General features: G+C 56.1%; 38 protein-coding genes and 1 tRNA gene (1 of these 39 running past the window's edge). 27 read left to right on the forward strand and 12 right to left on the reverse strand.

Annotation, left to right across the window (positions count from 1 at the left end; genetic code table 11):
* From ACTRWH_RS16690 to ACTRWH_RS16755, 14 genes are all read left to right on the forward strand, one after another.
* Positions 1 to 1,385 carry the 3' portion of a DUF1329 domain-containing protein gene (locus tag ACTRWH_RS16690; RefSeq protein WP_036204601.1) on the forward strand. 4 nt of this gene lie to the left of the window's left edge, so the window shows 1,385 of its 1,389 coding nt (coding positions 5-1,389); the start codon falls outside the window, past its left edge; the stop codon is at positions 1,383 to 1,385.
* A gap of 154 nt (positions 1,386 to 1,539) precedes the next feature.
* Positions 1,540 to 2,688 carry a YCF48-related protein gene (locus tag ACTRWH_RS16695; protein WP_228210820.1) on the forward strand — a complete coding sequence of 383 codons (1,149 nt, stop codon included), beginning with the start codon at positions 1,540 to 1,542 and terminating at the stop codon, positions 2,686 to 2,688.
* 46 nt (positions 2,689 to 2,734) lie between these two features.
* Complete coding sequence (locus tag ACTRWH_RS16700; protein WP_036204606.1) at positions 2,735 to 5,119, forward strand: efflux RND transporter permease subunit; 2,385 nt, start codon at positions 2,735 to 2,737, stop codon at positions 5,117 to 5,119.
* Between the two features lie 188 nt (positions 5,120 to 5,307).
* Positions 5,308 to 6,291, forward strand: coding sequence for a TAXI family TRAP transporter solute-binding subunit (locus ACTRWH_RS16705; protein ID WP_036204607.1), 984 nt, complete (start codon positions 5,308 to 5,310; stop codon positions 6,289 to 6,291).
* Between the two features lie 86 nt (positions 6,292 to 6,377).
* Positions 6,378 to 8,975 carry a TRAP transporter permease gene (locus ACTRWH_RS16710; protein WP_036204608.1) on the forward strand — a complete coding sequence of 866 codons (2,598 nt, stop codon included), beginning with the start codon at positions 6,378 to 6,380 and terminating at the stop codon, positions 8,973 to 8,975.
* A gap of 146 nt (positions 8,976 to 9,121) precedes the next feature.
* On the forward strand, positions 9,122 to 11,047 hold the full coding sequence (gene thrS, locus ACTRWH_RS16715) for a threonine--tRNA ligase (RefSeq protein ID WP_075195580.1): 1,926 nt from the start codon (positions 9,122 to 9,124) through the stop codon (positions 11,045 to 11,047).
* Positions 11,044 to 11,586 carry a translation initiation factor IF-3 gene (infC, locus tag ACTRWH_RS16720; protein WP_075195579.1) on the forward strand — a complete coding sequence of 181 codons (543 nt, stop codon included), beginning with the start codon at positions 11,044 to 11,046 and terminating at the stop codon, positions 11,584 to 11,586. Before thrS ends, infC begins: the two co-directional genes overlap by 4 nt.
* Before the next feature lie 93 nt (positions 11,587 to 11,679).
* Positions 11,680 to 11,871 (forward strand): 50S ribosomal protein L35, encoded by a 192-nt coding sequence (gene rpmI, locus ACTRWH_RS16725; protein ID WP_007151842.1) that lies wholly within the window; start codon positions 11,680 to 11,682, stop codon positions 11,869 to 11,871.
* Positions 11,872 to 11,921: 50 nt separating this feature from the next.
* The gene (rplT, locus tag ACTRWH_RS16730) at positions 11,922 to 12,275 is read left to right on the forward strand and encodes a 50S ribosomal protein L20 (RefSeq protein ID WP_007151841.1); all 354 of its coding nucleotides are present in this window, start codon (positions 11,922 to 11,924) and stop codon (positions 12,273 to 12,275) included.
* A gap of 139 nt (positions 12,276 to 12,414) precedes the next feature.
* On the forward strand, positions 12,415 to 13,413 hold the full coding sequence (pheS, locus tag ACTRWH_RS16735) for a phenylalanine--tRNA ligase subunit alpha (protein WP_036204614.1): 999 nt from the start codon (positions 12,415 to 12,417) through the stop codon (positions 13,411 to 13,413).
* 59 nt (positions 13,414 to 13,472) lie between these two features.
* On the forward strand, positions 13,473 to 15,845 hold the full coding sequence (pheT, locus tag ACTRWH_RS16740) for a phenylalanine--tRNA ligase subunit beta (RefSeq protein ID WP_036204618.1): 2,373 nt from the start codon (positions 13,473 to 13,475) through the stop codon (positions 15,843 to 15,845).
* A 3-nt stretch (positions 15,846 to 15,848) separates the two neighbouring features.
* Positions 15,849 to 16,151 (forward strand): integration host factor subunit alpha, encoded by a 303-nt coding sequence (gene ihfA, locus ACTRWH_RS16745; RefSeq protein ID WP_007151838.1) that lies wholly within the window; start codon positions 15,849 to 15,851, stop codon positions 16,149 to 16,151.
* Positions 16,132 to 16,497: a MerR family transcriptional regulator gene (locus ACTRWH_RS16750; RefSeq protein ID WP_036204624.1), complete on the forward strand. Its 366-nt coding sequence runs from the start codon at positions 16,132 to 16,134 to the stop codon at positions 16,495 to 16,497. Before ihfA ends, ACTRWH_RS16750 begins: the two co-directional genes overlap by 20 nt.
* 116 nt (positions 16,498 to 16,613) lie before the next feature.
* Positions 16,614 to 16,985, forward strand: coding sequence for a VOC family protein (locus ACTRWH_RS16755; RefSeq protein ID WP_075195578.1), 372 nt, complete (start codon positions 16,614 to 16,616; stop codon positions 16,983 to 16,985).
* A 60-nt stretch (positions 16,986 to 17,045) separates the two neighbouring features.
* Here ACTRWH_RS16755 and ACTRWH_RS16760 read toward each other — a convergent pair.
* Positions 17,046 to 17,122: transfer RNA gene (locus tag ACTRWH_RS16760), tRNA-Pro, on the reverse strand.
* Between the two features lie 116 nt (positions 17,123 to 17,238).
* Positions 17,239 to 18,885, reverse strand: coding sequence for an FMN-binding glutamate synthase family protein (locus ACTRWH_RS16765; protein WP_127400829.1), 1,647 nt, complete (start codon positions 18,883 to 18,885; stop codon positions 17,239 to 17,241).
* 248 nt (positions 18,886 to 19,133) lie between these two features.
* Here ACTRWH_RS16765 and ACTRWH_RS16770 point away from each other — a divergent pair, with 248 nt between their 5' ends.
* Positions 19,134 to 20,723, forward strand: a complete 1,590-nt coding sequence (locus ACTRWH_RS16770; RefSeq protein ID WP_075195576.1) for a BCCT family transporter — start codon at positions 19,134 to 19,136, stop codon at positions 20,721 to 20,723.
* A gap of 63 nt (positions 20,724 to 20,786) precedes the next feature.
* Here the strand turns inward: ACTRWH_RS16770 and ACTRWH_RS16775 are convergent, their stop codons facing one another.
* The 4 genes from ACTRWH_RS16775 to ACTRWH_RS16790 all read right to left on the reverse strand — a co-directional run bounded on the left by ACTRWH_RS16775 (position 20,787) and on the right by ACTRWH_RS16790 (position 24,589).
* Complete coding sequence (locus ACTRWH_RS16775) at positions 20,787 to 21,737, reverse strand: alpha-L-glutamate ligase-like protein (RefSeq protein WP_036206034.1); 951 nt, start codon at positions 21,735 to 21,737, stop codon at positions 20,787 to 20,789.
* Positions 21,737 to 23,254: an inactive transglutaminase family protein gene (locus ACTRWH_RS16780; protein WP_091644480.1), complete on the reverse strand. Its 1,518-nt coding sequence runs from the start codon at positions 23,252 to 23,254 to the stop codon at positions 21,737 to 21,739. The genes ACTRWH_RS16775 and ACTRWH_RS16780 overlap by 1 nt, the downstream gene beginning before the upstream one ends.
* Positions 23,251 to 24,048 carry an ATP-dependent zinc protease family protein gene (locus ACTRWH_RS16785; protein WP_126810392.1) on the reverse strand — a complete coding sequence of 266 codons (798 nt, stop codon included), beginning with the start codon at positions 24,046 to 24,048 and terminating at the stop codon, positions 23,251 to 23,253. The genes ACTRWH_RS16780 and ACTRWH_RS16785 overlap by 4 nt, the downstream gene beginning before the upstream one ends.
* A 154-nt stretch (positions 24,049 to 24,202) precedes the next feature.
* Positions 24,203 to 24,589, reverse strand: coding sequence for a hypothetical protein (locus ACTRWH_RS16790; protein WP_228210821.1), 387 nt, complete (start codon positions 24,587 to 24,589; stop codon positions 24,203 to 24,205).
* Between the two features lie 367 nt (positions 24,590 to 24,956).
* On the opposite strand from ACTRWH_RS16790, the gene ACTRWH_RS16795 reads away from it, so the two are divergent.
* Together ACTRWH_RS16795 and ACTRWH_RS16800 are read left to right on the forward strand one after the other, a co-directional pair.
* Positions 24,957 to 26,432 carry a DNA recombination protein RmuC gene (locus ACTRWH_RS16795; RefSeq protein WP_228210907.1) on the forward strand — a complete coding sequence of 492 codons (1,476 nt, stop codon included), beginning with the start codon at positions 24,957 to 24,959 and terminating at the stop codon, positions 26,430 to 26,432.
* Positions 26,433 to 26,437: 5 nt separating this feature from the next.
* Complete coding sequence (locus tag ACTRWH_RS16800) at positions 26,438 to 27,298, forward strand: hypothetical protein (protein ID WP_075195574.1); 861 nt, start codon at positions 26,438 to 26,440, stop codon at positions 27,296 to 27,298.
* On the opposite strand, the gene ACTRWH_RS16805 is transcribed toward ACTRWH_RS16800, so the two are convergent.
* On the reverse strand, positions 27,289 to 28,308 hold the full coding sequence (locus ACTRWH_RS16805; protein ID WP_075195573.1) for an AraC family transcriptional regulator: 1,020 nt from the start codon (positions 28,306 to 28,308) through the stop codon (positions 27,289 to 27,291). The genes ACTRWH_RS16800 and ACTRWH_RS16805 overlap by 10 nt on opposite strands.
* Before the next feature lie 177 nt (positions 28,309 to 28,485).
* On the opposite strand from ACTRWH_RS16805, the gene ACTRWH_RS16810 reads away from it, so the two are divergent.
* Complete coding sequence (locus ACTRWH_RS16810) at positions 28,486 to 29,604, forward strand: CaiB/BaiF CoA transferase family protein (RefSeq protein ID WP_126810391.1); 1,119 nt, start codon at positions 28,486 to 28,488, stop codon at positions 29,602 to 29,604.
* Here ACTRWH_RS16810 and ACTRWH_RS16815 read toward each other — a convergent pair.
* Positions 29,562 to 30,647 (reverse strand): GGDEF domain-containing protein, encoded by a 1,086-nt coding sequence (locus ACTRWH_RS16815; protein ID WP_228210822.1) that lies wholly within the window; start codon positions 30,645 to 30,647, stop codon positions 29,562 to 29,564. The two genes, ACTRWH_RS16810 and ACTRWH_RS16815, sit on opposite strands and share 43 nt — an antisense overlap.
* Before the next feature lie 300 nt (positions 30,648 to 30,947).
* Between ACTRWH_RS16815 and ACTRWH_RS16820 the strand changes: the two genes are divergently transcribed.
* Entirely contained in the window at positions 30,948 to 33,596 is a 2,649-nt protein-coding gene (locus ACTRWH_RS16820) for a penicillin acylase family protein (RefSeq protein ID WP_228210823.1), read from the forward strand.
* A gap of 359 nt (positions 33,597 to 33,955) precedes the next feature.
* Here the strand turns inward: ACTRWH_RS16820 and ACTRWH_RS16825 are convergent, their stop codons facing one another.
* Both ACTRWH_RS16825 and ACTRWH_RS16830 read right to left on the reverse strand, forming a co-directional pair.
* Positions 33,956 to 36,700 carry a hypothetical protein gene (locus ACTRWH_RS16825; RefSeq protein WP_228210824.1) on the reverse strand — a complete coding sequence of 915 codons (2,745 nt, stop codon included), beginning with the start codon at positions 36,698 to 36,700 and terminating at the stop codon, positions 33,956 to 33,958.
* A 295-nt stretch (positions 36,701 to 36,995) separates the two neighbouring features.
* Positions 36,996 to 37,769: an enoyl-CoA hydratase gene (locus tag ACTRWH_RS16830; RefSeq protein WP_151981813.1), complete on the reverse strand. Its 774-nt coding sequence runs from the start codon at positions 37,767 to 37,769 to the stop codon at positions 36,996 to 36,998.
* A gap of 195 nt (positions 37,770 to 37,964) precedes the next feature.
* Between ACTRWH_RS16830 and ACTRWH_RS16835 the strand changes: the two genes are divergently transcribed.
* The gene (locus ACTRWH_RS16835) at positions 37,965 to 39,479 is read left to right on the forward strand and encodes a fumarate hydratase (RefSeq protein ID WP_036206052.1); all 1,515 of its coding nucleotides are present in this window, start codon (positions 37,965 to 37,967) and stop codon (positions 39,477 to 39,479) included.
* A 13-nt stretch (positions 39,480 to 39,492) separates the two neighbouring features.
* Here ACTRWH_RS16835 and ACTRWH_RS16840 read toward each other — a convergent pair whose 3' ends face one another.
* On the reverse strand, positions 39,493 to 40,947 hold the full coding sequence (locus ACTRWH_RS16840) for a protein adenylyltransferase SelO (RefSeq protein ID WP_228210825.1): 1,455 nt from the start codon (positions 40,945 to 40,947) through the stop codon (positions 39,493 to 39,495).
* 115 nt (positions 40,948 to 41,062) lie between these two features.
* Between ACTRWH_RS16840 and ACTRWH_RS16845 the strand changes: the two genes are divergently transcribed.
* From ACTRWH_RS16845 to ACTRWH_RS16870, 6 genes are read left to right on the forward strand one after another with little or no spacing between them, the layout of a single operon-like run.
* Positions 41,063 to 42,010, forward strand: coding sequence for a hypothetical protein (locus tag ACTRWH_RS16845; protein ID WP_228210826.1), 948 nt, complete (start codon positions 41,063 to 41,065; stop codon positions 42,008 to 42,010).
* An 11-nt stretch (positions 42,011 to 42,021) separates the two neighbouring features.
* Entirely contained in the window at positions 42,022 to 42,825 is an 804-nt protein-coding gene (locus tag ACTRWH_RS16850; protein WP_091644491.1) for an HAD-IIB family hydrolase, read from the forward strand.
* A 29-nt stretch (positions 42,826 to 42,854) separates the two neighbouring features.
* Positions 42,855 to 44,075, forward strand: coding sequence for a glycosyltransferase family protein (locus ACTRWH_RS16855; protein WP_036206058.1), 1,221 nt, complete (start codon positions 42,855 to 42,857; stop codon positions 44,073 to 44,075).
* A gap of 1 nt (position 44,076) precedes the next feature.
* Entirely contained in the window at positions 44,077 to 45,807 is a 1,731-nt protein-coding gene (locus ACTRWH_RS16860) for a sugar phosphorylase (RefSeq protein ID WP_228210827.1), read from the forward strand.
* Between the two features lie 15 nt (positions 45,808 to 45,822).
* On the forward strand, positions 45,823 to 46,935 hold the full coding sequence (locus ACTRWH_RS16865; protein ID WP_228210828.1) for a tRNA-queuosine alpha-mannosyltransferase domain-containing protein: 1,113 nt from the start codon (positions 45,823 to 45,825) through the stop codon (positions 46,933 to 46,935).
* Positions 46,936 to 46,967: 32 nt separating this feature from the next.
* Entirely contained in the window at positions 46,968 to 47,933 is a 966-nt protein-coding gene (locus ACTRWH_RS16870) for an NAD(P)H-quinone oxidoreductase (RefSeq protein WP_036206891.1), read from the forward strand.
* Between the two features lie 26 nt (positions 47,934 to 47,959).
* On the opposite strand, the gene ACTRWH_RS16875 is transcribed toward ACTRWH_RS16870, so the two are convergent.
* A complete protein-coding gene (locus ACTRWH_RS16875) occupies positions 47,960 to 48,985 on the reverse strand; it encodes an NADP-dependent oxidoreductase (protein WP_228210829.1) in 1,026 nt (341 codons plus the stop codon).
* Positions 48,986 to 49,166: 181 nt separating this feature from the next.
* On the opposite strand from ACTRWH_RS16875, the gene tssI reads away from it, so the two are divergent.
* The coding region (gene tssI, locus ACTRWH_RS16880; RefSeq protein ID WP_462826660.1) for a type VI secretion system tip protein TssI/VgrG at positions 49,167 to 50,608 on the forward strand (1,442 nt) is incomplete at its 3' end.

The raw sequence follows: 50,608 nt of genomic DNA on the forward strand, positions 1-50,608 counted from the left end.
CATACAAGAACAATGTGATTTTGGGCAGTCTGTTTGCTCTTTCGGTTTTTGCCATGCCAGCCAGTTCCGCCGTTTCCAGTAGTGAAGCCGCTCGACTGGGTCAGGATCTTACCCCGTTTGGCTCCGTGAAAGCCGGCAACGAGGCAGGCACCATTCCCGCGTGGACGGGTGGCCTCACCGAAGCCCCTACCGGATATGAGGGTAGTGGTCAGCACCATATCAACCCTTTCCCGGACGATGAGGTGTTATTCACCATCAGCGCGTCCAACATGGATCAGTATGACGAGTACCTGACCGACGGCCTCCGTGCCATGCTCGACACCTATCCGACGACCTTCCGTATTCCGGTCTACAAAAGCCGTCGCACACACGCGGTGCCGGATTGGGTTGCTGAAAATACCAGGGAAAATGCCGTAGATGCTGAGGTAGTGGGTAAAGGCGAGGGTATCGATGGCGCCTTTGCCGGTTATCCTTTCCCCATCCTGCACGGTAATAATGAGCAAAAAGCCTGGCAGGTAATCTGGAATCACCTGACTCGCTGGCGTGGCGTTTCCGTAACCCGCCGTTCAAGCGAAGTGGCAGTGCAGCCGGATGGCGATTACTCCCTTGTGACCTCTCAGCAGGAAGCCTTCTTCAATTACTACAACCCTGAGGGTAGTGAAGAAGAACTCGATAACGTTATTTTCTATTATCTGTCGTTCACCCAGTCGCCACCCCGTCTCGCCGGTGGTGCCATCCTGATTCATGAAACTCTGAACCAGATTATCAACCCGCGTAATGGTTGGGGTTACAACGCCGGCCAGCGCCGTGTTCGCCGTGCACCCAACCTGGGCTATGACTCTCCGATTGCAGCCGCAGATAATCTGCGAACAGCCGATGACACCGATATCTTTAACGGTGCCCTGGACCGCTACAATTGGGAATATGAGGGTATGCGGGAGATCTACGTTCCCTACAACAATTACCGCATCGGTGAGCAGGGCACGCCTTACTCCGAAATCCTGGGTATTTCCCACCTGAATCCGGACCTCACCCGTTGGGAGCTCCATCGGGTGCATGTTGTGGAAGCGACCCTGAAGGAAGGGGAGCGCCATATTTACGGCAAGCGTCGCTTCTATGTGGATGCCGATAGCTGGAACACCTTGCTGCTGGACCAGTACGATGGCCGCGGTGAGCTCTGGCGCGTGACCATGGGCCTGGCGAAAAACTATTATGAATTGCCTGGCGTATGGACAGTGCTGGATGTGTACCATGACCTTCAGGCCCGTCGTTATCACGTGCTGGGCCTGGATACCGAAGAGGGTTCCACCCGTAAGTTTACCAACGACGTGCCCAACCGACGGTATTTCTCGCCGGCTTCCCTGCGTCGCAGGAGTGTGCGTTAACGTCTTGACTCGCTGTTGGAACACGATTTTCGCCAGAGACGGATGGCGACGGATATACCGGTGGTCGGCAGGTCACCGGTATATTCATAGTATTGGCCGGTGCGACCGGCAAAATCAGAGTGACACAGTTCAACACAACATATAGGCAATCTGAATGGCTACAAGGTTGATGTGCAAGACTCTGGGAGCGGCCTGTCTTGGACTATCCATGGCATTGTCCGCGCCCACGGTGTTTGCGCTTGCAGATATCATCGAAACCCCATCCCGGCCAACTGCGCTTGCGCCAGAGCATCTGCTCAATGATGTCGACACGGCGGGCGAACGAATCGTGGCAGCCGGTGTGCGTGGTCATATCATTTTTTCCGATGATGATGGTGAAAGTTGGGTGCAGGGTGAAGTTCCGGTATCCGTCACATTGACCGGCGTGGATTTTGGCACTGAACAGCATGGCTGGGCCGTTGGGCACAGTGGTGTTGTTCTCCATTCAGACGATGCGGGCGAAAACTGGGAGCTCCAGCTCACCGGTGTCCGGGCTGCTGAATTGGCGATTGAAAGTCGCCAGGAGCAGATCGACGAAATGGAGCAGAAACTGGAAGAAGCCCCGGAGGACGAGAAAGACGACCTCGATTGGGCGTTGGGCGATCTGTATTTCTCGCTGGAAAACCTGCAGGCGGATCTTGAAATCGGCCCGGTGAACCCGTTTCTGGATGTCTGGTTCGAAAATGAGGACCACGGTTTCGTTGTTGGTGCCTATGGCATGTTTTTGCGCACGACGGACGGCGGAAAGACCTGGAAAGACTGGGCGCCGAAGCTTGAAAACCCCAGCAGTTTTCACCTGAACAGTATTGGCCAGATCACTGGCGGTGGCCTGGTGATCGTCGGTGAGGCTGGGCAGATTTTCGTGTCCGTCGATGGCGGTGACAGCTGGGAGAGACGTGAGAGCCCCTATGAGGGCTCCCTGTTCGGAGCAATCGGAACCGGTAATGTGAATGAGATACTCGCATTCGGTTTGCGTGGGAACATCTTCTTTTCATCCGACCTGGGCAGAAGCTGGAAAGTGGTGCCCAGTGAGTCGGACGCAACCCTCAATGATGGCACGGTGTCCGAAGACGGCCGTATCACGTTGGTTGGCAATGGTGGCGCAGTGCTAATGAGCACCAACGGTGGAGATACCTTCCGTCCCTACTTCCGGGATGATCGGGAAGGGGTGATGGATGTTGTCCCCGTATCGGGAACCAATCTGCTGATTGTGGGCGAGGGTGGCGTGAAGCACACCGACGCCCGCGGCAAGAATCTTCAATAACGCCCTGATGCGGCACCAACAGATAGAAAATTAGAGGGGCTTTTGAATGTCGAACCCGAAGCACGACAAGGGCGAGCATTACCTGACTACACCGAAGGCAGAACCGTTCCTGGAACGGCTGATCTTCAACAATCGGGCCATCATCCTGATTGCCTTTTTCTTCCTGACGCTGTTCCTTGGCTACAACGCGGTCAAGATTGAGCCGGATGCCAGTTTCGAGCGGATGATTCCGTTGGAGCATCCCTACATCGTCAATATGCTTGAGCACCGGGACGATCTGGAGAACCTGGGTAACTTTGTGCGTATCGCCGTGGAAGTGGAAGAGGGCGATATCTTCACAGCCGAGTATATGGAAACCCTGAAGCAGATCACCGATGAGGTGTTCTATCTCAACGGGGTGGACCGTTCCGGATTGAAATCACTCTGGACCTCCAACGTTCGCTGGGTTGAGGTGACTGAGCAAGGGTTCCAGGGCGGCACCGTGATCCCGGACGGTTACGATGGCTCCCGGGCCACCCTTGAACAGCTGCGTCAGAACGTACTCCGTTCGAACGAAGTAGGGCGCCTGATTTCCGACAACTTCCGTTCTACCATCGTGTACGCGCCGCTTTATGAGAACAACCCTGAAACTGGCGAGCCGCTGGACTACGGTGAGTTCTCGCGCCAGTTGGAAGAAAAGATCCGGGACAAGTACGAGGCGCAGAATCCGAACATTGAAATTCACATCGTCGGTTTCGCCAAGAAAGTGGGCGACCTCATTGAGGGTATTGGTTCCATTGCCTGGTTTGCGGGCATCACCATTATCCTGACGACCCTGTTGCTGTTCGGGTACTCACGTTGCATTACCGGAACACTGGTTCCGGTGTTCACCTCCATCATCGCGGTGTTCCTGCAACTGGGCACATTGAGGCTGTTGGGGTATGGCCTGGACCCTTACTCGGTTCTGGTTCCGTTCCTCGTATTTGCCATCGGCATCAGTCATGGCGTTCAGATTGTGAATGCCATGGCGGTGGAAGCGGCGAAAGGGTTTGATTCCGTTACCGCGGCCCGCCTTGCGTTCCGGGCGCTCTACATCCCGGGCATGCTGGCTCTGATTTCAGATGCCTTCGGCTTCCTGACTCTGTTCTTCATCGAGATCGATGTTATCCGGGATCTGGCCGTTGCCGCCGGCATCGGTGTGGCGTTCGTCATTCTGACCAACCTGGTATTGCACGTATTGATCATGTCGTACCTTGGTATCTCCAAGGGCGGTGTTCGTCATGTGCAGAATCATGGTGAAAAGCAGGACCGCAAGTGGCGCGTCATGTCTTACTTCGCACATCCCGGTGTGGCACCGATTTCTCTGTTGATAGCGGTTATTGGCCTGGGTCTTGGCCTTTATTACAAGCAAGGCCTGAAAGTCGGTGACCTTGATCAGGGTGCGCCGGAGCTGCGGGCCGATTCCCGCTACAACAAGGACAATGCCTACATCATCGACAACTACTCAACGAGTGCCGATGTGTTGGTCGTGATGGTGAAAACCGAGGAAGAGCAGTGTACCCAGTACAACGTTCTCCGCGCGATGGACAACCTTCAGTGGGAGCTTCAGAACACGCCTGGCGTGCAGTCCTCGGCGTCTTTGGCCGATGTGTCCAAGATTGTTACCAAAGCACTGAACGAGGGTAACTGGAAGTGGTATGAGATTTCCCGCAACCAGACTATTATCAATGCCTCGATCCGTGAGGCACCGGCAGGCCTGATCAATACCAATTGTGATCTGACACCGGTGCTTGTTTTCCTTGAGGATCACAAGGCAGAAACGCTGGAAACAGTCACCGAACGCGTTGAGGAGTTCGCCAGCAACAATAACAACGACGAATACACGTTCATGCTGGCCGCCGGTAATGCGGGCGTCGAAGCTGCCACGAACGATGTCATCTCAAGTGCGAAGAACATGATGTTGATCTTCGTCTACGGTGTGGTCGCGTCATTGTGCCTGCTGACGTTCCGTTCTATCCGTGCGGTTCTGTGTATTCTGATCCCACTGGGCCTGACGTCGATCCTGGCCGAGGCGATCATGGCGGTATCAGGCATTGGTATCAAGGTAGCGACGTTGCCGGTTATTGCGCTGGGCGTGGGTATTGGTGTCGACTACGGTATCTATATCTACAGCAAGCTCGAGAAGTTCCTGTTGGAGGGCAAGACACTCCAGGAAGCATACTTCGAGACCCTGAGGTCTACTGGTAAGGCGGTTATCTTTACCGGTGTCACGCTGGGTATCGGTGTGGTTACCTGGATCTTCTCGCCGATCAAGTTCCAGGCGGATATGGGGCTGTTGCTGTTCTTCATGTTCATCTGGAACATGGTGGGCTCTATCTGGCTGCTGCCGGCCCTGGCGCGTTTCCTCCTGCGCCCGGATCGAATGGTTGCCAAGGCCCGCGCGAACAAATAAGATTCGCGACCGCTTGATCAAAAAAGCCCGCTCTGCGGGCTTTTTTGTTTTTTTGCTCAAGTGGTTAGCGAGCTAACCCTTGCTTTATTTATATCGCAAAGTGGTCTATGTTTTAAGGCGAAAGTGAGGAGTGTCCGTTTCGTTACGCGGGCCCAAAAAAGCAATAATGAACAGATAAGGGAAAAGTCATGGCACTGAAACAGAAATTTTCCGCACTTGCAGTTGCAGCAGCGGTCAGCCTTGGAACCGCTTCGACAGCGGTTACCGCGCAGGAGCAGAAATTTGTCACCATCGGTACCGGGGGCGTAACCGGTGTGTACTATCCGGCTGGTGGTGCGATTTGTCGCCTGGTTAACATGGATCGTAAGGAACATGGTATTCGCTGCTCTGTAGAGAGCACCGGTGGTTCGGTCTATAACCTGAACGCGATTCGCCAGGGTGAGCTGGACCTGGCGGTAGCCCAGTCTGACTGGCAGTACCACGCCTACAACGGCACCAGCCAGTTCGAGGAAGACGGAAAGAACGAGAAGCTGCGTGCTGTATTCTCGCTGCACCCCGAGCCATTCACGGTGGTTGCCAGCAAGGGGTCTGGTATCAAGACGTTTGAAGATCTTGCAGGCAAGCGCGTGTCCGTCGGTAACCCCGGTTCCGGCCAGCGCGCCACAGCAGAAGTGCTGATGGACGAAATGGGCTGGACCATGGACAAGTTCTCGCTTCCGGCGGAACTGAAGGCTGCGGAGCAATCCCAGGCTCTGTGTGATGGCAATATTGATGCATTCTTCTACACCGTTGGGCACCCCTCCGGTGCGATCAAGGAAGCGACCACGTCCTGTGACAGTGTGATCGTCAGCGTCAATAACGAAGCGACCAAGAAGCTGGTTGCAGACAACCCATACTACCGTGAAGCGGTGATCCCGGGTGGTATGTATCGTGGTTCTGACGATGACGTGACCACGTTTGGTGTGGCGGCAACGTTTGTCTCGTCTACCGAGGTATCTGAGGACGTAGTGTACGAAGTGGTCAAGGCTGTATTCGAGAACTTTGACAGCTTCAAGCGCCTGCACCCTGCGTTTGCCAACCTGAAGAAAGAAGAAATGGTATCCGACGCGTTGAGTGCACCTCTGCACCCGGGCGCGGCGAAGTACTACAAAGAAGCCGGCCTGATCGACTGATCCTGTAACCGGTAAAACGACACCGCGGGCAGGCCTGCCCGCGGTGTTCTGATCTCCGACCCGCTATATTCTTACAGGACCCAGCTATGACCAATAGCGAACCGAGAGCCGGGGATACCATCGACAGCAAGAAGGTTGCAGAGGTTCTCCAAACCGAGACCGGTGGAAGGGCTGCGACCGGTACGGCTGCAAAGATTCTCTTTGTTGTCCCTCTGCTCTGGTCCCTCTTTCAGCTATGGATAGCGTCACCGCTCCCCTACATTGTTGAGTTCGGTGTTTTTAACTCGACGGAAGCAAGATCCATTCATCTCGCCTTTGCAGCGTTCCTCGCGTTTGCGGCTTATCCCATGATTCGTGGCAGGAATGTTGACCACGTACCGGTTTACGACTGGATTCTTGCCCTGGCTGCCGCTTTTGCAGCCTCTTATCTGTACCTGTTTTATGACCAGCTTGCGACGCGTCCGGGCTCGCCGATTACCCAGGACCTGATCATTGCACTTGGTGGTCTGGTACTGCTTCTGGAAGCAACTCGCCGCGCACTGGGGCTGCCGCTGACCATCGTTGCTGGTGTGTTCCTTATTTACGCGCTGGCCGGCCCCTATATGCCGGATGTGATTTCCCACAAGGGGGCCAGTCTGAGCAAGCTGTCTTCCCATATGTGGCTGGGTACGGAAGGCGTGTTTGGTGTCGCCCTTGGCGTGTCCACCAGTTTTGTCTTCCTGTTTGTGTTATTCGGTGCGCTGCTGGAACGGGCAGGGGCGGGCAACTACTTTATCCAGGTTGCCTACGCCATGCTCGGGCACATGCGCGGCGGTCCCGCCAAGGCCGCGGTGGTATCCAGTGGTCTGAGCGGTGTGATTTCAGGTTCGTCCATCGCCAACGTGGTGACAACCGGCACCTTTACCATCCCCCTGATGAAGCGGGTTGGTTTCCCCGCTACCAAGGCGGGTGCTGTTGAGGTAGCTGCATCCACTAACGGTCAGTTGACGCCTCCCATTATGGGCGCGGCAGCCTTCCTGATGGTTGAGTACGTGGGCATTTCCTACCTGGAAGTGATCAAACACGCCATCCTGCCAGCGCTGATCTCCTACGTGGCGTTGATTTACATCGTTCACCTTGAGGCCTGTAAGCTCAAGATGAAGGGTATTGAACGTCCGAATCGCCCGACTCTCGCGCAGCGTATGCTGAACTGGGTTGTGATCCTGATTGGCCTGAGTGCTCTCACGTTCATCGTGTATTACGGCATTGGATGGTTGAAGGTGGTTCTGGGCGAAGCCGCTGTGTGGGTTCTCGGGCCGCTTCTGCTGTTCATTTACATCGGGCTGGTCTGGTACTCCACCCGCTTTCCGGAACTGGCTCAGGACGATCCTGAATCCTCAATGGATACACTGCCTGACGTGGGGCCAACGGTTAAGACCGGCCTGTACTTCCTGTTGCCAGTGGTGGTCCTGGTCTGGTGCCTGACTGTTGAGCGGTTTTCGCCCCAGCTATCAGCATTCTGGGCCACGGTGTTTATGATTTTCATCGTGATCACTCAGCAGCCACTGAAAGCGTTTTTCCGCAAAAAAGGTCACTTCCTTGCGGAAACAAAAACCGGCCTCGTTGACCTCACCCTCTCGCTGGTAACTGGCGCGAGGAATATGGTTGGTATCGGTGTGGCGACTGCCACCGCCGGCATTGTGGTGGGCACGGTGACGCTGACAGGCATTGGCCTGGTGATGACCCAGTTTGTGGAGTTCATCTCCGGCGGCAACCTGTTGCTGATGCTGGTTTTCACAGCGATTATCAGTCTGATTCTGGGTATGGGGCTTCCTACGACCGCCAACTACATCGTGGTTTCCACCCTGATGGCCCCGGTTATCGTGACACTGGGTGCCCAGAACGGCTTGTTGGTGCCTTTGATTGCTGTCCACCTGTTCGTGTTCTATTTCGGCATACTGGCGGATGATACGCCGCCCGTGGGGCTGGCCGCCTACGCGGCGGCGGCTATATCAGGGGCGGACCCGATACGAACGGGTGTGCAGGGCTTCACGTACGATATTCGGACAGCGATTCTGCCCTTCATGTTCATCTTCAACACCCAGTTGTTGTTGATTGGCCTGACGGGTTGGGTGGATTTGCTGGTGACGGTTGCCAGTGCGGTGACGGCCATGCTGGTCTTCTCGGCGGCCACTCAGGGTTACTGGTTTACCAAGAGCTACAAGTGGGAGTCGGCTCTGCTGCTGCTGATCACGTTTACCCTGTTCCGTCCAGGTTATTGGTGGGACATGGTCTACCCGGCAACGCAGGACAGGCCGGGTACCGAAGTGATTGAGCATATTGAAAATGTGCCCGCAGGCGAGTCCCTGGTAGTGCAGGCATCGGGCATGTCCCTGAGTGGTGACGAGGTTTCCACTTATCTCAGTCTGGAGCTACCCGCAGCGGAATCCCCGGAGGCGAGACTGGCGAGCGCTGGCCTTGAGCTGTCGCGTCAGGACGACACGATGGTGGTGGATTTCGTTGGCTATGGTAGCCAGGCAGAGAACGCCGGCGTCAGCTTCGGCTGGACCATTGATGCCGTGCAGGTTGAGAATGAGCGCCCGCCGAAGGAACTTATGTTCATTCCCGCGCTTATACTGCTTGGTCTTGTCGCGTTCGGCCAATTGCGGCGACGCACACCCGAAGAGGCCAGCGCCTACGGCTGACTCTTTTCCCCTTAAAAGCCCGGCATTAACCTGCCGGGCTTTTTTCTGTTAAACTCCTGCGCGCAACGGTCCGCGGTTTGTATCGCGGCCAACCGTCAACATGTGGTCTTTGGTACGGATCACCTCTGAGTCCCTAGGAGCCTACTATGCCTGTTGTTACCCTGCCGGATGGCAGTCACCGCAGTTTTGCCGAATCTGTTACCGTTCACGATGTTGCCGCAGACATCGGTGCCGGGCTTGCCAAGGCCGCCATTGCCGGCCGTGTAAATGGCCAACTGGTCGATACCAGCTTCCCGATTGAAGAAGACGCTGAGCTTGCCATTGTCACCGAGCGTGATGAAGACGGCGTCGACATTATCCGCCACTCCACCGCACATCTCCTGGCCATGGCGGTCAAGGAACTGTTTCCTTCCGCTCAGGTGACTATTGGTCCGGTTGTGGACAACGGGTTCTATTACGATTTCAAATTCGATCGGCCGTTCACCAATGAAGATCTGAGCCGGATCGAAAAGCGCATGGAAGAGCTGGCCAAGCAGGATATTCCGGTGTCCCGATCGGTCATGTCCCGTGACGAAGCTGTCCGTCTGTTTGATGAGATGGGCGAGGAATACAAGGTTCGAATCATTGAGGATATTCCCGGTGAGGAAGATCTGTCCTTCTACCGCCAGGGTGACTTTATCGATCTGTGTCGTGGCCCTCACGTGCCCAACACCGGCAAGCTCAAGGCCTTCAAGCTGACCAAGGTTGCCGGCGCCTACTGGCGCGGTGATACCAGCAACGAGCAGTTGCAGAGGGTGTATGGCACTGCCTGGGGCAACAAGAAAGACCTGAAGGCCTATCTGCATCGCCTGGAAGAGGCCGAGAAGCGCGACCACCGCAAGATCGGCAAGAAATTGAGCCTGTTCCACATGCAGGAAGAGGCCCCGGGCATGGTGTTCTGGCATCCGGATGGCTGGTCCCTGTATCAGGAGATCGAGCAGTACATGCGCCGCAAGCAGCATGAGCATGGTTACCAGGAGATCAAGACGCCGCAGGTGGTTTCCAGGGCGCTTTGGGAAAAGTCAGGGCACTGGGACAAGTTCAAGGACGACATGTTTACCACGGAGTCCGAGAAGCACGATTACGCCATCAAGCCGATGAACTGTCCTTGCCATGTGCAGGTTTTCAACCAGGGCCTGAAAAGCTACAAGGACCTGCCTCTGCGTCTGGCCGAGTTCGGTTCCTGTCACCGTAACGAGGCGTCTGGTGCCTTGCATGGTTTGATGCGGGTTCGCGGATTTACCCAGGACGATGCCCACATATTCTGCGAAGAGGATGCCATTCAGCAGGAAGTGTCTGACTTTATCGGCATGCTCCACGAGATTTATGCGGATTTCGGGTTTACGGAGATTCTTTACAAGCTCTCAACCCGTCCTGAAAAGCGGGTTGGCTCGGACGAAGTCTGGGACAAAGCGGAAGCCGCGCTGGAAGAAGCATTGAACCGGGAAGGCGTTGATTGGGAGCTTTTGCCGGGTGAGGGCGCCTTTTATGGCCCGAAAATCGAGTTTTCGCTGAAAGACTGCATCGGACGGGTGTGGCAATGTGGTACCATTCAGGTCGATTTTTCCATGCCGGGACGGCTGGGTGCCCAATATGTGGCAGATAACTCCGAGCGCAAGACGCCGGTGATGTTGCACAGGGCGGTTCTTGGTTCGTTCGAGCGCTTTATTGGTATCCTCATCGAGGAATACGAGGGCGCTTTCCCGACATGGCTTGCGCCAACGCAGATCGCGGTGCTGAATATTACCGACAATCAGCGGGATTATTGCCAGAATCTTGCGAAAAAGTGGGATTCCCTTGGCTATAGGGTTAATGCTGACTTGAGAAACGAGAAGATCGGCTTTAAAATCCGCGAGCATACTATTAACAAAGTTCCCTTCCTTGTTGTTATCGGCGACAAAGAAGTTGAAAACAACGCCGTTGCGGTGAGAACCCGCAAGGGTGAGGATCTGGGAACTTTATCGCTGGAAGCGTTTGAGCAGCTGATGGCTGACGAAATCAATCGCAAAGGCAGAACCAAAACGGAGATCTGATTATTAAACAGCGAGCGAATCGGGGGCGCACTCCAAAAGCGCCGATCAACGAGAACATTGACGCAACTGAAGTCCGTCTGATCGATGCCGAAGGCAATCAGGTCGGTGTCGTACCGATTGAAGATGCACTCAAGCAGGCTGAAGAAGCGTCTCTTGACCTGGTTCAGGTTACGGATTCCGATCCGATCGTCTGTAAGATAATGGACTACGGCAAGAAAATCTTCGATGAGAAGAAGGCCAAAGCGGCTGCCAAGAAAAAGCAGAAGCAGACGCAGGTCAAAGAGCTTAAGTTCCGGCCAGGAACTGAAGAAGGGGATTATCAGGTCAAACTACGCAACCTGGTACGTTTCCTTGAAAACGGGGACCGCGGCAAAATCACTATCCGCTTCCGTGGGCGTGAGATGGCACACCAGGAAATTGGTATGAAGCTCATGAACAGGATCGAAGTGGATATTGAAGAGCTTGCCCAGGTAGAACAGCGGCCGAAAATGGAAGGCCGCCAGATGACCATGGTAGTGGCCCCCCGTAAAAAGAAGTGAACCTGATCCGGTGCTGATCCCCCGCGGTCGCGGGGGATTTGTCGTTCAGGGGCACATTGATATCACTTAAAAACAGAATGCGGAGTTTTAAAAATGCCCAAGATGAAAACCAAAAGCGGGGCCACCAAGCGGTTCAAGAAGACCGCTACTGGCTTTAAGCATAAGCAGTCCTTCACCAGTCATATCTTGACCAAGAAGAGCCCGAAGCGTAAGCGTCAGCTCCGTGGTACCAAGTTGATTGCCAAGTCCGATGTGGCTTCAATCAAACGTATGACGGCGTGCTGATTCAGCCGCTAGCCATTTCTTTTTAGGTTTAAAGGTAGAAGGATTAACGTATGCCTCGCGTAAAACGTGGTGTGGTTGCACGCCGTCGTCATAAAAAGATTCTCAGTCAGGCCAAGGGTTATTACGGAGCGCGTAGCCGCGTCTTCCGCGTAGCCAAACAGGCGGTTATCAAGGCCGGTCAGTACGCTTACCGTGACCGTCGTAACCGTAAGCGCTCGTTCCGCGCACTGTGGATTGCCCGTATCAATGCTGGCGCCCGTGCCAACGGCCTGTCTTACAGCCGTCTGATTGCTGGCCTGAAGAAGGCCAATGTTGAGATCGACCGTAAAGTTCTGGCCGACCTGGCCATGAACGAGCAGCAGGCGTTTACCGCTGTTGTTGAGAAGGCCAAAGCGTCTCTGTGATCGCTTAGCTCTTTCATCGGTTAACCGATCGATTCAGGCGTCTCCATGGGTTCATGAAGACGCCTTCTGATAGGGGAAGGGCGCGCTCTTCCCCTATTTTTGTTTAGAGTGATTCCATTTCTGGATTGGAGCAGGGTCAATGGAAAACCTGGATCAACTCGTTCAGGACGGCCTGGCGGCGGTTGAAAGTGCCGACAGTTTGCAGGCACTGGATCAGATTCGTGTTGAATACCTTGGCAAGAAGGGTGTGATCACCCAGCAGGCGAAGACACTGGGTAAGCTGTCTGCGGAAGAACGTCCCGCCGCCGGCCAGAAGATCAACGACGCCAAGGGGCAGGTGGAGCAGGCTATCAACGCCCGCCGTACAGACCTTGAGCGCGCCGCCATCGAGCAAAAACTCGCCAGTGAATCCATTGATGTGACGCTTCCCGGGCGAGGCCAGGATCTGGGTGGTTTGCATCCGGTTACCCGCACCCTTCAGCGTATTGAGCAATTTTTCTCCCGCGCGGGCTATACCGTGGAGCAGGGGCCGGAAATCGAAGACGACTATCACAACTTCGAAGCTCTCAACATTCCCGGCCACCATCCGGCCCGTGCCATGCATGACACGTTTTACTTCAATCCCGGCACATTGCTGCGAACCCACACCTCACCGGTTCAGATTCGCACCATGGAAGATGGCAAGCCACCTTTTCGGATGATTTGCCCCGGCCGCGTCTACCGCTGCGACTCGGATATGACCCACACTCCCATGTTTCACCAGGTGGAAGGGTTGTTGGTCGAGAAAGACGTGAGCTTTGCGGACTTGAAGAGCACCGTTGAGGAATTCCTGCGGGTATTCTTCGAGCGCGACCTGGAAGTGCGATTCCGCCCGTCCTATTTCCCGTTCACGGAGCCGTCCGCCGAGGTGGATATCGAATGGGGGCGCGAAGAGGATGGCAGCATCAAATGGCTGGAAGTGATGGGCTGCGGCATGGTTCACCCCAAAGTATTCGAGCATTGCGGTATCGATGCCGAGGAATATCGTGGCTTTGCGTTTGGTCTGGGCGTAGAGCGCCTTGCCATGCTTCGCTATGGCGTGAATGACCTGCGCATGTTCTTTGAGAACGACCTCCGCTTTCTGCGGCAGTTCCGTTGAACACGCCATCAAGGTAAACGAACTAACAGGCAACACCGCATCAGGACAAGGCAGATACCATGAAATTCAGTGAACAGTGGCTACGCGAATGGGTCAATCCGGCGAATGATACCCAGGCATTGATGGATCAGATCACCATGGCGGGTCTGGAAGTTGACGGATTTGAGCCGGTAGCCGGCAAGTTCAGTGGCATTGTTGTGGGTGAGGTTGTGTCGGTATCGCCTCATCCCGATGCGGATAAGCTTCGGGTTTGTCAGGTCAGTGATGGTGCTCAAACGGTACAGGTGGTTTGCGGTGCGCCCAACGTGCGCGACGGCCTGAAGGTGCCGTTTGCCGTCGTCGGAGCGGTGTTGCCGGGCGACTTCAAGATCAAGAAGGCCAAGCTGCGTGGGCAACCTTCGGAAGGAATGCTGTGCTCAGAGTCAGAGCTTGGCCTTTCGGACAGCCATGACGGCCTGATGGAGTTGCCGGACGATGCGCCGGTAGGCCAGGAGCTGAGTGAGTTTCTCAAGTTGAACGACGTCACCATCGATGTGGATCTGACGCCGAATCGCAGTGATTGCCTGTCGATCAAAGGGATCGCCCGGGAAGTCGGGGTACTGAACAGCCTTGTGGTTGAGGGGCCGGAAATTCTCCCCGTGGAAGCAGTGCACTCAGAGGTGCCTGACATCGCCGTGAAAGACCCCGAAGGCTGCCCCCGGTATCTGGGGAGAATCCTGCGCAACGTGGACCTTAGCATTGAATCCCCACTGTGGATGCAGGAAAAGCTTCGCCGCTCCGGGATCCGCTCTATCGACGCTGCGGTGGATGTTACCAACTATGTGATGCTTGAACTGGGTCAGCCCCTACACGCCTTTGACCGTGAGGAAATAGAGGGTGGCATTGTTGTGCGCCGGGCAATGCAGGGTGAAAAGTTGGTATTGCTGGATGGACAGGAAGTGGAACTGACCCCGGATACCCTGGTTATCGCGGATCACGCCAAGCCGATAGCGATTGCCGGTGTGATGGGTGGCGAGCATTCCGGAGTGAGTGAGCGAACCCGCGACCTGATCCTTGAGGCTGCCTATTTTGATCCGATTACTCTGGCGGGTAAGGCGCGCCACTATGGCCTTCACACGGACGCTTCACATAGGTTCGAGCGTGGCGTGGACTACGAGCTTGCCCGCGATGCCATGGAGCGTGCAACGGCATTGTTGATGTCCATCGTGGGTGGCGAGCCTGGGGATATTGTCGAGGTTGTCAGCAAGCAGGACTTGCCTGAAGACCGCACGGTGGACCTTCGGGAGACACGTGTTGCCGACGTGTTGGGGCTGGAGATCGACCGCACTACGGTGGAAGAAATTCTGACCCGTCTGGGCCTTCATATCGATAAGCTGCTGAAGGATGGCTGGCGGGTACACGTGCCGAGTTTCCGCCCGGATATCAGTATCGAAGAGGATCTGATCGAAGAAATTGGACGGATATACGGTTACAACAACCTGCCGGTCACGGAACCCACGGGATCACTCGGCCTTCGCCCGCAGGAAGAGGCCGTCCGCCCGGTATCGGCTATCCAGAACTATTTCGTGACGTGTGGATACCAGGAAGCGATTACCTACAGCTTTGTAGACCCGAAGGTTCAGGGCCTGATTGATCCAGAGCGGGAAGGCATTGCGCTGGCAAACCCGATTTCGTCGGATCTGTCTGTCATGCGCACGAGCCTCTGGAGCGGACTGCTGAAAACCGTGGCTTACAATCAGAACCGTCAGCAACCTCGAATTCGGCTGTTCGAAACCGGGCTCCGTTTCGTGAAAGACGGCGACCGGATTGATCAGCAGCCCATGCTCGCTGGGGTGATCGCAGGTGGGCAATTGCCAGAGAATTGGGCAAACGGTCGCAGAAACGCCGATTTCTTTGACGTAAAAGGAGAGCTGGAGAGTCTGTTCCAGCTCCTTGGTATCGAGGTTCAGTTCCTTGCCAGTCAGCATCCCGCATTGCACCCGGGCCAGACGGCGGAGTTGATGCGGGACGGAGAACATGTAGGCTGGCTGGGCACATTGCACCCACAAGTGCAGAAAAAACTGGAACTTAATGGCACGATTCTGATGTTTGAGCTATTCTTGAATTCGGTCGTTTCTGGATATGTGCCTAATTTCAAAGATATTTCAAAATTCCCAGAAGTTCGGCGGGATTTGGCTATTATTATCGGAAGCGACGTGGGGTTTGCAGACGTCGAGCGTGTAGCGAAAAAGCACGCCGGGGAGCACCTCACGGCTTTGCGTGCGTTTGATGTTTATGAAGGTGAAAGCCTGGGTGAAGGCAACCGAAGCCTCGCTCTCAGCCTGTTCTGGCAGCATCCCGAGCGCACACTAAATGAAGAAGAGGTGCATTCGCTCTTCAACGGTGTGATTGACGCACTGCGCGAAGAGTTGGGGGCAACACTGAGGAGTTAGCAGATGGCGGCTTTGACGAAAGCGGAGATGGCAGAGCGGTTGTACGAGGAGTTGGGTCTCAACAAACGTGAAGCCAAGGAAATGGTGGAAGCTTTTTTCGACGAGATCAGAGGCGCTCTCAGCCACAACGAACAGGTGAAGTTGTCGGGATTTGGTAACTTTGATCTGCGTGACAAGAAACAGCGGCCGGGACGGAACCCGAAGACCGGTGAGGAAATTCCGATCAGTGCACGGCGTGTTGTTACGTTCCGCCCGGGACAAAAACTAAAACAGAAAGTAGAAGCGTATGCTGGAACCCAGTCATAACAACGAATTACCCACGATACCGGGGAAGCGTTATTTCACCATTGGTGAAGTTGCCGAACTTTGTGCTGTAAAAGCGCACGTGCTCAGATACTGGGAGCAAGAGTTCCCTCAGCTTTCTCCGGTCAAGCGCCGTGGCAACCGCCGCTACTATCAGCGTGCCGATGTCATTACCATCCGCCAGATCCGCAGCCTGTTGTATGATCAGGGCTACACCATTGGCGGGGCCAAGCAGAAGCTCAGCAGCCACGAGGTGAAAGACGATACCTCCCAGTACAAGCAGCTGATCCGGCAGATGATTACCGAACTGGAAGATGTTCTCGACGTGCTCAATACGCCGGTGAAGTGAGACGTTTTTGAAGCTGAAAGCCGAAGGTTCGCCTTCGGCTTTTTTGTTGGTGGCAGTCGCCGAAATGAACAAATAGGTCGTATAGTTGACCGACACTCACACCGGAGAATAACAGCATGATTGGATACGTAACGATTGGCGTCAGTGATATGTCCCGAGCCAAGGCCTTTTACTCGGAACTGTTGGGAGATATCGGCGCTAGGGTCCTTCTGGATATGGGCCGCATTGCGTTTATTGGGGAGAGTATGAAGGCGCCGATGCTGGCCGTGTGCACTCCCTACGATGGCGAACCCAATCAGCCGGGCAATGGCAATATGGTCGCCATTCACCCAGGGTCCAAGGAGGCGGTAGATGCCCACTACAAGCGAGCGTTGGAGTTGGGTGCGAGCTGTGACGGCGAGCCTGGCCAGCGGATCCCTGATCAGTTCTATGGCGCCTACGTGAGAGACCTGGACGGTAACAAGCTGGCCTTCTTCCACTTTGGCTAGCAGTCGTCTGTGAAAACAACAAAGCCCGGGCCTTTCGGCCCGGGCTTTGTGTAGGGAATTTGGTCGGGACGGTAGGATTTGAACCTACGACCCCTTGCACCCCATGCAAGTGCGCTACCAAGCTGCGCTACGCCCCGAAATTGCCAGTGGCCAGAGAGAAACTTGAGAGATATCTCAGTGGCTTAGCGGGAGCGAAGTCTACACCAGCCTCGGATAAAAATAAACATCCAATCGCCGAATTCTTCGGGCATTTCTATCGCAGTTTGGTTTCTCGAAGCTGACGAATAAACTCCGGCGGATCGAAGCTGTCCGGGGTAGCGTTCGGCCAGTAGGTATCAAACACTCTTTCACCGGTCTCTCCTTCCAGAAGGGCACCCGGCTCCAGAAAGGGAAACAGGTCCATATAGGAATGGGTTTCCGTCTTGGAGGTGCGGCGGATGATGTGTTCCGGCCCAAGTTCGGAGGGGTGCTTGAGCCCTGACGCCTCAAGCAGGTTCATCAAGGCTTCCAGGGTGTTCTTGTGATAGTTGTAAACACGCTGGCTCTTATCCTGAACATCAAGCTTTTGGCTTCGCCTTGGGTCTTGGGTTGCAACACCGCTGGGGCATTTTCCTGTATGGCAACTGAGCGCCTGTATGCAGCCGAGAGAGAACATGTAGCCCCTTGCCGCGTTACACCAGTCTGCCCCCAGGGCCAGGGTCCGGGCTATGTTGAATGCTGAGGTGATCTTGCCCGCAGCGCCAATGGCAATGTGTTCGCGCAGGTTGGTGCCCACGAGTGTGTTGTGTACCAGCAACAGGGCCTCCGTCATGGGTGTTCCAATACGGTTGATGAACTCCAGAGGAGCCGCGCCGGTGCCGCCTTCACCGCCATCCACAACGATGAAATCGGGTGTTTTTCCTGTCTCCAGCATGGCCTTGACGATGGCGAACCACTCCCAGGGATGGCCTATAGCCAGTTTGAAGCCCACCGGTTTGCCGCCCGATAGCTCACGGAGTTTCTCCAGAAACTCGAGAAATTCCCTGGGTGTAGAGAACGCTGAATGGCTTGCCGGGGAAACGACATCCTTGCCAGCTTCGACGCCGCGGGCCTCGGCAATTTCCGGTGTCACTTTCTCGCCGGGAAGAATGCCCCCATGTCCAGGTTTGGCACCCTGGGATAGTTTGACCTCTATCATTTTTACCTGGTCGAGAGTGGCATTGCGGGCGAACCTCTCTTCGTTGAAAGTGCCGTCTTCGTTGCGACATCCGAAGTATCCGGAACCAATTTCCCAGACCAGATCTCCGCCCGGTTCCCGGTGATAGCGGGATATGGAGCCTTCGCCGGTATCGTGATAGAAGTTCCCCATTTTTGCGCCAGCATTGAGGCTCAGGATGGCATTGGCCGACAACGAGCCAAAACTCATCGCCGAGATGTTGAAGACGCTGGCGTTATAGGGCTTGGCGCACTGTTTGCCAATCACGATCCGGAAGTCAGCGTCTTTCAGTGCAGAAGGCTGGAGGGAATGGTTGATCCACTCAAAACCCTCGTCATACATACCTAACTGTGAGCCGAAAGGGCGCTTGTCGAGTACGTTCTTGGCTCGCTGGTAAACGATGGTGCGCTGTTCACGTGAAAAGGGGCGTTCGTCGGTGTCGGACTGGATGAAGTACTGGCGTATTTCCGGGCCAATCGATTCAAGAAAATATCGAAAATGGGCGAGGATGGGGTAATTTCGGCTAACAGTGCGTTTACGCTGAAGCAGATCCCATGTGCCGGTTGCCGCCAATCCCCCGAGCAGGACGGGGACGACATAAAACCAGCCCCCCCAGATGGTACTGGCCAGTAGAGAAACGATAAAGCCGGTCAGGCTCAGCGCATAAAGCGTATATCGGAAGGGGAAGGTTTCGGTTTTAGCCATAAACTCCTCTGAGTGGATGTGTAGTATGTTTGCAGAATATTAACAGTATAAGTGCGGGAGATACGTTCCCGTATGGCAAGACGGATCAAGGAGTAATTTGTACGAACACTGAAATATTGGTCTAAGATTGTTTTCAGGGCGTAAGTTGTCCGTTCTTTGATGTTTTGAACTCAAAGCAATAAGATGGCGAGCTTGTAACGTTTGCATCCGAATATTGAAAAGATTTTCACCAACAGGAGGCTCAAAACGTGGGCGACGTTGTAAAAGACGAGTACCAAACGGATTACGTCGCAGGCCAGGATAATATTAATCCGTTTGGCCTGGACCTACACGCGCCAGTTTTTCCGATTACGGCAATAATCGTTGTTGCGTTTGTAATCGGGACGCTGATTTTCCCGGGAGAGGCGAAGGAGCTCCTCGACGGCGCCAAATGGTGGACCATCGCACAATTTGACTGGTTTTTCCTGATCAGTGCCAACATTTTTGTCGTTGTCTCCCTTGCTCTTATATTCATGCCCGTTGGCAAAATCCGCATCGGCGGGATGGACGCCAAGCCAGAATTTTCGACGATGTCGTGGTTTGCCATGCTCTTTGCAGCAGGTATGGGTATCGGTCTCATGTTCTGGGCCGTCGCCGAGCCAGTCGCCTACTACACAGGCTGGTATGAAACGCCGCTCGGCGTTGAGGCCAATACGGCCGAGGGCGCGCGGTTGGCCATGGGTGCGACCATGTATCACTGGGGTCTGCATCCCTGGGCAATCTACGCGATTGTGGCTCTGTCTCTGGCGTTTTTCGCCTACAACAAGAACATGCCGCTGACCATTCGCTCTGCGTTCTTCCCACTGCTCCGTGATAGGGTTTGGGGCTGGCCCGGTCATATCATTGATATCCTGGCGGTGGTGGCAACCATTTTTGGTCTCGCCACGTCTCTTGGTTTTGGTGCGCAACAGGCTGCTTCCGGCCTGGATTACCTGTTCGGGATTTCGTCAGGTATCAATGTGCAGATGGCGATCATTACCGGCGTGACGGCCGTAGCCCTGATTTCGGTGCTGCGTGGTCTCGACGGTGGTGTAAAGATTCTGAGTAACCTCAACATGTCGCTGGCCGGTATTTTGTTGTTTTTCATCATCTTCGCCGGTCCGACCATGACCATCTTTGAAACCATCTGGGTAACCTCATCGAGTTACGTTGGTAACGCCCTGACACTGAGCAATCCGTTTGGTCGCGAAGACCAGGCCTGGTTCCACGGCTGGACAGTCTTCTACTGGGCCTGGTGGATTTCCTGGTCACCGTTCGTTGGTATGTTTATCGCCCGCGTGTCCAAGGGTCGTACGGTTCGTGAGTTCGTGACAGCGGTGCTGATCGTACCAACCGTTATTACCGTGGTCTGGATGAGCGCATTTGGTGGTTCCGCACTGGAGCAGATCCAGGACGGTGTTGGTGCTCTGGCTGAGAATGGCTTGACGGATGTGTCCCTGGCAATGTTCCAGATGTTCGCTAACCTACCGTTCGTTGCCATCTCATCCTTCGTGGGTATCGTGCTGGTGCTGGTGTTCTTCGTGACATCTTCTGATTCCGGTTCGTTGGTCGTCGACAGCATTACCGCGGGTGGTAAAACCGACGCGCCGACAGCTCAGCGTGTGTTCTGGGTGGTAATGGAAGGTGCCATTGCCGCAGCACTGATTTTCGGTGGCGGTGAAGACGCACTGGGCGCTATCCAGGCGGCTGCCATTACGGCAGGACTGCCGTTTACAGCAGTATTGCTGGTCATGACCTGGGGGCTGCTGAAAGGCCTCACCCATGAGCGCAAGCTGCTGATTGCCGAAGGTAAGCTCTGAGAAGTGTGAGAAAGTAAAAAAACCGGGGTTCGCCCCGGTTTTTTTGTGCCTGCTATTTGAAGGTCAGGTTTTGGACGTGAAGGTATCCATGGCGAATGCGGCTCTTTCTTCCGGGGTGAAGTGCGTCCTTCGGAGGGCTTCGATCTGCCTCAGGCGCGGCAACAGACCGCGACCATTAGCCATCTGGATGGCCAGGCCGGGGCGGGCGTTCAGCTCAAGCAGCAAAGGCCCTTCGTTTGCGTCCACGACCAGATCGACACCCATATATCCCAGCCCGGTTGCCTCGTAGCATCGTGATGCCATTACCAGCATTTCCTGCCAGTCATCAATCACCAGGTTCTCCAGGGCGAGGCCTGTATCGGGATGCAGGGTGATCGGTCGATTGAACTGTACCGCATTCAGGCTGTGGCCATTGGCGATATTGAGTCCAACACCTACGGCACCCTGGTGTAGATTAGCCTTGCCATCTGAAGCGGTTGTAGCCAGCCGAAGCATTGCCATCACGGGGTAGCCCTGAAAAACGACGATGCGGATATCCGGTACACCCTGGAAGGAATACTTGGCGAGTGATGGAATCGATTCCACCAGGTTCTCGACAATGGCGACGTCGGGCGTGCCGGCCAGCGAGTAGAGCCCGGCAAGAATGTTGGACAGGTGGCGCTCAAGGTGGCTCGAGGATACCCGCGAGCCCGAGGCCTTGACGTAATCGTTATCGTCCCGGCCGGTAATCACGGTAATCCCTTTACCTCCGGAACCCTTGGCCGGTTTGATGGCAAAGCCGTCCAGGTCCTCTGCCATTTCCCGGAAATGGGAGATTTCGTGTTGCTGACGCACCACCTGCAGCAGCCTGGGGGTGCGAACATCGTATTCGGCAACCACCAGCTTGGTTTTGAGTTTGTTGTCCACCAAGGGGTATGAAGAACGGCTATTGTACCGCGCAATGTAGTCCACATTGCGCCGGTTCATGTTCAGCATGCCCAGTTGGTTCAGCTTGAAGGGCGAAATCCAGCCCATCAGTTATACGCCTTCATCGGATAAAAACGACGGAGCTCTGTGAGCTTGTAGCCCGTGTACTGTCCCATCAGCAGGATCAGCCCCAAAACCACGAAATGAAGTTCCGGGAAATTAAACGTCAGGTGGCTCGCCAGGGGCGCGCTCATAATCAGAAATGCGCAGACTGCGACAAACAAACTACCGGCTCCCTGAACAAACACCTCCCGGGCGCCTTCCTCTTCCCAGAGTATGGACATGCGCTCTATCGTCCAGGCGATAATCACCATGGGGAAGAAGGTAACCGTCATCCCCGTGTTGAAGCCCATTTGATAACCCGCAATGCTCAGCCCGGCCGTGATAAAGATCACGAGAATGATCAGCGCGGATATTCGCGAGACCAGCAGCAGGTTAAGGCTCGACAGGTAGCCACGCATGAGCAGGCCAATGGCCACCACGGAAATAAAGGCTATCAGCCCCGGAATCAGTGTCGTCTGCACAAAGGCCACGGCGATCAGTATCGGCATGAACGTGCCGGACGTTCGTATGCCGACGACAATTCGCATAAAGGCCACCACGAGCGCCCCAAGGGGAAGCAGCAGAAGCATTCTGAACATGCTTTGCTCTTCAATGGGGAGCTGGTAAAGACTCAGGAAGCCGAGGCCATTCTCGCTGGACTGAGCCTGCGCCAATTGCAGTGCCGGGATGGTTTGCCGAAGCATGGAAAAGCTAACGTCTGAATTGTCACCGCCGACAATATCCAGCAGGGAAGCTGCAGCCTGTCGCCACAGCAAGACATGTTCCGGAAGCCCCTGTTCCGCTGTGCGGGGGTTGAAGGTCAGCCATCGGGAACCGTCATAGATCTGCAGGAATGGACGAAGTTGCTGGCGTCGCCTGGCATCTTCCAGGGCCAGGCCGTCTGCCGTTCGAGCGGGAATGCCTGCATGATTGAGCATCCGGGTCAGCAGATCAATGTAGTTTGCTTCGGACACGAGCAGGGTGGTGTTCTGGGCGCCCTGGTCCGGTTGGAGCAGTTTAATCAGTTCCCGGGTCATGCTCTCAGGCGTGCTGGAGCGTTCAGCGGCCTGTTGCAACAACTCTTCCACGGCTGTTGCCTGAGGTTCTTCCCAGAAGACCGGTTCAGGTTTGGGCGGTCGTTTGGGCTGGCTGCCCAGGGCTCTGTCATCAGGTATCAGTTGAACCTTGAAGTAGAGCGTCTGGGGGCCGCTAACGTTGCGCTTTGACCACTCAGCCCGGCGTTCACCGGAGTCATCCACGATGGAAAAACCGTAACCGGGAGATGCAGCCTGCTCCGAAATAATGCGGAATTGGGGTGGCTGATCGGGGATGTTCAGGCTGGCGAGTACGGGTTCTCCGGTGCCATCGAAGTCCACTCGGGCCTCAACCATCCAGACCGGCTTTTGCTCCCCCGTAAACCAGGGAATGCCGAGCTCGACGTGCCGCCAAGTGGCTATCGAAATTCCAGCCGCAATAAGAAGGAGGATGGCGAAAAAAAACGGAATGCGTGAGCGGCTACTCAAGGTTGGTCCCCATTTTCTTCGGCTGGCAGTTTGTCGGGCAGTTCGGTGGCGAACTCCTTGCCCACATCAATCAACATGACGTCCCTCAGAATGTTGCGGCCAACCAGCACCGTGTGTGAGAGGTGCTCTCGGTTGGTCAGTGTAAACTCAGCCTGTTGCCGGTGGTTGCCAATCATGAACTGCAACTCCACCACCACACGGCGTTCCGATTCATCGGTGCTGGACTGGATAATCCTGACCCGGCGTGAGATTTCCCGTTCCAGCGTTACCATGTCTTCGGAGTCAGGTACCGGCACGTCAAACCTTACCCAGTTATTCCCATCCCGTTCAAACCGCGTGATGTTTCGGGCATCCAATGAAGAGGTTTCGGCCCCGCTGTCAATGCGAGCATCGTAAATCAGGCCGGGGCCAGCAAGGTAGAATTTCTCCAACTCTCCAACAACAACCTTGCCCTTGAGTCGGTCGGCCCTTCCATCGCTTTTGGAACCAGACTGCCCCGCTGTGCAGGCCTGCTGTTTGGGGGTGGGAGGGCAGGCGGGTTTTTCGACCTGTTCGGTGATGGCGTCGAGGATGGTTTTCGTGGATTCCTCATTCAGCCGGGTCAGCGCCTGGAAATTCTCATCCGTCCGGTTCTCAAGGCGAACGACCTGTTCACCCTGATTAATAACGGAGGTATTCAGCGCGTCAAGATCCTGCTTCGGCACCATAAAGTAACGATCCGCAGTGCAGCCGGTGATGAGTGATACCACAAGGCCGGCCGCGGCCAACTTTCCAAACTCTGAACGTATAGACAAGATCCGAAACCCCTGAATCCACGACTTTGATACTTTAATTACAGAGTGCTGCAAGGATAATTCGGGTGTGCTAGAACAGCCACTTGTAATCACAGGCCGGCAGTATACAACAACATAACTGTTGAGTCGGTTTACAGATCATTAACGGCGGGTATTATTTTTTCCCGGATGTCCGGGAAAGGAAGTGGTTTTGAGCAAGAACTTCTTCGGAACGAAGGTATTCCTGCACCACAGGGGAGCAGTTCAGGTAAAACAGCAGCAGTTCTCTCTGGACATCCTGATCCTGAATGCGGGAAGCGAAGTGAATCAGATCGCGGATGGATTCGTCCCCATTGTTCTGAAAGGTTCTGCCGTAGCGCCCCTTCAGGATGCCAGTCAGTCTTTCCAGGTGGAATTCCCCGGTGTGGGTCATATGGGGAAGAATGCGAAAACCACCGTGGCTGAATTGAGCGCCAGGCCTGCGGTATTCACGGCCTTCCACGTCCGAACACCCGGAATGGGAGAATTCAGATCCCAATTTTCTCCATAGCTCTTTGAGCATGTTGAATTCCTGTCCCTTATACTGCTCCTGGACCTTGGCACCCGGCAGCAAACCAGCCATTCTGTCGGCAAACAGGCCACATTCACCGTTTTAGATGATATTACGTTCCGAGTCCAGAGCCGGATGCCTTGGGTCGGGAAATTTGCCAATTGGTCCACTAGAACCAGTGAATGGCAAACCTTTGACGTGAGTCCGAACAAAAAGGTTCCACGAATACGGTAAACTGTTGTTCTATCGTAATGTTTGAGTCAGTCATTTAGAGGAGATCGGGGTGCCCGAGGCAATCATCGATATAGTGGGGCGTAGGCCGGAAACCGTCACTTTGCTGATTTTGTTGGTGCTAGCGCTGTGCTGTCTGGTGTTTTCAATGGTTAAGGGGGGCCGTGCCAGATCCGCACTCCGGGAGCTTGAGTACACGCGGGCGATGGACGAACAGCGCCTCCATCAGCTTGAAGCTGCTCTCGAAAACGGCAAAACCGAGGCAGAGCAGGCGAGCCGGGACACCGAACATTGGCGACAGCGTGCGGCAACGCTGGAAAATCGGGTGGCCGGGCTGGAGTCCGAAAGTAAGGCGCGGCTGGATCGCATAGAACAACTCGAAACCGAGAGGAAGTCCCAGCAGCAGCGAGCCGATGAGCTCTCCCGCGAGCTTGGCGACGCCAGGGTTGCCCAGCGCGAGCAGGAAGTAACGCTGGACAAGGAGCGCCGTGCAACCACGGAGAAACTGGAGTTACTGGAACGAAATCGTGATGCGTTGAAACAGGAGTTCGAGAATCTTGCGAATCGTATTTTCGAGCAGAAGAGCGAGCGCTTCAGCCAGCAGACCCGCACCAGCATCGACACCCTGCTGAACCCATTCCGGGATCAACTCCAGGATTTCCGTAAACGGGTAGAGGATGTCTATACCACCGAAACTCGGGATCGACAGGCATTAAGGAGTGAGATCAAATCCCTGCAGGAACTGAACCGCCAGATCACCGAAGAAGCTTCCAACCTCACGAAGGCGCTTAAAGGAGACAAGAAAATCCAGGGCAACTGGGGCGAGCTGATTCTGGAGCGCGTCCTCGAGCGCTCCGGTTTGCGCAAGGGTATTGAGTATGAAACCCAGGGCAGCTACCGAGATGATGACAACCAGTTGCTGCGCCCCGATGTCATCGTTCATTTGCCGGACAGCCGAAACCTGGTGGTGGATTCGAAGGTGTCCCTGCTGGCCTACCAGCAGTGGGCAACGGAAGAGGATGAGACTGCCAGGGAAGAAGCCCTTCGCCAGCACGTTGAGGCGGTGCGTAATCATATTCGCGCCCTGAGCGAGAAAGATTACAGCCAGCTTCACGGCCTGCACTCTCCGGATTTCGTGTTTCTTTTCATGCCCATTGAACCGGCCTTTGTGGCTGCATTTCAGCAGGACGAGAACCTATTCGCAGAAGCGTTCGAGCGAAAGATTATTGTGGTTACACCGACGACATTGCTTGCGACCTTGCGAACCATTGAAAATATCTGGCGATACGAGCGTCAAAGCCAGAATGCGCGTAGGATTGCCGACCGTGCCAGTGCGGTGTACGACAAGCTTCGGGTTTTTGTAGAAGCGATGGAAAAGCTGGGCAGCCAGTTGCACACCGCGCAGGGAACCTATGATTCGGCGATGAATACGCTCACCCGTGGTCGCGGCAACCTTATCTCGCAAGCCAATCGCTTTGTGGAGTTGGGCGTTCGTGTTAAAAAAGAACTCCCGAAAGCGATTTTGGATCAAGCCGAAGTGGACGCCGATGGTGTGGATGACACCAGCGATCCGGTCGGGCCCACGGTGGACGAAGACGCCGCCCGGGATAATCAGCAGGAGTAAACAAGATGGTGAAGATAACCCGAGTCGGGCGTCGTTCAGTCAGTGGTTTTATGTTGGCATCCCTACTGATGGCCGGTCAGGTTAGTGCCCTTGAGCCTGAACACGAGACCCGTCGATTAATGCTTGCCACTGAAGAGGCCGTTTCCTCAGAGAGCTGGGGTGAAGCGGGTGAGTACCTGAACCGTCTCCAGCAACTGGAGGGGGAGAAACCGGCGAACTATTTCTATTTTCGCGGCCGCGTGATGCTGGAATCTGATCACTACAATGAGGCACAAGCAGCGTTGGAAAAGTACGTCAGTCTGGCGGGCAGAGAAGGCGAGCACTACACCGATGCGCTCAAACTGATAACCAATGTCGAAAAAGCCCGCCAGCAAGAGGGCGCAAGTGCCAAGAACAATGGCTCTATTGATCCGGAGCCAGTGGCCATTATCGAGCCTGCAAGCGAGCAGTCGCTGGGGAAACTCCGGGAACTCTATCTGGCGGATTCGAACGCCGACGCGCTGGTGATTCATGCCAATACGCTCCTGGACGTTGCTGGTTGGCGTGAAGATCAGAGGATCGTAAGGCTGGACCGTCCTGCCGATGTGTCGTACAGGATTGAGAGGCTGAACGACACTATCAGTATCCAGGAGTCCCGACGTGAGTCCGGTGGTCGTGTTGTCAAAACGACCGAGTCCATGGGCGTTTTCGGAGTCAATCCTCAGATTGAATGGAATTGCGAGAGTTCAACCGCCAGTTGCTGGATTTACGACCCACGAGATGGCTCGCGGTTGATGAAACTCAGCCCGGATCGCGAACGGGCCGAGGAAATTGCCCGCACCCTTGGCCGGCTGATTCGGACCATGCAGAGCCCCAGTCAATCCTGAAGCTGACCCCGTTCGCCTTCGCGGTAAGCACCGGGAGTGACTCCTGTCCACTTCTTGAAGGCGCGGTGAAACGTTGAGGGTTCGGTGAATCCGACCCGAAACGCAATGTCATTGATCGGCAGGTCTGGCCGGGACAGGTAATAGATGGCCATGTCCCGGCGTAGTAGGTCCTTGATCTCCTGGAAGGAGGTGTTTTCCTGCTTCAGCCGTCGGCGAAGAGTCTGGGGGCTGGTGTGAAGCTCTGTGGCAATCCATTCGAAGTCGGGCAGGGATCTCGCAAAATCCCGGCCAATCAGTGCGCGGATACGTCCGGTGAAGGTGTTGCTCTCGTCCGGGCGCGACAGCAGGTCGGCCGGTGAGGTTTTCAGGAACTGCCGCATTTCCGGCTTGTCGCGTATCACCGGAGCCTGCAGAAAACGCTTGTCGAACGTCAGGGCGGTTTCACTGGCTTCGAACGACAGTGGGCAATGGAAGATATGCCGGTATTCGTCGCCATGGGGCGGCCTGGGGTAACTGAATTCCGCCTTAAGCAGCTCCACCGGTTGCCCGATCAACCAACTGCCAAGACGATGCCAGATGACCAGTATGCTTTCCCGGAAAAAATGCATCGGGTCGTGGATATCCCCTTCGATCACCGTTACCAGCCGGGCAGTCCTGTCGTCCACTTCCAGTTTCATGGTGACCATGGGCTCGAACAGGCGGCAAAAATCAAACGCCTGGCGATAGACCGCCTCAAGATTGGGGCAGTCGATAACCAGCGCGCACATGGTGGCGAACGTGCCGGTGCGGCAGCGGCGTGGCCCCAACCCCATGAACTCATCGTCCATTGCGTTCCAGGCAGCCTGCATCAGCCGGCTGTACTGGGTGCTGCTCACCCGGGCCATTTCGATCTTCAGCAGGTCCGGTGAAATTCCGGCCTCGCGCAGCATTGTATGGGTATCAATCCCCGCTCTTTCGGCCCCAACCAATGCGGCTTCCACGAAGTGCCTGGAAACGGTGAGTTCCGACATATCATCCTTTATCCTTATTGAACGAAGCCCATCATAAAACCCCTTGGGTACAATGCAACCATCACTCTCGCGCCGCACTGGAAGAAATAGTCAATTGGAATGATGGAACCGGCAGTTGGCCCCGCGGGGAAAACAGGGCAGCATCAGGGTTGTCCAAAAATAGAGAAGGAGGTTTGCATGCCCGGCCCACTGAGCAACCTGAAGGTTCTGGATTTCAGTACATTGCTGCCAGGCCCCTACGCTACCATGCTGCTGGCGGATATGGGCGCGGATGTATTGCGGGTGGAGGCCCCTGGCCGCCTGGACCTGACCCGAGTGATGCCGCCGCTGGAAGATGGCGTCAGTACGTCCCACACCTTCCTCAATCGGGGTAAGCGATCCCTTGGGCTGGATTTGAAGCAAGAGGGCAGTGCCGACCTGGTCAAGCAGCTGGTGACAGAGTACGACGTGGTGGTTGAACAGTTTCGACCCGGCGTTATGGACCGGCTTGGGATTGGTTATGAAACCCTCAAGGCCATCAACCCCAATCTTATTTACTGCGCGATTACCGGTTACGGTCAGACTGGCCCCTACAAGGATCGGGCAGGGCATGATATCAACTACCTTTCACTGGCCGGAGTTTCCAGCCATTGCGGTCGCCGGGAAACCGGGCCACCACCGATGGGTATCCAGGTTGCCGATGTGGCAGGCGGCTCACACCATGCCGTTATGGGGATACTGGCGGCTGTGATTCACCGCCAGCAAACAGGAGAGGGGCAGTTTATCGATATCAGCATGACCGACGCCGCCTTTGCCCTCAATACGATGGCCGGTGCTGCAGCCTTGGCGGGAGGGCAGGAACAGAAGCCGGAAAGCTCCATGCTCAACGGCGGCACCTTCTACGACTACTACCAGACCAGCGACGGCCGATGGTTGTCTGTGGGTAGCCTGGAGCCCCAGTTTTCCGACCGGCTTTGTGATGCCCTGGGTATCCCCGACATGAAGAGCTTTGCCTTGAGCCAGAACCCTGAGCACCAGCAGGCCATCCGGGAGGCGTTGAAGTCCAACATTGCACAAAAAACGTTGGCACAATGGCAGGACGTATTTGCGAACGTTGATGCGTGCGTGGAGCCGGTGCTGACCATTACCGAGGCAGCCGAACATCCTCAGCTGAAAGCGCGCGGCATGGTTATTGATGTGGCAAAAGGGGCTGGGGGGACCCAAAAGCAGATTGGCCACCCGATAAAATTCAGTGCAACGCCCTGTGAGAGCCGTTATATCGGCCGGACACTGGGGGCCGACAACGGCGATTTCTGAGGCGTCCGGGTGGCGGCCAACTTCACATTATTGCGGCCATCGTGTTTCGCCGCATACAGTGCCTGATCGGCCCTGAGCAGGGTGTCGTCCGTGCTTTCTTCGCGGTGATACTCTGCCACGCCAATCGATACGGTTACCCGGAAATCATCCCCGATATCGGGAAACGTCAGGCGCTCTATGGTTTCCCGCACTCTTTCTGCCTTAATGCGCGCGCCTTCAAGGGGAGTCTGTGGGAGGACCAGCAGGAATTCTTCTCCCCCGTAACGGCCAAAACAGTCGATGGTTCTCAGCCCGTCTTTCACTGAGCGAGCGACGGCCTGCAGAATCATGTCCCCGGCCTGGTGCCCGTAGGTATCATTGACCTCTTTGAAGTGGTCAATGTCCATCAGGCAAATGGAGAATGAGCCCGGCATTCGGCTGTAGCGATTAGACTCCTCTGAGATGACCTCGAACAGCCGGCGGCGATTGTAGACGCCGGTCAAGGCATCCACGTTCACCAGTTCCCGAATCTGCTCCATGGCTTCACCCAGTTCCAGGTTGCGTTGCCGCAGCTTGCCCCGAAGGCTGCTGATGAAGCCGCCAATAATGGTAATTTCAGCCATAACAAGGGCGAAGGCCACCGTTTGCAGAATCTCTAGTTCACTGTTAACTACCTCTGGCCGGTACGCCCACAGGCCGAGATGTAGCAGGCCATACAATGCAAAAAACCATACCCCCACAACAATGAACTGGCGGGTTGTCAGCGCGAGGATGCCAAACAGCATGGGCACGACTGCGATCAGAAGGAAGATGGCCCGGGCCTGACCAGCCTCCAGAAAAGCCATTACCCAGATAGGGGGAAGCAGGGACACGATCATCTGTGCCGATGTCATGCTTGGATCATGGAACTTCAGGTTTCGACCGGTATGGATCAACCACCAGAAAGTGGCATTGATCAGTGAGGCGAATGCCAGAAATCCCACCGTTACGCCCAACGAAATCAGGCCCTGCACCCAGCAGTATACGACGATGCTGAACGTGACCATGTAGGACCCGAAAGACATTCCGAGTCGCCGTAGGCGAAGCTTCTGCTCCCGTTCGGTGTTTTGAGCCGGAGATCTGTTGGCCCCGGTATTGTCAGGTTGACTCATAGGCTACTTGTTGTTGGGAATCCGAAGGTCGCAAGCGACGTGAATCGCAATAGTGCCACGCTGTACAAACAGGATATGTGAAATGTTTCATAATGCCACCCAGCAAAGAAGTGAATCATAAATCAACCCTTAGCTAACGAGAGGTTTGTCTGCTAATTTGTGATAGTGAGTCATCTTTGGCTTACCCATAACAATCACAATGGACGAATCACTATGAAATCGCTTCGCAAACCTTTCAGGAGCGCAGACAAAAGCGCGTTGAAAGCGGCCGGGGTAGCGCTGGCCAGCAGCTTTCTGATTGCAGGATGTTTCGACGGAAGCAGTTCTTCTTCCGACTCCGATAGCTCGGTGAACGAACAGCTTTTCCCGGCGGACGGTACATTTGAGGCAACTATAAGGAGGACTACGAACGGAGTTCCGCACGTGAAAGCGGACAATCTCGCGTCTGCGGCGTTTGGTGCGGGCTACGCTCAAACTCAGGACAACGTATGCCTGCTTGCAGAGGCCATTGTCAAAGCCAGAAGTGAGCGTGCGAAATATTTTGGCCCTGGGCCGGACGACATTAACGTTATCAACGACTTCAGCTACAAAGCGCAGAAGATTCTCAGCGGGGCAGAAGAGGAATATCCCAATCTGAGTGCGGAAACCCGTGCCATGATTGAGGGCTTCGCGGCTGGTTATAATCAATACGTGAACGAAACCGCTCCAGGAGACTTGCCGAGCGAGTGTCGTGATCAACCCTGGGTGAAGGAAATTACTCCGGTAGACCTGTTCGCTCACTATCGCATCGTTGGCCAGTATGCCAGTGGCGCACTGTTTGCCACGGGAGCCGTATTTGTTGCTGTACCCAATGGCGAGTCGCCTCTGCCGACGCCGGTTGCAAGCGTAACTGGCACTGAGGGCAAAGAACAGGAGAGTGACCTGAAGCGTATGGTGGCGAACGCTCACACAGGCGCCTCAAGCCAGACCGATTTTCAGGACATCGGCCTTGGCAGTAATGCGTGGGGCATTGGCGGCGATATGTCGGAGCAGGGCAAGGGTGCTTTGCTGGCCAATCCACATTTCCCCTACACGGGACATCGTAGGCTTTACCAGGTTCAGTTGACCGTTCCTGGGTATCTGAACACCAACGGCGCAGGGTTGTTGGGGACGGCCATCCCATTGATCAACTTCAATGAGAATCTGGCCTGGTCTCATACTGTAACCACCAGTCGTCGGTTCACGCTTTACGAACTCACGCTCAAGGACGGTGACAACTTCACCTACATAAAGGATGGTGAGGAAAAACCGATCACCTCTGAGACCTATCAGATTGAGGTAAACACTGGAGGGCCGGCACCGTTGGTGCTGGAGAAAACCTTCTACTTCTCTGAGTATGGCCCGATGCTGGCAGCGGACGCTGTCACTGGCGGGGCTCTCCCGGCCTGGGGAGCCAACGGAACGGCATATACCTACCGCGATGCCAATGCCGGTACGGAAAAACTGCTGGATACCTGGTTGCAGATGAGCAGAGCATCCAACCTGGATGAGTTTCAGGCCGTCTTTGAAAACTGCGGAACAACGTTCTGGACCAACACCACCTATGCTGACGATCAGGGTAACGCCTATTACATTGACAGCAGTTCGGTGCCAAATCTCTCGGGTGCCGCGCTTGCGGTGGTGGACTTCAAGCGTTCGGTGAATGCCGGGTACAATCAGTTGTTCAACAATGGCTTGACCCTGCTGGATGGCAGTAAGTCCCGTGATGACTGGGTTGAAGGGGAGTGTGACGGTCTCGTACCGTTCGAGCAGCGTCCCCAGATGGTCCGTACGGATTGGGTTCAGAACTCCAATGACAGCTATTGGTCGACCAACCCGGATCAGTTCCTGACGGGCTTCTCGCCGCTCTTTGGCTCTGAGGAAACGCCGCTTAACCCGCGGACTCGCATCGGGATCTCAATGCTGAAGAATCCTATGGATGCCGGTTTTGCGGATCGAGCACCGGCGGGGCAGGATGGAAAGTTCGGGGCTATTGATCTCATCGAAGTGATCTACAACAACCGTACCTGGTACACGGATATGTTCCTGACAGAGCTCAGGTCTCGATGCACAACGATCGGAGCGACCCCCGTTAACTTGTCCGCCGGAGGTGGACGCACCGTCGATACGGCATGTGAGGTGCTGCAGAGCTGGGACGGTGTTTACAACACCGACAGTATCGGTGCTCATGTCTTCAGAGTGTTTATCGCCAATTACCGGGATGACTTCGGGACGGATCTGACTGTGCCGTTCGACGCAGCCGATCCTGTCGCGACACCGTCGACTCCCTCGGCAGCGAATGCTGGAACCGCTGACGATACGATGTTGATTGCGCTGGCGGATGGTCTGGAAGCGCTTGATTCTGTCAATATTGCCTACGACTCACCTCTGGGAGACGTTCAGTACTACCAGCCCACAGGTGGTGTTCCACCAGGCGGCGCACCAACAACTCTTGGTAACCCGTTTCCGTGGCATGGTGGGGATGGCTCCATTGACGGTGCGTTTAACGCGATTGGGGTGGTGACGAGCCCGGTAGCTGAAGACACCGTCTTTCCACGGATTGCTCCTAGCGTTATTTCCAATACCGCAGGGCTCTCTGACCAGTCTGGTGAGGGATGGCAGATGGCCAGAGGCACCAGTTGGCACTTCGGTCTTGAGTTTACAGAGCAGGGGCCAGTGGCCTATGGGCTGACAAGCTACTCACAGTCGTCTGATTCGGATTCGACCCACTTCAATGACCAAAGCCTGCGGTATTCTGAAGAGGACTATCGCCAGTTCTGGTTTGATGAGTCGGACATCGAAGCCAATCTCCTGACGAATGGTGAGATAACGATTTCTAATTGATACTGAGGTAGAGTAACGTTAATAACGCGGACACGCTGTATGTCCGCGTTATTACATCAAAGCAGTGAGTCGGCCTGCCCCTAGCTATGTTTCCTCTCCCACCTTTGAAGTACTCACTTGTTCCTGTCCAAGAACAGAAATGCCTTCTAACCGTGCTCTAATGTCCCTGTAAGGCGGAGCTATAGAGTGTTATTTGGGTGAGTTCTTTGGGGCACTACCTAGTAGATGTCGATCATGCTTTTGGGGAGGCGCTTACCTTAAAGCACAAACCCCCGCCAAGGTGGCGAGGGTTTGTGCTTACAATCTGCCCCTCAAGCACTTGCTTGAGGGTGTTCTGTCATATCAAAGTTGTGTATTTGTTAGTTTGGAGGGCATGCTCCACCCATGTAGAGGGCGACAGTGCCACCAACCATCTGTGCAAACACACTTGCGGGGTCTGCAGAAGTGGGGGTGCCGTGGTTGGCGCCATCGGCGTCGTATTCCACGAAGCAGTTCGCGTCAAACGGTGCGGACAGCGGGAAGCCACCTGCTAGAGGTGCGTTGAAGCTGTCAACGGTCACGTTAATGGTTTGAGTCGGTGAAACCTGGAGCGGCAGGTTGCCTTCGAGAGGTGGAACTCCCCAAAGCATTTCGTCCGCGCCGTTTGGAATAACCGTATCTCCAACGACCTGTGAAAGCAGTGTCGGCGTTCCTTTGTCTGCAAGATTGTCGACAAAATTGACGGGATCAACTGTGTCGTAGGCAGCCTGGAACACATTGAGGTAGGTTTCCAGGCCGGAATCGCCCTGTTCTAGACCGGCTGCCTGCTGGAGGCCAGCGAGTATACGTGGTGCAAACGAGGGCGAGTTTTCCAGCAGACGCACAACGCCACCACCGGGAGTCAGCAGACTGGCGGACTGAACATCGTTAATTGCTGATGGGATAGAGGAACTGCCGTCCGGCGCGGTGAACATGATGTCCGATACCTGGTTTTCGTTCACGCTGGCAACGAAAGGCGTTCCGGTAATTGTGCCGAGAGAGTGACCAGCAAAGTACACGGGAGTCGCAGCAGAGATAACGAGAGTGTTATCGGTACCAGGAAGTTCCAGTGCTGTACCGGGGTTCGGATCTGCCAGACTGGCACGAAGGTTCATCTGATCCATTACGCTTTGTCGGCTGTTATCCCGGCTAGTGAGGAAGCTGGTCAAGTTAATGAACAGACTGCCAGAGTCACCCATGCCAGCGTCATAGTCGATTGGTGTCGGAACGCTCGGCTGTGGCGCGTAGAGCCCGAAGTGGCGTTCATTGCCAATCTGCGGTGCCAGGCCTGGAATGGTGCTTCCCGCATTCGCGACAGTGTTTACCAGCGATTGAGCTGTTGCTGTGGACTCAGGCGTCGCTGTTCCTCCGGCGAGTGCGTCTGCGAGTGCCGAGACGTTGCCCGACACGGCCAGAGGAGCTAATGCTTCGGCCTCTGCTTCAGAGGCGCCGCCGGCTTGAAGAAGGGTGATTGCCAACCCGGTCTGTTCTTCGTCGGTGAATGCAGCTACGCCATGGAGTGGCTGATCAATCGCTATAACAGCATAGCCATTTGCGGCCAGCGCAGTGCCAAAGGTCAGCGCAGCGCTTCGGTCGGTCGTAATACCGTGTTGGTAAAGTACGGCCCCGTTTATGTTGCCATCAGAGGGATAGAGAGCCAGAACAGGAACGTCCACGCCACCAGTAACCGTTCTTTCCGGGAACGGGAAGATATAGTTCACTGCGGTTGATACGTCTGGATTGCCTTGTGCAAACAGAGGCTCATCACTCACGCCGGAGAACAGGTCGTTAATGCCACCAGCCAGAGCAGAGTCTGCCTTCCAGGAGTCTGTTACAACGCCGGGGGCGCTGTCTGCCAGGAAATATGGCAGATTAACGGTGCCCTGAGCGGCAAGAACGCCGTCAGAGCCGGGAATTGCACCTGCAACAGCGGAGACAAGCCCGACAGGGGAGACCGAACTCGGATCAATAGAGATGTCTCCACCGTTACGGTTTACCCCAGGTATTGGGGTTGGAAATATGTCAGCATTCAGGCCCACTAGCTGAGATGTAATAGCTACGCCGGTGCAGTCGAAAGCTGCCTGTCCGCTCGCCACTCCATTACAAGGTCCAGCAAACACGTCGGATAAAACATCCCGGAAGGTTTCAGTTTCGCTAACGGGAACATCCGGGAACGCACCCATTGCACCCTGTACTACGGGGGCGACTTCCGCATAACTTGAAGCTCCACCCTCTTGCGCGCTGGTAGCAGCAGCCACTTTTACGAAAGTTTTGAGCTGATCGGAAAACCAGGCTGCTGGTTCGGCAATGTATTGCAGCACTTTCTCATCATTGGATGTGGTAAAGCTGTAACTTAGAGCGATGTTTTCCTCTGCAATTCCAGCGGCTGCAGCGATTGGCTCCCAAAGTCCGTTGATAAGCGCTTTAACGGGTGCCAGAGCTGAGTTGCCGAGAGGCTGCTCCTCGTCCGACAGGCTTCCGTAGAAAGGAGATGGAACGATAGCGTCGCCATTCACGTCTTCAATGCCTGTGGTTACGACGGCCACGTAACGTTTGCGTGGGTTCAAAGGCTCCAATGGCAGGATGCGAATCGCAGAGTTGCCATCAAGTGTCACTACGTCGGCTCGATAGGCTGGCGTTGGCAGGCTGAGGGCAGCGCTTGGGGCAGGGGGTTCCTGGTTGCCCAGACCTTGCACAGGGTCGCCACTGGCATAGGTAAGCTCGATCAGGAAGACCGTCTCACCGGTGACGACGGTGTCGGCATCGATTCGGCCGTTAAAGGCAATCACCGCTGGCGCAACCGTTGAAGCACCGCTCAGCTCATTCAGAGCCGTTGTAACCGGTGGCTGACTATCAGGAACGCCAAAGGTACCGTCACCTTGGGCAGAGTCAAAGTTAAGGTCACTTGGAATAGGTAGGTTGCCGGCTAGTGGATCGAAGATCGGCCAGGTACGCCCTGTGAAGTCCGGGTTGTTGATCTTGTAGTCAGGATCCGCATTACTGGACCCGGAACCGGCGCTGTCAAAGCAGCCTGTCAGTCCAAGGGAAGAAGCCACGGCAAGACTTATTAGAGTTTTCTTGAACATGGGTGGAACCTTTTCCTGTTGTTGTGTCGTTATGTTCGGCAGCTGACGGGGCCGGTCTGGCCCGGTAAACCCGTTGTCAGTGGCCTGGTTTGCTTAGCTGTTGTCTGAAATTCTGGCCAGCGCTCTGTGCCTGATTTCTGTAACTCTGACTATAGCGGCAGTAAAGCAACAGTTGATCGCTCTAAAGTGTGATTCTGATCATTGGGAGCCTACCCGCACGGTCGGAGTTCGGCTTCATTGAAAAATAGTTGGCCCCGAGACTTTTGTCGAGTCTTTCGGGGCAGGGGTAGCCAGCCTAGCTGAAGCTTGAGAAATCCGGTTTCCGCTTTTCAGTGAAGGCCTTGATGGCTTCGGCATTTTCCGGTGACTTCAGGCGTTCTGCGAAGAGTTTGCCTTCGGCCAGCATGGCGGTTTTCAGCGCATCGCCGCTGGCCCGGTTCAGCAATTCACGGGTGGCACGGACGGCCGCCGGGGGCTGGGCTGCAAGCCGTGCGCAGGCTTCCAGAGCCGTGGTTTCAGTTTGTGACGGTTCGCACACCTGGTTGATCAGCCCCAGGCGCTGAGCATCTTCGGCTGTGAATGCGCCGCCCAGCATCAACAACTCCGCAGCGCGTACCCGGCCGAGCCAGGATGGCAGCAATAGGCTGGAGCCGCCTTCCGGGCACAGGCCTAGGTTGGCAAAAGGCATCTGGAAGCGGGTGTTGTTGCCGGCAAACACCAAATCGCAATGCAGCAGCATGGTGGTGCCGATGCCCACGGCGGGGCCATTCACTGAGGCTACGATCGGTTTGTTGGTGGTGGCCATCAGGAACAGGAACCGGCCTACAGGGGTGTCTTCAAACTCGCCGGGCAGGCCCGCGGCAAAATCGCTCAAGTCGTTCCCGGCTGTGAAGCACTCATCGCTCCCGGTGTACAGAATACAGCGAATGTCGCTGTCGTCGCGGGCCTGTTCAATCGCATCACCGAGGGCGGTGTACATATCATGGGTGAGGGCGTTTTTGCGATCCAGGCGGTTAATCCTGACGGTTAGGATATGGTTCTTTTTTTCAGTTAGGACGAGGTCGGTCACGATGTCTCCTGCTGTTTTTATATCGAAGATACCAGCAATGTTACATTTTTTCGTGGCCGTTTAGGCAAGTTTGTCGTTAAAAACCTTCGCGCCGGGTTTGGTCCCTCGGTTTTGGATTTTCTGGTAAACTTCGCGCTTCCTTTATTAGACACGTTTAAAACCCCTACTAGACAAACCAGACCTGATGAGACGCCTATGACCACCGTAATCCGCCAGGACGACCTGATCGAGAGCGTAGCGGACGCGCTGCAGTTCATCTCCTATTACCATCCGAAAGACTTTATTCAGGCTGTACACGAGGCCTATAAGAAGGAAGAGTCCCAGGCGGCCAAGGATGCCATGGCACAGATTCTGATTAACTCCCGCATGTGCGCTCAGGGCAAGCGGCCACTGTGCCAGGACACTGGCATCGTTACGGTGTTTGTGACGGTCGGTATGGATGTGCAATGGGATGCCGACATGGCGCTGGACGATATTATCAATGAGGGCGTTCGCCGGGCTTACATGCACCCGGACAACGTGCTGCGTGCCTCTATCTTGGCCGATCCGGACGGCAAGCGCACCAATACCAAGGACAACACACCTGCCATCATCCACTACAAGATTGTGCCGGGTAATACCGTGGATGTGCATGTGGCTGCGAAAGGCGGCGGTTCCGAGGCCAAGTCAAAATTCGCCATGCTGAACCCATCGGATTCCGTGGTGGACTGGGTGCTGAAAATGGTGCCGCAGATGGGCGCTGGCTGGTGTCCGCCGGGCATGTTGGGTATTGGCGTAGGCGGCACTGCTGAAAAAGCAATGGAGCTGGCCAAGGAGTCGCTGCTGGACCCGATTGATATCCATGACCTGCAGGCCCGTGGTGCCTCCAACCGTTCCGAGGAGCTGCGTCTGGAACTGTTCGACAAGGTGAATGAGCTGGGTATTGGTGCCCAGGGTCTCGGTGGCTTGACCACGGTTCTGGATGTGAAGGTCAAAGACTACCCGACCCATGCTGCCAACAAGCCGGTGGCGATCATTCCCAACTGCGCGGCCACCCGTCACGCACACTTCGTTCTGGACGGCTCCGGCCCTTCATTGCAAACCCCGCCGAGCCTGGACGACTGGCCGGAAATCACCTGGGAAGTGGGTGACAGCGTTCGCCGCGTGAACCTGGATACGGTCACACCGGAAGACGTGAAAGACTGGAAGCCGGGCGAAACCGTGTTGCTCTCCGGCAAGATGCTGACTGGCCGCGATGCTGCCCACAAGAAGATGGTGGACATGATCGAGCGCGGTGAGGAACTGCCGGTGGACCTGAAAGGCCGCTTCATCTATTACGTCGGCCCGGTCGACCCGGTGCGCGAGGAAGTGGTTGGTCCCGCGGGCCCCACCACCGCCACCCGCATGGACAAGTTCACCCGTACCATGCTTGAGAAAACCGGCCTTACCGGCATGATCGGCAAGGCTGAGCGCGGCCAGGTGGCCATTGATGCCATCCGCGAGTTCGGTGCTGTCTATCTGATGGCCGTTGGTGGTTCTGCCTATCTGGTGTCCAAGGCCATCAAACACGCGGAAGTGGTTGCCTTCGAAGAGCTGGGGATGGAAGCCATCTACGAATTTGAGGTGGAAGACATGCCGGTGACGGTCGCGGTGGATTCCAAGGGCTCCTCTGTTCACCAGACCGGCCCTGCCGAATGGCACGAGAAGATCATCACCGCCAAGGCGGTGTGATCCTCACGAGAACTCAGGAAGAACAACTGATACTCAGGTGCTTCCCCCAGTCCGGGGGAGGCGCTGAGTATTGTTCGAACCCCGGCTGTTCATCGAACGGCTTCTTCAAGACCTCCAGTAACTCCTTCATAGGCTCGTAGTCGCCGTTCTGGGCTTCCAGGATCACCTGCTGCGCAAGATAGTTCCTTAGAATGTACTTAGGGTTCACCTTCCGCATCTGGTATTCCCGCTCGTCATGGGCGCGGGTTTCGGATTGCAGGCGCTGTTCATACCGCCCGAGCCATTCATCCGCCACACTGCGGTCCACAAACAGGTCGCGGACCGGTGATGAGCCTTTCGATGTGAGGTTGGATAGCCCCCGGAAAAACAGCGTGTAGTCCACATGGTGCTCGTGCAGCATGCTGAAGGTGTCCATTATCAGGCTGAGGTCGGATTCGTCTTCCTGGGCCAGCCCCAGCTTATCCCGCATGTTTTGCAGGAAGCGTTCGTTGTAGGCAAGCTCGTAACGCCGCAGCCCCCGTCTTACGTCGTCCTCGTTCATGATCGGAAGCAGCGCGTTCGCAAGATACTGGCAGTTCACAAACCCGACATTGGGTTGGCGATTGTACGCGTAGCGTCCGCCCTGGTCGGTATGATTGCAGATGTAACCGGCGTCGAAATCGTCCAGGAAGGCATAGGGGCCGTAGTCAAAGGTGTCCCCGATAATCGACATATTGTCGCTGTTCATCACCCCATGGCAGAACCCCACGGCCTGCCAGTCGGCAATCATCCGCGCCGTGCGCTCGACCACCTCGACATACCAGCGTTGATAGCGTTCGTCCTCCGGGAGGTCGATCAGGTGAGGGAAGTGCAGCGCAATCACATGCTCAATCAGCGTTTTCAGGGCCTGTTTGCCCTCATGATGCGCTGCGAACTCAAAATGCCCGAATCGGATGTGCGTCTGGGCCACTCGCACCAACGCCGCCGCCGTCTCAATCGACTCACGCCGCACCGGGTCTTTCGCGCTCACCATGAACAATGCCCGAGTGGTGGGAATTCCCAGCGCTGCCATCGCCTCGCTGCACAGGTACTCGCGGATCGTGGAGCGCAGAACGGCCTTGCCGTCCCCGAACCGGGAATAGGGCGTCATTCCTGCTCCCTTCAGGTGCCAGTCCCAGTGTCGGCCATCAGGGCCCACCGTCTCCCATAACAGTAGCCCACGGCCGTCGCCCAGGTCCGGGTTATACATTCCGAACTGGTGCCCGGTGTATTTCATCGCCACCGGGTCCATGCCTTCCAGCAATTCCGTCCCGGCACCAATGCCGGTCCAGTCCTCGGGGTTCTGCGTGTGAAAACCCATCTCCCCGGCCAGGTCGTGGTTAAAACACACCATCCGGGCATCCCTCAACGGCGTGGGCGGCACCCGGGTGTAAAAACTGTCCGGAAGCTCAAGATAACGATGTTCGACTTTAAACGGGTTGCTGCTCATAGCGTCAGTGTCCCAGATAACTCCAATCTCCCACAAACCAAATAACCACTGCCTATACTCCAATTGGTACAAAACCTGCAAAACTCAAAACAAACCAACAGGGAAGCCGTCAACCGTGTCCTCACCCGAATTGACCAATACCATCCGTACATTGATCAAGCAGGAATCCCTCCCCGATTCCTACGCCGACACCGTCAAAAAGACCATCCTACCCCTGGCCCAGCACCTGCACAGCCTCAAACAGGCCCGAAACGAGCCCATCGTCATTGGCATCCACGGCGCCCAGGGTACTGGAAAATCCACGCTGACCCTGTTTCTCCGGGAACTGCTGACCAATCATTATCGAATCCCCACGGCCAGTTTTTCCCTCGACGACCTCTATCTCACCCGTGCAGAGCGGGAGCAGCGAGCAAACGAAATCCACCCGCTGTTCATTACCCGGGGCGTTCCCGGCACCCACGACCTGGCATTGGGGCAGCACGTTGTTGACCAACTGAAAGCCGCCCACCGGGACACGGAAACCGCCATTCCAGCGTTTGATAAGTCCCGGGATGACCGTTACCCGAAAGCACAGTGGCCTGTTTTCAAGGGCAGGGCCGACATCATCCTGGTGGAGGGCTGGTGCGTGGGAGCCGTTCCAGCGGGTGGCGAAGAGGAATTGATGGAGCCAGTCAACGAACTGGAGCGGTCCGAGGACCCTGAAGGCCTGTGGCGTCGAAACGTCAATAGCTGCCTGAAAGGGGAGTATGGCCGGTTTTTCAGCCAGCTCGACAGCTTGATCATGCTGCGTGCTCCCTCCATGGAGTGCGTGCTGACATGGCGCACCCTACAGGAGCAGAAGTTAAGGGAGCGTTCTCGGGCTGCACCAAAAGAGAGCGCGTCTGATCAAAAGGCCGGGAATGAGTTACGCATCATGAGCAATGAGGAAATTGCCCGATTCATCATGCACTACGAACGGATCACCCGCGCCAGCCTGCAAGAAATGCCCGCCCGCGCCGATTGCGTGATCAATGTCGGTGAAGACCACAGTTTCGGTGAACCGCTGATTCGTCAGCGCCAATAGAGGACATTGCCATGGCCAAACCCAGACTGCTCCTGTTTTCCGACCTGGACGGCACACTTCTGGACCACGACAGTTACGACTGGTCGCCCGCGAAGCCAGCGCTTGAGCGGCTGGCGGCGGCAGACATCCCGGTGGTGCTCAATTCCAGTAAAACCGCAGGAGAGATACAGGCCGTGCGGGAGCAACTGGGAAACACGGCGCCTTTCATTGTTGAAAATGGCGCTGCCGTTATTGTCCCCGCGAACTGTTTTGGACCGGGCCCTGAGCAAGTGCAGAGTTTTGGGGCATCCCGGGATGAGGTGTTAACCCTGCTGAAGGAATGTCGGGCTGAGGGTTTTCAGTTCCGCAGTTTTGCGGATATGAGCCCGGCGGAGCTGGCCGGGCACGCCAACCTCTCTGAATCCGAAGCCGAATTGGCGAAAGACCGCGCCGGCACAGAGCCATTGCTGTGGGAAGGAGACGAGGATTCGCTGGCCAGATTTCGCGAGAAATTGGATGAACACGACTGCCGCCTGGTGCAAGGCGGGCGCTTTCTCCATGCCATGGGCACTTTTGATAAAGCTGATGGGGTCCGTTTTTTGCTGGGTAAATACAGGGAACACTTTGAGCAGGACCGGCTGATTGCCATTGCACTGGGCGACAGTCCCAACGACCAACACATGCTGGAGGAAGCCGATATCGCGGTTATCGTTCGGGGCGTCCACTCAGAGAGCGTATCCCTGCCATCCCAGAGCCGGGCAATACGGTCCATTAAGGCCGGTCCGGCGGGGTGGAACGAATGCGTGCTGAATCTTCTGATTGAGTACGGTTACTGAAACCGGGTACTAACCACAGGAGAGCCGCCATGGGCGACTTTTACCAGAACGGCATCATCACAACCCTTCATAACCTGTGCCGACGGCCGGTGGAAGAGCTGGAGCGGGAACTTATGGGGTTCCGCAAAGAGCGACCGATGTCGCTGGTGCTGCCATCCCTGTACTCAGAGCTTGAAGGCCCGGCCCTTAAGAACATTGTGAAAGAGCTCGCCAAAGTGCCGTACCTCGAGCAGATCGTCATCGGCCTTGATCGCGCCAACGAGGAGGAATATCGTCACGCTCTGGCGTATTTCTCCGAACTGCCCCAGCATGTGCGTGTGCTCTGGAACGACGGCCCCCGGCTGAAAGCGCTGGATTTGCAACTGCGCGAGCAGAACCTGGCACCCACAGAAATGGGTAAGGGGAGGAACGTCTGGTATTGCTTTGGTTACGTGCTTGCCTCCGGCAAGAGCAAATCGGTTGCCCTCCACGACTGCGACATCTTGACCTATTCCCGTGACCTGGTGGCAAGGCTGATCTACCCGGTGGCCAATCCCGGTTTCAATTACATGTTCTGCAAAGGCTACTACGCCCGGGTAGCGGATGGCGCAATGAACGGCCGTGTTAGCCGGTTGCTGGTCACACCCCTGATTCGGGCGCTGAAGAAAGTGTGCGGCCCCAGCGACTTCCTGGACTATCTCGACAGCTACCGGTATCCGCTGGCGGGGGAATTCTCGTTCCGGACCGACGTCATTAACGACCTGCGCATACCCAGCGACTGGGGGCTGGAAGTGGGCGTGCTCTCTGAGATGAAGCGCAACTACGCCACCAACCGCCTTTGCCAGGTGGACATTGCTGATACCTACGATCATAAGCATCAGGAGTTATCGCCGGAGGATGCCAGCCGCGGCCTGTCCAAAATGAGCACTGATATCAGCAAGGCCCTGTTCCGCAAGCTGGCCACTAATGGCGAAATCTTCTCCAATGAAAAGTTTCGCACCATCAAGGCGGCTTACTTCCGCATTGCCCTGGACTTTGTTGAAACCTACCAGAGTGACGCGGTGATCAACGGACTGAGCTTTGACCGGCACAAGGAAGAGAAAGCGGTGGAGTTGTTTGCCCAGAATGTCATGCGGGCAGGGGCTTACTTTCTGGACAATCCCATGGACACACCGTTTATTCCGAGCTGGAATCGCGTCACCAGTGCCATTCCGGATATCAAGCAACAGCTTCTCGAGGCCGTAGAGCTGGACAACGAGGAGTATCGGTAGCATGAGCAATACCCTGCATCACAAGCTCGCCACGATGCTGGATGTGGTTTACCCGGAAGCGGATACGGGCGTCCTCGCGGATCAGCTGCTCGAAACCATGGGGCTGGCGTGGGATACGTCGGCGCCCCCGGCCCACCAGAATAACTGGGACGAATCCGATGTCATGCTGATCACCTACGCGGACACCGTCCAGCGCAAGGGTGAGAAGCCACTTCAGACCCTGAACCGGTTTCTCGGCGACTGCCTGAATGACACCGTGTCCGCCGTGCATATCCTGCCGTTTTTCCCCTACAGCTCGGACGACGGTTTTTCCGTTATGGATTATCTGGCGGTCAATGAATCCCATGGCGACTGGGCGGACATCGAGCGGATAGCTGACGACTACAGACTGATGGCGGACCTGGTGATCAACCACATGTCGGCCCGCAGCAGGTGGTTCGAGAATTTCCGGAAACGGATCGATCCTGGCAAGGATTACTTCTTCGAGGCCAGGCCAACAGACGACCTGAGCGCGGTGGTCCGGCCCCGCACATCCCCGTTGCTTAACGCTGTACAGACAGAGGATGGCGAGCGTTACGTCTGGTGCACCTTCAGTGAAGACCAGGTGGACCTGAATTTTGCAAACCCCCAGGTGCTGAACGAATTTGTGGGCATCATCCGCTACTATCTCGAGCGGGGCGTGATCATTTTCCGGCTCGACGCGGTGGCTTTTCTATGGAAAGAGGTGGGTACGCCGTCCATCCATCTGCAGCAAACCCACGAACTGATCAAGATTCTGCGCCTGTTGATTGAACACCACACCCCCGAGAGCGTTGTCATTACGGAAACCAACGTTCCCAACCGCGAGAATCTGACCTACTTCGGCAACGCCAACGAAGCCCACGTGATCTACAACTTTTCGTTGCCGCCGCTGCTGATCAACACTCTGGTCACTGGCAACTGCCGCCACCTGAAAACCTGGCTGATGAGCATGCCGCCGGCGCAGATGGGCACCACCTATCTCAACTTCATTGCCTCCCATGATGGCGTGGGCCTGCGCCCAACAGACGGCCTGTTGACGGAAGAAGAAAAGCTGCGACTGATCAACACCATGGAATCTTTCGGCGGTAAAGTCTCCTATCGGCGTACGCCAGATGGCAAGGATCAGCCCTATGAAATGAACGTGGCGTTGTTTGATGCCTTAAAGGGAACAGCGGAGAGAGGCTCTGACCATTGGCAGTTGCACCGCTTTATCTGCGCTCATACCGTTATGCTGGCCCTGGAAGGGATTCCTGCGTTCTACATCCACAGCCTGCTGGGCACTGAGAACGACCATGAGCGGGTTAAGAACACCGGTCGCCTGCGTTCCATCAACCGCGGGCAGTGGAACCTGGACACTTTGGAAGCTGAGCTGGCGGACCCGCTGAGCCATCATCACAACGTGTTCACCGAGCTCAAGCGCCTGATTGCCATTCGCCGCAAGCAGCCCGCCTTCCACCCCAATGCTACCCAGTTCACCCTCCATCTCGGTTTGCAGCTGTTCGGCTTCTGGCGCCAGAGCATGCGCCGTGACCAGTCGATCTTCTGCATTCACAACATCACCGATGAGGTCCAGCAGGTGTCCCTTGGCGACATTAACCTGATAGGAACCGACCAATGGCAGGACCTGATCTCTGGCCTGAAGATTGACGACCTGTCTGGCAGCCTGACTCTCAAGCCCTATCAAAGTGTGTGGTTGTCGAACCGGGAATGATGGCAGAATGCGCGGATGCCATCGACAGCCCAGCCCCGCATTCTATTATTGTCCGCCTACGACGCCGGCAGCCATCAACGCTGGCGTGAACAACTGGTGGCCAGCCAGCCCGATTTCGATTGGGAGGTGCTGGCGCTCCCGCCCCGCTTTTTTCGCTGGCGGATTCGCGGCAATGCACTGACCTGGCTACAGGAGCCGGCGCTAAAGGCCCACTATGATCTCCTGGTGGTGACCTCCATGGTGGATCTGGCGTCCCTGAAGGGATTCCATCCTCATCTGGCGCGTACGCCTACGATTCTCTACATGCATGAGAACCAGTTTGCCTACCCGGATTCCGGCCGGCAGCATTCCAGTGCCGAGCCCAAAATCGTCAATCTCTACAGCGCCGTTGCCGCGGATAAAGTGCTGTTCAACAGCGCGTGGAACCGGGACAGCTTTCTGGATGGCGCCCGACGTTTCCTGGAAATGATGCCGGACGGGCTCCCCGATGGCCTGCTGGAGGGTATCGGCAGGAAATCCCAGGTCGTTCCCGTGCCGATCGAAGACCGCCTGTTTGTTGAAAGAGAGAAGCCGATCAACGCACAGTGCCCCCATCTCCTATGGAATCACCGCTGGGAATACGACAAGGCGCCAGACCGGTTGTCTCTGTTGCTGGATTCGCTTGCCGACGCCGGTCAGGACTTCCGGTTGAGTGTGGTAGGGGAGCAGTTTCGCAATGAGCCCGAGGCATTCGGTGGTATACGTGAGCGACACCGGGAGCGCATAGTGAACTGGGGATACCTGCAGAGCAGGGCGGATTACGACCGGTTGCTGGGCGAAGCTGATGTGGCTATCTCCACCGCTCTTCATGATTTCCAGGGGCTGTCGGTATTGGAGGCGATGGCATCTGGCTGCCTGGCATTGGCGCCGGACCGGCTGGCCTACCCGGAATATGTACCAGCGGCGCAACGCTATGCCAGTCACGTGGATAATCCAGCGGCGGAGGCTGACGCCGCAGCCGGTCTACTAAGCCGCTTAATACATCAACCACCGGAGATTTGTAGACCCGGAGATTGGCGGCTCAGTGAACTGCAAATGAAATATTACAAAGTGATCAGTGCAACCCTGGGCCAGCAGACGGTATCCTGAGCCTGACCCAAAACACGGAGTAAGCGCAGATGATGAGAGCCATCAAAGTCAGTGGCGACACACTGAGCTGGGAAGCGTATGAAGCGCCTTCCGAGGTGCCCGAAAATCATGTGGCTATTGATATTGCGTGGACCGCCATCAACCGTGCGGATCTGATGCAGAAAGCCGGTGTGTATCCGCCACCGCCCGGGGCGTCGGACATCCTGGGCCTCGAAGTCAGCGGGACTATTTCCAGGGTGGGAGAGGGTGTTCATAACCTCAAACCCGGTGATGAAGTCTGCGCACTGCTTACGGGCGGTGGTTATGCCACCCATGTGGTGGTGCCTGCGGTTCAGGTGTTGCCCGTTCCAAAGGGTTACAGCCTGAAAGAGGCAGCGGCCATTCCTGAAGTGTTTGCGACCGCCTGGCTGAATCTCTATCACGAAGCTGCACTCAAGCCTGGTGAGAAAGTGCTGGTCCACGCAGCGGCCAGTGGCCTTGGTACGGCCGTGATTCAATTGGCAACGGCTCTCGGCAATCCGGTGTTTGCCACGGCCGGCGACAACGACAAACTCGAGATCTGCAGAAGGCTGGGCGCCAGCGGTGTCTGGAATCGCAAGGACGGTTCGTTCGTCGATGCCATCAAATCCTGGGGCGGGGTGGACATGGTGCTGGACCCCGTTGGCGGAAACTACATCGCCGAAGACCAGAAAGTATTGAATATGGATGGCCGAATCATACTCATTGGCCTGATGGGCGGTCGTATGGCGGAAGTCGATCTGGGGTTGATGTTGATGAAACGCCATCGCCTGATCGGTTCAACCCTTCGGTCCCGGCCCGTGGCGGACAAGGGTGACGTCATGAGTGCCCTGTATAAGCATGTCTGGCCACTGCTCAGTGCCCGGCAGATTGATCCGGTGATTGATAGTGCCTGGCCTATCGAGAAGGCGGGGGAAGCCATGGCCTATGTGGCGGAGAATCGAAACATCGGGAAAGTCTTGTTGCAGGTTGCCGGGTAAACCTCCTTCCCTGGAGGTTTTCCGGATCAATCGGCGATGTGTACCAACTGCTTGCCGAAGTTTTTCCCTTTCAGCATACCCTTGAAGGCTTCCGGTGCGTTTTCCAGGCCTTCCGCGATGGTCTCACGGTATTTGAGTTCGCCAGAAGCAACACGGTCCGCCAGGATATTGGTGATTTCCTGATGTTTGTCCTGCCACTCTGTGACCAGGAAGAAGCGGTGGTCCGGCACCGGGTCCAGCGCCTTGAGTACGTGGAAAGGTGTTTCCACTGCCCCCATATCCTCGGCATTGTAAGCGGACACGAAGCCGCAGATAGGTACCCGAGCGCCAGGGTTGAGTAACGGCGCCACGGCACGGGTCACGGCACCGCCCACGTTTTCGAAGTAGATGTCGATGCCGTCGGGGCAGGCGGCCTTGAGGTCGGCTTCGAGATTGCCGGCCTTATAATCCACGCAGGCATCAAAACCCAACTCTTCCACCACATACCGGCATTTCTCCGGGCCTCCGGCCACGCCGACGGTACGGCAACCTTCTTTCCTGGCAGTTTGACCAACCACCGTGCCCACCGGGCCAGACGCGGCGGACACTACAACGGTCTCACCGGATGTCGGCTTGCCCACGTACATCAGGCCGCAATAGCCGGTGCGTCCGGGCATCCCGGCAACGCCAAGGTAGGCCTGCAGGGGCACGTTGTCCTTCGGTTCAATCTTGTAGACCATCTCCGCATTGGCAGGGAACACTACATACTCCTGCCAGCCCGAGTAACAGGTCACCAGGTCACCCACTTTGAGGTTGTCTGACCGGGACTCGACGATCCGTGCGACGCTTTCGCCAACGATGACCTCATCAAGGCCAATAGGATCCATGTAGCCCTTGGCATCGTTCATGCGGGGGCGCATGTAAGGGTCCAGCGACAGCCATAGCACTTTGGCCAGGACCTCACCTTCTTTCAGTTCGCGGACTGGCCGCTCTTCAAGGGCCAGGTCACCCTCCTGAATTTCGCCCTGCGGGCGCTGCTTGAGAATCACCGCTCGATTGGTATGGTTGGTCACAAATCATCTCCGGTTGCATAATGAAACCAGATTAGGGTGCAGCAGATTCGTTTTGAGGTCAACATCCCGGCTTTGCGAAGCCGGGGTTACATTCTCCTGCCTGATCGTTATAATCACCCAAGCTCAGGACGAGCTGTTTGTTGAACGACGCCAATTTCAGACATCTTCAGGGACCGAAGACATGCCCCAGGCAACCGGACTGCAGTTCACGGCCACCCTTGGCCAACTCCCCAAAGACCTGTTCGTGGTCGCCCGTTTCGAGCTGACCGAGTACCTTTCCAGGCTCTGCTATTGCAAGCTGGAACTGGCCAGTACCTCGCCCGACATCGCCCCCGAAGACGTGCTGGAACAGCCCGTGGAACTGGTGATGTGGCAGGACGGAGTACCGCTGCGGCGCTTTACCGGCGTGATCAACGAATTCGTCCGGGGCGACTCCGGCCATCGCCGCACCCGTTACGACGTCATCGTCCAGCCCCCCCTGTGGCGCCTCGACCTGATGCACAACAGCCGCATCTTCCAGACCCAGGCCACCGACGCCATCGTGCGCACCCTGCTGGAAGAGCGGGGCCTTATCGACACCGTCTTTGATCTCAAGCGCACCCCCGAGGAACGGGAATACTGCGTCCAGCACCGGGAAAGCGACCTGGCCTTTGTCGAACGGCTGGCCGCTGAAGAAGGCTGGCACTACCGCTATTACCACGGCGATGTGGAAGGCAACGACCAACCGGCCCTCATCATCGCCGACCACCACGGCGACGCCCCCCGGCTCGAGCCGGTGGCATACAACGCCAAGGCTGGCGGCAGCACCCGCCAGAGTACCGTCTTCCAGTTCCGCTACCGGGAACGGGTGAAAGCCGCCTCCGTGGCCATGAAGGACTACACCTTCAAGAATCCCGCCTACGCCCTGATGCACGAACATCAGGCCGACAAACTGGACGGCCAGCGGGAAGACTACCAGCACTACGACTACCCCGGCCGCTTCAAGCAGGACGCCAGTGGCCAGCCCTTTACCGAAAGCCGTCTCGATGCCCTCAGGAACGACGCCGCCATCGCCGATGGCCAGAGCAACCGCCCCGACTTCACCGTAGGTGCCAAAGTCGAACTCACCGACCACGACAACCCACGCCTGAACCGGGAATGGCTGTTCACCAGCATCACCCACACCGGAGAACAACCCCAGGCCCTGGAAGAGGATGGCAACAACGGCGCCACCACCTACCACAACGCCTTCAACGCCATCCCCGCGGACCGCACCTGGCGGCCCCAGGTCGAGCATCGCCCGTTGATGGACGGCCCCCAGGTTGCCATTGTCACCGGCCCCAAAGGCGAAGAGATCCACTGCGACGAACACGGACGCGTCAAAGTCCGATTCCCGTGGGACCGTTACAGTAAAAACGACGAACACAGCAGCGCCTGGCTCAGAGTCAGCCAGGGCTGGGCCGGTGGCCAGTATGGCTTCATGGCGCTGCCGAGAATCGGCAACGAAGTCATCGTCAGCTTCCTGGACGGCGACCCGGACCAGCCGATCATTACCGGAAGAACCTACCACGCCACCAACACGCCGCCGTACGCGCTGCCGGAGCACAAGACCCGCACCACCCTCAAAACCCAGACCCACAAGGG

The sequence above is a fragment of the Marinobacter sp. G5_S1_61_S3 genome (assembly GCF_054968585.1).

Bases quoted from the DNA above. Each gene is read 5' to 3' on its own strand.
- pheS (WP_036204614.1), top strand. From the start codon at position 12,415: ATGGAAAACCTGGATCAACTCGTTCAGGACGGCCTGGCGGCGGTTGAA.
- ACTRWH_RS16860 (WP_228210827.1), top strand. From the start codon at position 44,077: ATGAGCAATACCCTGCATCACAAGCTCGCCACGATGCTGGATGTGGTT.
- ACTRWH_RS16795 (WP_228210907.1), top strand. From the start codon at position 24,957: ATGGTTAAGGGGGGCCGTGCCAGATCCGCACTCCGGGAGCTTGAGTAC.
- ACTRWH_RS16820 (WP_228210823.1), top strand. From the start codon at position 30,948: ATGAAATCGCTTCGCAAACCTTTCAGGAGCGCAGACAAAAGCGCGTTG.
- ACTRWH_RS16695 (WP_228210820.1), top strand. From the start codon at position 1,540: ATGGCTACAAGGTTGATGTGCAAGACTCTGGGAGCGGCCTGTCTTGGA.
- ACTRWH_RS16755 (WP_075195578.1), top strand. From the start codon at position 16,614: ATGATTGGATACGTAACGATTGGCGTCAGTGATATGTCCCGAGCCAAG.
- rpmI (WP_007151842.1), top strand. From the start codon at position 11,680: ATGCCCAAGATGAAAACCAAAAGCGGGGCCACCAAGCGGTTCAAGAAG.
- ACTRWH_RS16870 (WP_036206891.1), top strand. From the start codon at position 46,968: ATGAGAGCCATCAAAGTCAGTGGCGACACACTGAGCTGGGAAGCGTAT.
- ACTRWH_RS16805 (WP_075195573.1), bottom strand. From the start codon at position 28,308: ATGTCGGAACTCACCGTTTCCAGGCACTTCGTGGAAGCCGCATTGGTT.
- ACTRWH_RS16750 (WP_036204624.1), top strand. From the start codon at position 16,132: ATGCTGGAACCCAGTCATAACAACGAATTACCCACGATACCGGGGAAG.
- ACTRWH_RS16775 (WP_036206034.1), bottom strand. From the start codon at position 21,737: ATGGGCTGGATTTCGCCCTTCAAGCTGAACCAACTGGGCATGCTGAAC.
- ACTRWH_RS16815 (WP_228210822.1), bottom strand. From the start codon at position 30,647: ATGTCTTTCGGGTCCTACATGGTCACGTTCAGCATCGTCGTATACTGC.
- ACTRWH_RS16810 (WP_126810391.1), top strand. From the start codon at position 28,486: ATGCCCGGCCCACTGAGCAACCTGAAGGTTCTGGATTTCAGTACATTG.
- ACTRWH_RS16710 (WP_036204608.1), top strand. From the start codon at position 6,378: ATGACCAATAGCGAACCGAGAGCCGGGGATACCATCGACAGCAAGAAG.
- ACTRWH_RS16855 (WP_036206058.1), top strand. From the start codon at position 42,855: ATGGGCGACTTTTACCAGAACGGCATCATCACAACCCTTCATAACCTG.
- rplT (WP_007151841.1), top strand. From the start codon at position 11,922: ATGCCTCGCGTAAAACGTGGTGTGGTTGCACGCCGTCGTCATAAAAAG.
- ihfA (WP_007151838.1), top strand. From the start codon at position 15,849: ATGGCGGCTTTGACGAAAGCGGAGATGGCAGAGCGGTTGTACGAGGAG.
- ACTRWH_RS16865 (WP_228210828.1), top strand. From the start codon at position 45,823: ATGCCATCGACAGCCCAGCCCCGCATTCTATTATTGTCCGCCTACGAC.
- ACTRWH_RS16700 (WP_036204606.1), top strand. From the start codon at position 2,735: ATGTCGAACCCGAAGCACGACAAGGGCGAGCATTACCTGACTACACCG.
- ACTRWH_RS16790 (WP_228210821.1), bottom strand. From the start codon at position 24,589: ATGCTCAAAGAGCTATGGAGAAAATTGGGATCTGAATTCTCCCATTCC.
- pheT (WP_036204618.1), top strand. From the start codon at position 13,473: ATGAAATTCAGTGAACAGTGGCTACGCGAATGGGTCAATCCGGCGAAT.
- ACTRWH_RS16850 (WP_091644491.1), top strand. From the start codon at position 42,022: ATGGCCAAACCCAGACTGCTCCTGTTTTCCGACCTGGACGGCACACTT.
- ACTRWH_RS16800 (WP_075195574.1), top strand. From the start codon at position 26,438: ATGGTGAAGATAACCCGAGTCGGGCGTCGTTCAGTCAGTGGTTTTATG.
- ACTRWH_RS16705 (WP_036204607.1), top strand. From the start codon at position 5,308: ATGGCACTGAAACAGAAATTTTCCGCACTTGCAGTTGCAGCAGCGGTC.
- thrS (WP_075195580.1), top strand. From the start codon at position 9,122: ATGCCTGTTGTTACCCTGCCGGATGGCAGTCACCGCAGTTTTGCCGAA.
- ACTRWH_RS16765 (WP_127400829.1), bottom strand. From the start codon at position 18,885: ATGGCTAAAACCGAAACCTTCCCCTTCCGATATACGCTTTATGCGCTG.
- ACTRWH_RS16835 (WP_036206052.1), top strand. From the start codon at position 37,965: ATGACCACCGTAATCCGCCAGGACGACCTGATCGAGAGCGTAGCGGAC.
- ACTRWH_RS16825 (WP_228210824.1), bottom strand. From the start codon at position 36,700: ATGTTCAAGAAAACTCTAATAAGTCTTGCCGTGGCTTCTTCCCTTGGA.
- ACTRWH_RS16840 (WP_228210825.1), bottom strand. From the start codon at position 40,947: ATGAGCAGCAACCCGTTTAAAGTCGAACATCGTTATCTTGAGCTTCCG.